The organism is Microbulbifer sp. S227A (assembly GCF_049800935.1).
Window position 1 is genome coordinate 57,672 of record NZ_JBNAFZ010000006.1, and the last position, 57,671, is coordinate 115,342.

Here is a 57,671-nt window from a genome sequence, read left to right on the forward strand (position 1 = left end):
GCCCGCCACCGCGGCGGCCCCGACCTTGAGCGTGATCTGGTTCATCGGCCAGTTCCACGGCGTGATCAGCGCGGCAACGCCGACCGCTTCGTGAATGATCCGGTCGTTGGGCGCATGCTCGCCCAGCGGGCGGTCAAAATCAAAGGCCCTGGCGGCGGTCACGAAATTCTTGAGGTGCCAGATACCCGCGCCAACCTGCTGGCTGCGGGCCATGTCGATGGGGGCACCCATTTCGCCGCTCATCGCCTGGGCGAGGTCTTCGCCTCGGCTCTTGTAGATGCCGATCAGCTTTTCCACCAGCGCGATGCGTTCGGCGGCGGGGGTGGCCATCCATCCCGGCAACGCGGCCCTGGCAGCGGCGACCGCGGCGTCGGTGTCGGCTTGCCCACCCAGCGAGATCACCGCACAGGGCTCTTCGGTCGAAGGATCGATAACATCGAAATCCCGCGCGACCGACGGCGCGACCCATTGCCCGTTGATATAGAACTCACGTTTCTCGATCATGTTTCAGCACTCCCACTTCTGCGAAACCCTGACCACCCGGTCAGGGATTTGCCGCACTCTGTCATTGCTGCCGGTTCGGGGCAAGGGAGGGGATGCAACGCGGCGGCGAAGCCACTAGGTTAAGGGCGACGCGAGTCGTCACCAGATTTCAGGAAAGGAAGAGCGCCATGGGTTTGCGCATCAATGATACGGTTCCGAACTTCACCGCCGAGACGGATCAGGGCACCATCCAGTTTCATGACTGGATCGGCGACAGCTGGGCGATCCTGTTCTCGCACCCCAAGGACTTTACCCCGGTCTGCACCACCGAGTTCGGGGCGGTTGCGCAGCTGGCCGATGAATGGGCCAAGCGCGGCACCAAGGTGATCGGCGTGTCGGTTGACGGTGTCGAGGATCACAAGAAATGGAAAGGCGACATCGAGACATTCGCCGGCACAAGCGCCGGTTTCCCGATCATCGCCGATGACGGGCTGGCGGTCAGCAAGGCGTTTGACATGCTCCCGGCCGAGGCATACCTGCCCGATGGCCGCACCCCGGCAGACAGCGCCACGGTGCGTTCGGTGTTCATCATCGGCCCTGACAAGCAGCTGAAGCTCTCGATGACCTATCCGATGAATGTGGGCCGGAACTTTGCCGAGGTGCTGCGCGCGCTGGACGGCTTGCAGACGGCGGCCAAGGAAAACGTCGCGACCCCGGCAAACTGGAACATCGGCGACGACGTGGTCATCCCCACCGCGGTCAACGACGAGGACGCCAAGGCGAAATACGGCGAATTCACCACGCATTTCCCCTATTTGCGCACCGCCAAGCTGCCCGGCTAAGGGCGCTGCGGATGCAGGGCGACCTGCGTTCGATAGATCGCACGTTTGACTTCGCGCGCCAGTTTCCCGCTGGCGCGCGTTTTCGTCTGGATGGTCGATCCACCGATCTGGCCCGCGATTTCGGCGTTTCCTGTACCAAGAATGGCATGTACCGGCTGTCCGGTGATCCAGTGCATCTGGAGCAGCGTGTCCACCGGCCGATCGATCCGGTCCGTGGCGGCCAGCAGACGGGCGGCGGCACCGCGTCCCACCACCTGGCAGATGCATTGCAACCCGATCACGCGCGGCAGGATCAGGGCCATGTCGCCATCGGTCGCCAAGGTGTCGGCAGGTGTTTCGCGCTGTTTCACGGGCAGGCGGATATACATCTCGGGGGTGCCATGCGCGCGGATCAAGGTTAGCGCCCGATCCAGCCGGTCGGGATCGACCCGAAGGTCATCCTCGGTGATGATGGCATACTCCCAGCCGGACTCGACGATCCTGCGCCAGCAGCGGCGGTGGCTCTCGAACACGCCGATCTCGGCGGGGCGCAGCGCAAACGGGTAATGCGGCCGGTGCAGCGTTCCGTCCTGCGGCTCGACATCCGGAACCCGTTGCGGATCGCGCCCGTTGACGGCCTCGATCAACTCGGCCCCCGGCAAGGTATCGCGCAAACGCTCGGCATTGGCGCGGCGCGCGGTGCTGGAGGACATGTGGATGATGAGCGACTGCATATCCGTTGACTACAGCGGATGCGGAGCCGTTGAAAGAGCGCGCAACCGGTTCAGGCACGCATGAAAAAGCCCCGGACGCGGGGTCCGGGGCCTTTCCCTGTCAAAATCCGCGAGGCTTACTCGGCGGTTTCTTCTTTCTTGATCTCTTCGCCGGTTTCCTGGTCGATCATTTTCATCGACAGGCGCACCTTGCCGCGGTCGTCAAAGCCGAGCAGTTTGACCTTGACCTCCTGGCCTTCCTTGAGAACGTCCGAAGGGTGGTTCAGGCGGCGGTTTTCGATCTGGGACACGTGCACCAGGCCGTCACGCTTGCCAAAGAAGTTCACGAAGGCCCCGAAATCGACGATCTTGACGACCTTGCCGGTATAGATCGCGCCTTCTTCGGGCTCGGCCACGATCGCATGGATCATGTCATAGGCCTTCTTGATCGATTCCCCGTCGGGAGAGGCGATCTTGATGATGCCGTCGTCGTTGATGTCGACTTTGGCACCGGAGACTTCGACGATCTCGCGGATCACTTTACCGCCCGAGCCGATCACTTCGCGGATCTTGTCGGTGGGCACCTGCATGGTTTCGATGCGCGGCGCGTGGATCGAGAATTCCGCGGCACCGGACAGCGCCTTGTTCATCTCGCCCAGAATGTGCAGACGGCCTTCCTTGGCTTGGGCCAGGGCCTTTTCCATGATCTCGGGCGTGATGCCCGCGATTTTGATGTCCATCTGCAGGGAGGTGATGCCGTTCTCGGTGCCGGCAACCTTGAAGTCCATGTCGCCAAGGTGGTCTTCGTCACCGAGGATGTCCGACAGGATCGCGTAGGAGCCATCGTCTTCGAGGATCAGGCCCATGGCCACACCGGCAACCGGTGCCTTGAGCGGCACACCCGCATCCATCATCGACAGCGAACCGCCGCAGACCGACGCCATCGAGGACGAGCCGTTGGATTCGGTGATCTCGGACACGACGCGGATGGTGTAGGGGAAATCGGTGCTCGCGGGCAGAACCGCCTGCAATGCGCGCCATGCCAGCTTGCCGTGGCCGATTTCGCGGCGACCGGGCGAACCCACGCGGCCAACTTCGCCAACCGAGTAGGGCGGGAAGTTGTAGTGCAGCAGGAAGTTCGATTTGAAGTTGCCGTGCAGCGCGTCGATGAACTGTTCATCGTCGCCGGTGCCCAGAGTGGTCACGACCAGACCCTGTGTTTCGCCACGGGTGAACAGCGCCGATCCGTGGGTCCGGGGCAGCAGGCCGGTTTCGGCAACGATGTCGCGGATTTCGTCGGTCTTGCGGCCGTCGATACGCTTGCCGGTTTTCACCACGTCACCGCGCAGGATGCCGGCTTCGAGCTTTTTCAGCGCGGAACCGAGATTGGCGTCTTCCTGTTGCTCTTCGCTCAGCTTTGCCAGGATTGCTTCGCGGGCGGCGGCCACGGCTGTGGTGCGTTCCTGCTTGTCAGCGATGGCAAAGGCGGCGCGCATTTCGGTTTCGCCAGCGGCCTTGACCGCTTCGAACAGCTCCGAATAATCGACCGGCTGGAAATCAAACGGCTCTTTTGCCGCTTCTTCGGCCAGCGAGATGATCAGGTCGATCACCGGCTGGATTTGCGCGTGCGCGAAGTTTACGGCACCCAGCATTTCCGCTTCGGTCAGCTCGTAGGCCTCGGATTCGACCATCATGACCGCATCCTTGGTGCCGGCCACGACCAGATCAAGGCGCTGCTCCGGGTTCAGGCGCAGGTCCTGCATGTCGTCCACGGTCGGGTTCAGCACGTATTCGCCATCTTCGAAACCGACACGGCAGCCCGCGATCGGGCCCATGAACGGTGCACCCGACAGGGTCAGGGCGGCGCTGGCGGCGATCATCGCCACGATATCGGGGTCATTGACCAGATCGTGCGACAGAACGGTACACATCACCAGCACTTCGTTCTTGAAGCCGGGAACAAACAGCGGGCGGATCGGGCGGTCGATCAGGCGCGCGGTCAGCGTTTCCTTTTCGGTCGGACGTGCTTCGCGCTTGAAAAAGCCACCGGGCACCTTGCCCGCGGCATAGTATTTTTCCTGGTAATGCACGGTCAGCGGAAAGAAATCCTGCCCCGGCTTTTGTTTCCTGGCAAAGGTCACGTTTGCCATGACCGAGGTTTCGCCCAGGGTGGCGATGACGGTGCCATCAGCCTGGCGGGCAACCTTGCCGGTTTCCAGAGTGAGGGTCTCTTCGCCCCACTCTATCGATTTCGTCGTAACGTTAAACATATATCGGTTCCTTAAGGGAGCACTCCCGGCCCTCCGGGTCTCCCGTTTGCTTGGCGGCCCCATTGCCGCCGACCCCATCAATTATCGTTCCGAGCGCCGGGGTCCTGGCGCAACGTCTCGGATTGCCCGCCCATACATCAGATCGCCACGAATGGAAAGGGGCCGCAACGCAGCCCCTGATAGTGAGTCCGACAGGATGACCGCCAATTGCGGGCGTCAGACACCGGCGTCGATGATCGCCTGTGCAAGAACGGGAATGGTCTTAGCGTTCAGCCCGGCGATGTTCATCCGGCTGTCGCCGATCATGTAGATGCCGTGATCGGCGCGCAGTTTTTCGACCTTGTCCGGCGTGGTGCCAAGGCGCGAGAACATGCCGCGATGCTGGGCGAGAAAGGCGAACCGGTCCGAGCCCGAAAGCTTTTGCAACTCGCTGGCCAGCGAGGTGCGCAAATCGAGCATCGACAGGCGGACCTCTTCGAGTTCCGCCGCCCAGTCGGTGCGCAGGGCATCGTCATTCAGGATCATCGTCACCAGACGCGCGCCGTGATCGGGCGGGAAGGAAAAGTTCTGGCGGTTGAGAAAGGCCAGCGTGCCCTGGTTCAGCCCCTGTTGCGCGCTGTTCCGGCTGACCGCCATCAACAGGCCGGTGCGTTCGCGATAGATGCCGAAATTCTTGGAGCAGCTTGCCGCGATCAGGCATTCGGGCACTTGCGAGGCAACCATGCGCGTGGCGGCGGCGTCGGCTTCCAGACCATCGCCAAAGCCCTGATAGGCAATGTCGACCATCGGGATCAGCCCCTTGTCATTCAGCAGGTCGATCACCGCCTGCCATTCCACCGCGTTCAGGTTGGCGCCCGTCGGGTTGTGGCAGCAGCCATGCAGCAACACCACGTCACCGGCGCGGGCGGTGCCAAGATCTTCCATCATCCCGCCGAAATCGACGCCCCGGGTCTCGTCGTCGAAATAGCGATAAGCGACGGTTTCGATCCCCACGTATTTCAGGATCGACAGGTGGTTCGGCCATGTCGGGTTCGACACGAACACGCGGGCATCGGGGTTTGCCATGCGGATCAGCTCGAAGGCCTGGCGACAGGCCCCGGTGCCGCCGGGTGTCGCGGCGGCGGCGACGTTTTCACGCGCGACCGCATCGCCCAGCACCAGCGAGATCATCGCGTCCGAAAAGGCCGGATCGCCGGTCAGACCGGTATAGGCCTTGGTTTCCTGTTCCTGCCACAGGCGATGTTCCGCCGCCTTGACCGCGCGCATTACCGGGGTGACGCCCTCGGCGTTCTTGTAGACGCCGACACCGAGATCGACCTTGTTGTCGCGCGGGTCGTCCCGGAACGCCTGCATGAGCGCCAGGATCTTGTCCGCGGGCTGGGCTGTGAGATTTTCGAACATCATGCGTCTCCGGTTGCGATGGGCAGGGTCGGGAAGGCACCCCATTCGGCCCAGGACCCGTCATAAAGCGAATGGTCGGCCTTGCCCATGCGTTCCAGGGCAAGGCTGAGAATGGCGGCGGTGACGCCAGAGCCACAGGTCGTGATCGCGGGTTTGCCCAGATCGACCCCGGCGGCTTCAAAGATGGCGCGGCATTCTTCGGGGGTCTTCATGGTGCCGTTGTCATTGAGCAGGCTGTCGAATGGCACGTTGCGCGCGCCGGGAATATGCCCGCCGCGCAGCCCCTCGCGCGGCTCGGGGGCTTCGCCGCGAAACCGCCCGGCCGAACGTGCATCGATGATCGAATGATCGCCCAGCTTGCTGGCCTGGCTGACCTGGGTGACATCCCGCACGAGGCTGTTCTGTACGCGCACGGTCATGTGACGGTCGCGTACCACCGGTGGCAGGTCTTCGACCGGGTGGCCTTCGGATTGCCACTTGGGCAGGCCACCGTCGAGCACCGCGACGTTGTTCTGCCCCATCAGCCGGAACAGCCACCACACCCGCGCCGCCGAATTCAGCCCGGCACCGTCATAGACGACAACCTGGTGCCCGTCGCCGACACCCATGGCGCGCAGGCGGGACATGAATTTTTCCACCGGCGGCACCATGTGGGGCAGGTCCGAGCGGTGGTCGGAAATGTCATCGATGTCAAAGAAGCGCGCGCCGGGAATATGTGCGTTCTCATATTCGGCGCTGGCGTTCCGGTTGGCATTGGGCAGATACCACGACGCATCCAGGATCCGCAAATCGGGATCCCTGAGATGCGCCGCCAGCCAATCGGTGGAAACCAGAGTACGCGGATCGTCCTGCATGTCGGTGGGCCTCTTGTTCATCCGCACCCTTGCTACGCGGGCGGGACATGCGTTGCAAGACCGCGGCACACCGCCATCGCCCGCGGCGCGCCGTTTCTTGCGGCCCGCCGGCCCCGGCTCAGCGGTTGTCCTTGAGCAGGCGCTGTTTCTGGCGTGACCAGTCGCGCTTGGCCTGGCTTTCGCGCTTGTCGTGGTTCTTCTTGCCCTTGGCGATTCCCAGCTTGAGCTTGGCCAGTCCGCGATGGTTGAAATACATCACGATCGGCACCAGCGTCATGCCCTTGCGTTGGGTCGCGGTCCAGAGATCGGAGAGCTGTTTGCGCGACACCAGCAGCTTGCGCCGGCGGCGTTCCTCGTGGCGAAAGGTCTTGGCCTGCCCGTAGGGCGCGACATAGCTGTTGACCAGCCACAATTCGCCGTCTTCCACGGCCGCATAGCTCTCGGCGATATTGCCGCCATTGGCGCGCAGGGATTTCACCTCGGACCCTTCCAGCAACATGCCGCATTCCAGGTCTTCCTCGATGGCATAGTCAAACCGTGCCCGCCGGTTCTCGGCGATCACCTTGTAGTTCGGATCTGATTTCGTCTGTGCCATGACGCGCAGATGTAGGCGCTTGGCCCTGCCTGCGCAAGGCGGCGCGTCATGGTCATTTTTTCGCCCAGGCCGCGCTGGCCTGTTTGCCTGCGGCGGCTGCTGCGCTATGGCTTGGGAAAACAGGCGCAGAGGGCAGGACGGATGCAGATCACACGACGGACAATGACACTGGGGCTCGCGGCGACGGCGCTGGCCGGATGTTCGGGCGCAAATACCGGACCCACGGCGGCCTCGGTGTCGCGCATGCGCACGGTGCCGAACGCGGGTTATGATGCCTGGGTTGCCGGGTTCAAGGGGCGCGCGGCGGCCAAGGGGATCAGCCAGGGCACGATCGACCGGGCGTTTCGCGGCGCGGGCTATCTGCCCGAGGTGATCGAGCGCGACCGCAACCAGCCCGAGTACAAGCGCACGCTGGAAGATTACCTTGCCATTGCCGCATCCGACGAACGGATCAGCGACGGCAAGACGATGCTGCGCCGATACAACGCGACCCTGTCGCAGATCGAGGCGCAATACGGCGTCAGCAAGTATATCGTCACCGCGATCTGGGGGCTTGAAAGCCGCTATGGCACACGACGCGGAGATGTGCAGGTGATCTCGGCCCTGTCGACGCTGGCCTATGACGGGCGGCGCGGGTCGTTTTTCGAGAGCCAGCTGGTCGCGGCCCTGCGGATCCTGCAAAACGGCGATACCACCCCGGACAAGATGACCGGAAGCTGGGCGGGGGCGATGGGGCATACCCAGTTCATTCCCACGTCGTACCTGGCCTTTGCGGTCGACTTCACCGGCGACGGGCGGCGTGACATCTGGGATGACGACCCCACCGACGCGCTTGCTTCGGCGGCGGCTTACCTGGCCAGGAACGGCTGGGTCCGGGGGCAGGCCTGGGGCGGCGAGGTCGGATCGGCGGCGGCCTCGTCGGCGACGCCGCTGGCGATCATCCAGCCACAGGTGCCGGGGCCGAAATTCGCCGTGTTCAAGAACTTTTCGGTGCTCAAACGCTATAACAACTCCGACAGCTACGCGTTGGGCGTCGGGCATCTTGCCGACCGTATCGCCGGGGGCGGGCCGTTCAAGGCGTCGTTCGGGCCGGATGCGGATGGTCTGACGCTGGCGGATCGCAAGGACTTGCAGCGCCGCCTGACCGCCGCCGGGTTTGACACTGGCGGTGCGGATGGGGTCATCGGGTCGAAATCCGAAGCCGCGATCAGCGCCTATCAGCGCAGCGCAGGCATGTCCGTGACGGGCCGGCCTTCGGTGGCGTTGCTGCGCCGGCTTGGCGGCTGACCCTGTTTCGGCGGGCGGGGTTCAATCGCCCAGCTTGGCGTGAACCTCGTCTAGGTCGATCTCGCCCACGGGCATCTTGTTGCCCGGGTTCTCGAAATCGTATTTGAACAGGTCGAAATCGCGTTTGTAGATTTCATAGACCAGATGCATCGACAGATCGTCGAAATACTCGGCGACCGGGTGGGCGCGTTTGGGGCCGTGGTTCTCGCTTTCGTTAAAGCGCGGGATCGTGCCCAGGTCGATGCCGTGCGGCGTGTCGATGGCGTCCAGAACCCGCTGCATCCCCTCGTCGAAGCGCTCGGTCCAGAAAATGCTGTCATAGGTGCCGCCATTGACGATGAAGGTCGAGATGTGACCCGACATGGCGGACCAGTGAATGTCCGGATCCATCGGGCGTCGCCAGCGGATGGTGTCGCGCGCAAACAGCAGGAAACGCCGGAACGAGCGGATTTGGTCGAATTCCTGCTTGCCGTCTTCGCCGCCGAATTCGACGCCATAGCGCGCCGCGAGCATCGGCACGAGGTTGCCGCGATACCGTTTGCCGTTGCGCTGGATGCCGCAGATCTTGTCAAAGAACGAACTCAGGATCCGGGTGTAGGGATTGCGCACGCTGGTAAAGGCATAGGATTGATGCGACTGCACGTTGCGGGTGATCGCGTCCTGGCTGTCATCCAGCGCCCATTTGTGAATGCCGGACTTGGCGTCGTGAATGTCGCCGTCGTAATAGGCGCCGTGATCCGAATAATACATGATCTGCCCGATGGTCGAGCAGGCGCATTTGGGCACGACGCGATACACCATGCTCTCGGATTCGGTCATCCAGGTTCCGGGAAATCCCATAAGCTGCCTCCTGCGGTCTGTGTGTCCTGATCGGAACGCAGAGATTTTCGCGCCAAGAAAGCAAAGAATGCAGGTTTATTCAATCCGCCATGACCTTTAACAGTCTACGGACAAACCACCCCAGACGGACGATGTGCAAGCTGAATGGCAAAAATCGCGTATATCCTGCTGTGTCACAAGGATCCTGACGCGATCATCGATCAGGCGCGTCGCCTGACGGCGGCGGGCGATTTCATATCGATTCACTTCGACGCCCGCGCCGAGCGGGGCGACTTCGAGCAGATCAGCTCGGAGCTGGCCGGCAATCCGAATGTCGTTTTCGCGGACAGGCGCATCAGATGCGGCTGGGGGGAATGGTCGCTGGTACAGGCGACCCTGCACGCGGTGCAGGCGGCCGAACGGGCCTTTCCGCGTGCCACCCATTTCTACATGCTGTCCGGCGATTGCATGGCGATCAAGACGGCGCAATATGCCCATCACTTCCTGGACACACAGGATGTCGACTACATCGAGAGCTTTGATTTCTTTCAGAGCAACTGGATCAAGACCGGCATGAAGGAGGACCGGCTGATCTTTCGGCATTTCTTTAACGAGCGCAAACACAAGGCGCTGTTCTATGCTTCGGTCGATCTGCAAAGGCGGCTGGGATTGCAGCGGTCGATTCCCGATGATCTGCAAATCCAGATCGGCAGCCAGTGGTGGTGCCTGAGACGGCGCACCATCGAAGCGATCCTGACCTTCGTTAAGGATCGGCCCGATGTCATGCGGTTCTTCAGGACCACGTGGATCCCGGACGAGACGTTTTTCCAGACGCTGGTGCGCCACCTGGTGCCGGAAACCGAGATCGAGGCGCGCACGCTGACTTTCCTGATGTTCTCGGATTACGGCATGCCGGTGACGTTCTACAACGATCAATACGATCTGCTGCTTGGCCAGGATTTCCTGTTTGCCCGCAAGATCAGCCCCGAGGCGCGGGATCTCAAGGCGCGGCTGGGCGATCTCTATGCCAGCCGTGATGTCGAGTTCCAGATCGGCAACGAGGGGCGCAACCTGTTCGGTTTCCTGACCGGCAGGGGCCGGGTGGGGCGGCGTTTCAGCCAGCGTGCCTGGGAAACCGGGAGTACGCTGGGGCGCGAGCGCGAGCTGATGATCGTGGTCTGCAAGAAATGGCACGTGGCCAAACGCCTGATCGAACGGATCCGCGCGGTCACGGCCCTGCCCGCGGTGGAATACCTGTTCAACGAGGAAAACACGCCGCTGCCCGATCTGGGCGGAATCCAGACCAGCCTTGAAAAACGCACCCGGCACCGGCGCACGTTGACCCGCCTGTTGTTCGGGGCCTTCGGGACCGACCGGCTGATCATGTGCATGGATCCGTCCGGCATCGAGTTGATCCGGGATTTTCACGACGACCGCTCCCGCACCCGGATATTGGAGCTGTCCTGCGTGTTTTCAGACGAATATCTGATCGGCCATGCCGAGCGTGTCGGTCTGCTTGGCCAAAGCAGCAACGCCGGGGCGCGGGCCCGTCTGTTGCCGACCATCCGTAACGATATCGACTATGAAAGCGACCGGCTGCGGGATGCCGGTTTCTCGTCCTATGCGCTGATGTCCGAACAGTTCACGCCCGCGCAAAACGCGAAGGCGTTGCAGGATTTCCTGTCCGTGCCCCATGAAACGGCGGCGGAGATCGTCGCGATGGACCACCTGTTCTCTGATTGACGATGATCTGCCCCTGCGCAATCGGCGCGCTCCGAGGCGGAGGCTTGGGCGGTCGCCACGATTTGGTGCGGGTGAAGGGACTTGAACCCCCACGCCTTGCGGCGCCAGAACCTAAATCTGGTGCGTCTACCAATTCCGCCACACCCGCACACCCGCGCGGCGTCGCAACGGATGCGGCGCGGACTGGGGTTGCTTAGCAAAGCTCTTGCGGGGATGCGAGAGGAAATCCGAACCGGCGGGCGCGGGTTTGGGCAATTTATGGGCCCTCCACGCCCCCGGTTTCATGTCGGGCCATTGACGAGGCGCTTCATGTTCCCAATGCGCGAAACACCTTGGGCATCTGCTCGGCTATGTCCTCGGCGATCAGCGCGGGGCCAAAGGACAGGGCGCATTCGGTATGCAGCCAGGCGGCGGTTTCGCTGGCCTGCATCGGCCCCATGCCGCGCGCCATGAGTCCGGTAATGAACCCGGCCAGCACATCTCCCGACCCTGCGGTGGCGAGCCAGGGCGCGCTGCGCTCGTACTGGGCCGAGTGGATCGAACAGCGCCCGTCGGGCGACGCGATCACCGTCGATGCGCCCTTGTAAAGCACGGTGCAGCCCGCCCTTTCCGCCGCCGCACGGGTGGCATCCACCTTGGAAAATGCCGGTCCGCGTGCCGGTTCCGCCGCCAGCCGCTGTGCGAGATCGGGAAACAGGCGGGCGAATTCACCGCCATGCGGCGTCAGGACAGTGCGATCATGGCAGAGATCGAACAGCGCGCCCGGCGCATCGGAAAACAGGCTCAGCGCATCGGCGTCGAGCACCGTGGGCCGCCCGAGCGGCAACACCGTTTCGACCAATGCGCGCTGTGCCTCGCGGGTGCCAAGGCCGGGGCCAAGGCAGAGCGCGTTCAGACGCGTATCCCAGAGCAGTTCGGCGAGCGCCTCGGCATCCGCAACCGGGGTCTGCATGATTGCGGTGACATGGGCGGCAACTTCGGCCTGTGCCTTGGGCGGGACGCCGAGTGTCACCAGCCCGGCCCCGACGCGCAGGGCACCCCGCGCGGCCAGCCGCGCCGCACCGGTGCGACCCGGACCCCCCGACAGGACCAGCGCGTGACCGGCACCGTATTTGTGCCCGTCGGTCCGTTTGGACAGGATGTCCGGCGCGGGGGGCTCGACCATCCAGACATGCCCGGCGCGCGCGTCGCTCTGCTCGGTATGGGCAAGGCCGATATCCCTGACCACGATCTTGCCGCAACAGGTATCGGCATTGCCGAGCCTGTGACCGATCTTTTCGGTGTGAAAGCTGACGGTCAGATCGACCCTCGGACAGCACCCCAAGGTCCTGCCGCTGTCCGAGCACATGCCCGATGGCATATCGACGGACACGCAGCGGACTCCGAAATCCGCGCGGATGGTCGCAAGGTTGCCGAGCACAAAGTCCGCCTCGCCTTCGACGGGGCGGGTCAACCCGGTGCCAAACAACGCGTCGACGACCAGGTCGGGCATGGATTTGACGGTGCCCGCGCTGCGATCGGTCAGGGGCACGCAGGGGCCTTGCGCCGCCCAGCGGTCGTGATTCGCGCGTGCATCCGGCGGCAGGCGATCGGTATCGCCGAGCACATGGCAGGTGACCCGCCAGCCCCGGTCTTGCAGCAGCCGCGCGATGACATAACCGTCGCCGCCATTGTTGCCGGGGCCGCAGAGAACCGTTGCCATGTGGTTGCCAGAGGCGAAATCGGGCCATTCCCGGATGATCGCTTCGACCACGCCAGCCCCGGCGCGCTCCATCAGGTCAAGCCCGGTCACGCTGCCCGAGGCAATGGCGGCCCCTTCGATGGCGCGCATCTGGGCTCCGCTCAAGAGTTCAGCCATGTTCACGTCCTGTCGATTCAGTTTCGCCGCATTTTTGTGCAAATCGCCCAAACATGAGGCAGAGTTGCGAGTTTGATACGCGCGTCCCCTAGCTTGCCACCGTAACCGATTGTGGACCCGAAATAGAAGTGGTCTGCCGCTGGTGAACACCGTCAGTCAGGAGGGGCCCATGAAGAAGATCGAGGCGATCATCAAACCGTTCAAACTCGATGAAGTGAAAGAAGCGCTTCAGGAGGTTGGCGTGCAGGGGCTATCGGTGATCGAGGTCAAGGGCTTTGGTCGTCAGAAGGGCCATACCGAACTCTATCGCGGCGCGGAATATGTCGTGGATTTTCTGCCCAAGGTCAAAATCGAAGTCGTGCTTGACGATGATCAGGTGGACGGCGCCATCGAGGCGATCGTCGATGCGGCCAAGACCGACAAGATCGGCGACGGCAAGATTTTTGTCAGCTCGATCGAGCAGACGATCCGCATTCGGACCGGCGAGACCGGTTCGGACGCCCTGTAGCCGACAGCAATATACTTTCCAGAGAGGGGAAATCAGGAATGAGCAAGGAAGCAGTTCTCAAGCTGATCAAGGACGAGGACGCCGAATACGTGGATATCCGGTTCACCGATCCGCGTGGCAAACTTCAGCATGTGACGGTCGTCGCCGATCTGGTCGACGAGGATTTTCTTGAAGAAGGCTTCATGTTCGATGGCAGCTCGATCGCGGGCTGGAAATCGATCGAAGCATCGGACATGAAACTCATGCCCGACACCGAAAGCGTCTATGTCGACCCGTTCTACGCGGAAAAGACCCTGTGTCTGCATTGTTCCGTGGTCGAGCCCGATACCGGCGAACCCTATCAGCGCGACCCGCGCGGCACGGCGCAGAAGGCCGAGGCCTATCTGAAATCCTCCGGTATCGGCGACGTGGCTTATATGGGCCCGGAAGCGGAATTCTTCCTGTTTGACGACGTGCGCTATTCCAACAGCATCAACAAGGTGTCCTACGAGGTCGACGCGACCGATGCGTCCTGGAACACCGACACCGAGTACGAGATGGGCAACATGGGCCACCGTCCTGGCGTCAAGGGCGGCTATTTCCCGGTCAACCCGATCGACGAAAGCCAGGATTTGCGCTCCGAGATGCTGTCGACCATGAAGCGGCTCGGCATGAAAGTGGACAAGCACCACCACGAGGTTGCCTCCTGCCAGCACGAGCTGGGCCTGATCTTTGGCACCGTCACCAAGCAGGCGGACGAGCTGCAAAAGTACAAATACGTGGTGCACAACGTCGCGCATGCCTATGGCAAATCCGCGACCTTCATGCCCAAGCCCATCGCGGGCGACAACGGCACCGGCATGCACGTGAACATGTCGATCTGGAAAGACGGCAAGCCGCTGTTCGCGGGCGACAAATATGCCGACCTGTCGGACGAGGCGCTGTATTATATCGGCGGTATCCTCAAGCACGCCAAGACGCTGAACGCCTTTACCAACCCGGGTACCAACAGCTACAAGCGCCTGATCCCCGGTTTCGAAGCGCCGGTTCTGCGTGCCTACTCGGCGAGCAACCGGTCGGGCTGTATCCGTATCCCGTTCTCGGAATCGCCCAAGGCCAAGCGCGTCGAGGCCCGCTTCCCCGATCCGTCGGCAAACCCCTACCTGTGCTTTGCCGCGCTGCTGATGGCCGGTCTTGACGGCATCAAGAACAAGATCCACCCCGGCGAGGCGATGGACAAGAACCTCTATGACCTGCCGCCGGAAGAGCTGGCCGGGATCGACACGGTTTGCGGTTCGCTGCGCGAAGCGCTGGATGCGCTGGCAAGCGATCACGACTTCCTGCTGGCCGGTGACGTGTTCACCAAGGACCAGATCGAGGGCTATATCGCGCTCAAGATGGAAGAGGTCGAAACCTACGAGCACACGCCGCACCCGGTTGAATACGGCATGTATTACAGCTGCTGACCGGTTCAAGGCAGAGAACGCACCAGGAGGCGTCCCGTTTTCGGGGCGCCTTTTTCGTTCGGGGGGCGTGCGGGGCGGCACCATGCACAAGCCAGTTCCCATATGCGCGATGTCTGCTAGTGTCGGGTGGCAGACGGGAGAAATTCGCAGCATGTTGCCACTGTCCATGAAACGCCTCATCCTCGGACTGGCCCTTGTCACCGGGCTGGCGCAGCCATCCCTTGCCGCGACCTGCGGCAATACCGGGGCCGGGTTTGAAACCTGGAAGGCGTCCTTTGCCAAGGAGGCACGCAAGGCCGGGGTCAAACAGCGCGGATTGCAGGCGCTGACACAGGCGCAATATGCCACGCGCACCATCGCCGCCGACCGGAACCAGAAATCCTTTCGCTACTCGCTGGACAAGTTCATGCGGATACGCGGGGCCGACACCATCGTTGCGCAGGGCCGCAAGCGCAAGGCGCGCAACCCGCAATTCTATGCGGCGCTGGAACGGCAATACGGGGTGCCGGCGGGCGTGTTGATTTCCATTCACGGCATGGAAACCGCGTTTGGCGGTTTCATGGGCGATAGCCGGGTGGTCTCGGCGATCACCACGCTGGCCTATGATTGCCGGCGTTCGGATTTCTTTGTGCCCCACGCCATCGGGGCGCTCAAGCTGGTCGACCAGGGGGCGCTTACATCCGCAACCCTCGGGGCCAAGCATGGCGAGCTGGGACATACGCAATTCCTGCCCGGCAACGCGCTGAAATACGGGGTGGATGCCACCGGCGACGGGCGTGTCGATTTCTACAACATGACCGATGCGCTGGCATCCACCGCGAATTTCCTGCGCCAGAAGGGCTGGAAACCGGGGCGGGGCTATCAGGAAGGACAGCCCAATTTCCAGGTCATCAAGCAATGGAACGCCGCCACCGTGTACCAACAGGCGATTGCCATCATGGCTGCCCGGATTGACGGCTAGCGCGCGATCACGAGATCCGCGCAGAGCCCGCCCAGCGTCTCGCTTTCGTCAAGCCGCAGCGCGCCGCCATGGGCGCGGGCCACGTCGGTCACGATGGCAAGGCCAAGACCGACCCCGCTGCCCCGGTTCTGGTTGCGCGACGGGTCAAGCCGCGAGAACGGACGGGTCGATTCCGCGCGCTGATCGGCGGGGATACCGGGGCCGTCATCTTCGACACGGATGCGCAGCGAGCGATCGAACAGCGCAACCGACACCTCGGCACGGGTGCCATAACGCACCGCGTTGCCGATCAGGTTTTCCAGTGCGCGGCGTATCGCCAACGGGCGCAGCTTGACCGTGCCGGTGCCGGTCATTTCACCCAGCTGTACGGGGGTGCCGGCGCGCTGCGCGTCTTCGACGATGCGTTGAACCAGCTCCCGCGGGTCGGTGGCTTCGGGCTCGCCCTCGGCCACCCCCCTGGAAAAGTCCAGGAACGCGTCGAGCAGGCGCTGCATCTCGTCCACGTCCCGCAGCAGGGGTTCGGCCTCGTCCTCGTCGATCATCGACAGGCCCAGTTTGAGCCGGGTCAGGGGCGTGCGCAGGTCGTGGCTGACGCCAGAGAGCATCAGGGTACGCTGTTCGATCTGGCGCTCGATCCGCGAGCGCATGTCCAGAAAGGCACCGCCGGCGGCGCGCACTTCGATGGCGCCGGTCGGCGAATAGGGCACCGACCGCCCCCGGCCAAAGGCCTGGGCGGCATTCGCCAGCTTGGTGATCGGCCGCAGCTGGTTGCGCATGTACACAAAGGCGATGATGGTCATCAGCACACCAAAGAACGCCATCGTGACGATCAGCTGATGCGGGTTCGATACCGCCACGCGCGCCCTGTTGACGCTGATCTTGACCGGTCCGAGATCGCTTTGCAGATAGAACTGCACCGACCGGTTGTCGGGAAACACCGACGCCAGTATCGCGGGGAAGGCCCCGGTGACCCGGTTGCGCACGATACGGGCCGAAAAATCGTACCATCGCAGGTAATCGCGGGCGGGCACGGCGTCGCGCGGCACGAATTGCACATTGATCTGCAAGGCCGAGACAAAGGGCTGCATCAGGGTCAGGGCCTCGTCCGGTGTCCGGGCCACGGCGACCTGATCGGCGATCACGTCCAGCTCGCGCACAAGGGCATCCGACATCTGGCTGGTGACGTTTTCGAGGTGACGCTGGATAAAGGCGATGGACACCACCAGCTGTACGCTCACAACCGGCAGAATCAAGATCAGCGCCGCCCGTCCATAGAGGCTGCGCGGCATATATTGTTTGAGCCACCGGAAGAACATGGGCTAAGCCTATCGGGCCACCACGGCAAGAGGAAGCGCAATGACCCAGCCGCCAGACGATTTCAACCCGATTCCGGGCCTGCCTGAAACGCTCGAACCCGGGCTGCGGCGCATTCTCGCGCCGAACCCGTCGCCGATGACCTATCGTGGCACCAATACCTATCTGGTCGGTACGCGCGGGCTGGCGGTGATCGATCCCGGCCCACGGGACACGGTTCATCTCGACGCGATCCTCGCCGCCGTCGAGCCGGGGCAGCAGATCACCCATATCGTTGTGACCCACGCCCATCTCGATCATTCGCCGCTTGCCAGGATCCTGTCACGGCACACCGGCGCGCCGGTTCTTGCCTTTGGTTCGGCCCATGCCGGGCGCAGTGCGGTGATGGAACGGCTGGCCGCCGATGGTCTGGCCGGCGGCGGCGAGGGCATTGACGATGACTTTGATCCCGACCGCGCGGTGGCGGATGGCGAAACCATCGGGGGTGATGGCTGGGCGCTTGAGGTGATCCATACGCCGGGCCACATCGGCAATCATATCGCGCTTGGCTGGCAGGATCGGTGTTTTACCGCGGATCATGTGATGGGCTGGGCCAGTTCGCTGGTATCGCCGCCTGACGGGGATCTCACCGATTTCATGGCGTCCTGCCGTCGGCTCGCCGAACGGGACTGGCGGGTGTTCTACCCCGGTCACGGGGCACCGGTTGGCGATCCCGCGGCGCGGCTCGACTGGCTGATCGGGCATCGCGAGGGGCGCGAGGCGTCGATCCTCGGGGCGCTCGGGTCGGGTCCGGCAACGGCGCGCGACCTTGCCGAGCGTATTTATACCGATGTGCCGGCGGCATTGCTGCCCGCCGCCGAACGCAACGTGTTCGCCCATCTGGTCGATCTTACCGGGCGTTCCCTGATCGCGCCGCAGGGCGTGCTTTCATCGCAGGCCCGGTTCGCGCGCGAGGACGGCTGAGCCGGCGCGTTTTGCCGGTGGTTCAGGCCGCCTTGGCCAGCGTTGCCTCGACCGCCTGCGCCAGGCGGCGCACCCCTTCGGCCAGGTCCTCGGCGTGGTTCAGGGTAAAGTTGATCCGGATGGCGCTGCGATTCCGGTTCACCGGATCGAACACCGACGAGGGGCTGACGCAGACACCGTGGTCAAGCCCGGTGCGCAGCAGCGTATCGGTATCAAGGCGCGGATCCCGCGCGGTTGCCCAGACGAACATGCCGCCGGTCGGGACCTGCCAGTCGAAGGCCCCGTCAAGATGCGTTTTCATCGCGGCACAGAGCCCGTCGCGGCGGGCGCGGTAGAGCGACAGGATCCCGGGCAGCACCGTTTCGGTCAGCCCCATCGCCAATGCATCACAGGCGATCCGCTGGCTCAGGCCCGCGGTGCACATGTCCGAGCCCTGCTTGGCGGTGACCATCGCGGCAATGACCTCGGGCGCGGCGATCATCCAGCCGACACGCAGACCCGGTGCCAGCCCCTTGGACAGGGTGCCAAGATAGATCACCGGCCCGTCATAGGGTCGATCCGCGTCTTGCGCCGAAAGGTCGAGCATCCGCGGCAGCGGCTCGCCGTCATAATGCAGCGTCCCATAGGGGTCGTCCTCGACCAGGAACGCGCCGCTGGCCCGCGCCGCGTCCACCAGCGCCTGCCGCTGCGCCAGCGGTACCAGCCGCCCGGTGGGATTGGAGAAATTCGGCACGGTATAGGCGAATTTTGCCCCGGTGAGCGCGTTGATCGGGTCGAAATCGTCCTGCTCGAAAACCATCGGCCGATAAACCGGCGAACGGGGCCGCCACGCGTCAAGCGCACCCAGATAGGCGGGGCTTTGCGCGGCCACCGCATCGCCGGGATCAAGAAAGACCTTGCCGATCAGGTCGAGCGCCTGCATCCCGCCGCTGACGATCAGGACATTGTCCCGCGTCAGGTTCAGGCCCGTCGCGGAGAACCGTCGGGCGATTTCATCGCGCAGTGCCGGCAACCCTTCGATCGGGGGATAGGCGAGCGCATCGGTGGTATGCTCGGTCATCGCCCGGTTGGCCAGCGCGGTGATGTCCTTGACCGGCCATGTCTCGGGATCCGGCAAGCCACCACCCAGGTTGATCAGCCCGGGGATCTGCCCCGCCGCAAGAAACGTGCGGGTGACGTCATTGGTTTCGGAGAGCCAGTTGGCAAATGCAGGATGAGACATGGGACTATGCTTGGATCGGGCTGTGCAGACCGCCATCCGCGACGATGGCTGGCCGGTGAGAAAGGTTGCCTGTCAGAAGGCCGGGACCGTCGCGGGAACCGCGGGCGGGCGTGATCCGTGGATCATCCGCCACGCCGCGAGCCTATCGCAGCACGTCGCCAGACGCAGGGGGGTGTCGCAAAATGACGACCATTTGCCGCGCATCCCGTGTGGCGTCCTGTTCCTGCCTGGCCTGCTCCATGCTCTCCGGTCGGGGGGTCAGAAATCGACCTCGATCGCGATGCCCTTGTCCACCGCCAGTTTCACCACCGCCGAGGCGACCGCGAGATCCTGCAATCCGACACCGGTGCCGTCAAACAGCGTGATCTCCTGATCCGATGCGCGGCCGGGATGGGTGCCGTTGATCACCGCGCCGATCTCGGTGATCTGCTCTGCCGTCAGGGTGCCGTCGGCGATGGCATGTTGCGCTTCGCCGATGCTGATCGACTGGGCGATCTCGTCGGTGAACACGGTTGCGCGGGTCAAAAGCGCCGCTTCGGTCTCCTGCTTGCCCTTGGTGTCGGTGCCCATGCAGGCGAGATGGGTGCCGGGGGCGACATGGTCGGCCATGAGGGACGGTGCAAAGGCCGAGGTGATCGAAATGATCACATCCGCCGCCCGCATACCCTCAAGCGATACCGCTTCAAACGGCAGGCCGGCTTCGGCGGCGACCTTTTCGATATTGGGCAGCATCTCGGGGTGATAGTTCCAGCCGATGACCTTTTCAAAGGCGCGCTGTTCAAGGGCCGCGCGCAATTGGAACGTGGCCTGATGTCCGGCACCGATCATGCCGATCACCTTGGCGTCGGGGCGCGCCAGATGCTTGATCGAGACCGACGATGCCGCCGCGGTGCGCAGCGCGGTCAGAAGGTTGCCCCCGACCATGGCGCTGGCCTTGCCGGTATCCGGGTCGAACAGGAACACGGTCGACTGGTGGTTGATGATTCCGTGCCGGTCGAGGTTGTTGGGCCAGTATCCCCCCGCCTTGAGGCCAAGCGTCATGCCGGCGCGATCAAACCCGCCCTTGAAGCCATAGAGCGCGTCGGTATGGCCGATCGCCTCGCGCACGACCGGGAAATTATAGGCGTCGCGTGACGCCATGGCGGCAAATACCTGTTCGACCGCGTCGAACGCCGCCTCACGGGTCATCAGGTCTGCGATTTCACGCTCGGGAACGATGATCATGTCGATACCTTCTTTGGAACTGAAAAAGGCGGCGGGGACGGACGATTGCCGAGCCCCGCCACAGGGAGGTAACCGGGAGTGGTTACGTCAATAAGCCTTGCCGCGCGCGGAAACCGGCCAGAGGCTCTCGACCTTGCCGCCGCGCACGCCCACGTACCAGTCGTGAACATTGGCGGTCGGGTCGCAATGGCCGGGCACCAGCCGCAGCTTTTCCCCGACTTCGAGCACGCCCTGCGGGTCGGAAATCACGCCATGTTCATCCGAACATTTCACGTATTCCACGTCGTCGCGGCCAAAGATGAAGGGCAACCCGCTATCGACCGACTGCGCCTTGAGCCCGGCGTCGCAAATCGCCTTGTCGGATTTTGCGTGGCTCATCACCTGGGTCAGGATGAAGAACGCGTTCTTCCATTCGCCCTGGTCGATGCGGTTGCCATTCTTGTCCAGGATGCGGCCGTAATCCGCGTCCATGAAGGCGTAGGATCCGCATTGCAGTTCGTTATATACACCCGAGTTGGATTCGAAATAATAGCTGCCGGTGCCGCCACCCGAGACCAATTCGCATTCGATGCCCTCCGCCTTGAGGCCCGCAACCGCGTCCTTGACCATGCCGATGGCGATGTCGAGCTTGTCCTTGCGCGCCTCATAGCTGTCCAGGTGCTGCATTGCGCCCTGATAGGCCTGGATGCCAGTGAATTTGAGGTTCGGCGCCGCCCCGACCGCCTTGGCAATCTCGACCACTTCGGGGGTTGTCGTCACGCCACAGCGCCCGGCACCGCAGTCGATTTCGACAAGGATTTCAAGCTCGGTGCCATGTGTCTGCGCCGCTGTCGACAGGTCGGCCACGTTGGTCACGTCATCGACACAGACGATGGTGCGCGCGCCCAGCTTGGGCAGCCGTGCGAGGCGGTCGATCTTGGCGGGGTCACGGACCTGGTTTGACACCAGCAAGTCCTTGATGCCGCCGCGTGCAAATACCTCGGCCTCTGACACCTTCTGGCAGCAGACGCCCGCCGCGCCGCCAAGGCGTTCCTGCAATTTGGCGACATCCACGGATTTGTGCATTTTGCCATGCACCCGATGGCGCATCCCGTGTTCGCGGGCATAGTCACCCATCTTCTTGATGTTGTATTCCAGCGCATCGAGATCGAGCACCAGGCAAGGGGTCTGGATGTCGGCCGCGTCCATACCGGGCAGGGCCGGCACGTCAAACCCGACTTCGAGATCGTCGAAATTCGTCTGAGCGTTCATTTGAGGTCTCCAAGATTAGCCGTTCATCCACGGCAGTTTGTCCAGATCGACGTTGCCGCCGGTCACGATCAGGCCGACGCGCTTGCCGCGAAAGGCTTGGGGGTTCCTGAGAATGGTCGCCAGCGGCACCGCGCTGGAGGGTTCCATGACGATCCTCAGATGCTTCCAGATGAGCTTCATCGCATCGATGATCTCCTGCTCGGACGCGGTATAGATCTCGGCGACGTGGTTGCTCACGAAATGCCAGGTCAGATCCTTGAGCGGGACCAGCAGGCCATCGGCGATGGTTTTGGGGGCATCGTCGGCGATGATGTGGCCGGCCTTGAAACTGCGATAGGCATCATCGGCCTGTTCCGGTTCCGCGGCAATCACCTGCGTTTCCGGCGCGAGGTTTGACAGGGTCAGGCAGGTTCCGGAGATCATCCCGCCGCCGCCGATCGGCGCGACCACCGCGTCCAGCCCGTCGGTCTGTTCGATGAATTCACGCGCACATGTGCCTTGCCCGGCAATCACCCGCGGGTCGTTGTAAGGGTGAACGAAATCGCCCCCGGTTTCGGCCTGTACCCGCGCAAAGGTTTCTTCGCGCGATGAGGTTGACGGGTCGCATTCGGTGATCTTGCCGCCATAGCGGCGAACCGTATCCTTTTTGGCCTGTGGCGCGGTGCGCGGCATCACCACGTGACAGGGAATGCCCCGCCGCATCGCCGCATAGCTCAGGCACGAGGCGTGGTTGCCCGACGAATGGGTGGCGACGCCCTTGTTCGCCTGCGCATCGTCTAGGCCAAAGACCGCGTTGCTGGCTCCGCGCACCTTGAAGGCACCCGGCTCCTGGAAATTTTCGCATTTGAAGAACAGCTGCGCGCCGGTCAACTCGTTCAGATAGTCCGAGCTTCGGACCGGCGTGCGGCGGATATGCGGCTTGATCCGCTCATGCGCGGCAAGCATGTCGTCGATTGTCGGGATATACATGCCAATGCTGTCCTTCATCATGCGGCAGCCCGGTTGGCGCGGCCCGAACCGTGGCGGTAATATTCCTGCGCGGCGGCGACGCCCGAGCCAAGCCGGATGTTCAGGCCAAGATCGGCCATGACCATCTCGGCAACGCCAAGCCCTGACAGCATCATGGCATCGGTCAGGCTGCCCAGGTGGCCGATGCGGAACACCTTGCCGGCCACGTCCCCCAGACCGACGCCAAAGGCCATGCCATATTCGCCGGCGGCGCGGGTCACGATGTCGGTGGCATTGAATCCCTCGGGCGTGCGGATGGCCGAAACCGTGTCGGAATAGAGATCCGGCGAGGCGGCGCAGAGCTCAAGCCCCCAGGCCCGCGTGGCGAGGCGCACGCCTTCGGCAATACGGTGGTGGCGGGCATGCACATTGTCGAGCCCCTCGCCAAGCAGCATGTCCAGCGACAGCATCAGTCCGTTCATCAACCCCACCGGCGGCGTGTAGGGAAAGCCGTTGCTGGCGTAGCCTTTGGCCATGTCGCGCACGTCAAAGAAGGTGCGGGGAAGGGTGGCGGTTTCAACCGCTTTCATGGCGCGCGGGCCAAAGCCGACAATGGCCAGCCCGGCGGGCAGCATAAAGCCCTTTTGGCTGCCGGTCACGGCAATATCCACGCCCCAATCGTCAAATCGGAAGTCCATCGAGCCGATGGAGCTCACCCCGTCAACAAACAGCAGCGCGGGGTGGTTGGCGGCATCCAGTGCGCGGCGCACCGCGGCAATGTCCGATTTCACGCCGGTGGCGGTTTCGTTATGGGTGGCGAGAACCACCTTGATCTGGTGGCCGGTATCGGCGCGCAGGATCTCTTCATAGCGATCCGCGGGCAGGCCCTGTCCCCACGGGGTTTCGACAATCGTCACATTCAGCCCGTGGCGCTGGCACATGTCGATCCAGCGATGGCTGAACATGCCGTTGCGCGCGGCCAGCACCCCGTCACCGGGCGAAAGGGTGTTGGTCAGCGCGGTTTCCCAGCCGCCGGTTCCGGTAGAAGGGAAAAAGAAAATCTCGGCATTGTCCGAACGCAGAACCTTGCGAACCCCGTCGATACAGGGATGCAGAATCTTGCCGAACAGCGGTGAGCGGTGGTCGATCGTCGGCAGGTCACACGCCTTGCGCAGCTCTTCGGGCATGTTGGTCGGGCCGGGAATGAAAACGGGATTCTGAAAACTCATGGCGGTGCCCTCCTATGGCGGTTGCCCGCAGATTAGCCCAAGTTGCGCAGGTTGAAAATTTTTTTGAAAATATTTTTCAGAATCATGAATATTGATATTGTGGTTTGTAAACAACATGTTGTGTTTTTCATTGTGCGGAATGGATTTTCATAGCAAATTGAATCCTGTGTCCCGAATCCGCGGAGCAGGCATGATGAAAGAGAATCCCCGCAAGCGCGGCCGCCCGAAATCCTTTTCCGGAAAGGCGGCGCAAACCACGATTCAGTCACTGGATCGCGCCCTTGAAGTGCTTGACAGGCTGACCGCCTCCGGGGGGCTGACCCTGACCGAGATTGCGACCGAACTCGATCAATCCCCGGCGACGATCTACCGGGTGCTGAGCACATTGGAGGCGCGCGGCTATGTTGAGATGGACCCGGCAGCGCAGGCCTGGCATATCGGGCCGACGGCGTTTCGGCTTGGCTCCGCTTTCTTGCGTCGCAGCAGCGTTGCCGAGCGCAGCCGGCCGGTCATGCATGAATTGATGCAGGTCACCGGCGAGACGTCGAATCTCGGGATCGAACGGCATGGCGAGGTCATGTTCGTGTCACAGGTCGAAACCAATGAATCCATACGTGCCTTTTTCCCGCCCGGCACCCTGTCGCCGATGCACGCGTCGGGGATCGGCAAGGCGTTGTTGTCCCGGCATGGCGATGAGCAACTGGCGCGCTATTTCAGGACCTGCCGGCAGGACCGCTTCACAGACAACACCATCACCACGCCTGATCAGCTGCGGGCTGAATTGGCGCGGATCCGGGCGCAGGGCTATTCCTTTGACGATGAAGAACGCACCGGCGGCATGCGCTGTGTCGCGGCCCCGATCATCAATCTCTACGGCGAAGCTGTGGCCGGGATCTCGGTGTCCGGCCCGACGCACCGGATGGAAACCGGGCGGATTGCCGAGATCGGTGAATTGGTCCGTAACGCGGCAGAGACAATTTCGCGCGGTCTTGGCGCACCGGAAACCGATTAGCCCCCGCGCCTTCTTTGAAAATTGACAACCCGTCCCGCGCGTGGCGCGGGCGTGATGGCGCAATGCGAAAACCGGTTGCAATCTTGTGGCTGTTAATTATAGGTATACCGGTCTACCTATTTTTGGGCATCGCAATGATCAAATCAAGCACCAGGGCAAAAGCAAGCGCGCGGGATCGTCTGTTACAAGCGGCGATGGAGTTGTTTTACAATCATGGCATCAGCGGCACGGGGATTGATACTATCGTCGCGCGGGCCGGGGTTGCCAAGAAGAGCCTGTACAACAACTTCGCGTCCAAGGCGGATTTGGTGAACACCTATCTGGAAGCCCGCCATGCGGAGTGGCTCGCGCTGTACGACAACCGGGCCGCGTCGGCCGAGGGGGCGGTCGAGAGAGTGCTCGCGGTGTTCGACGCCTATCAGGATCATGCCGAGTTTGCCTATGAGCGCGGGTTTCGCGGCTGTGGGTTGCTGAACGCGGCGGCAGAGCTTGAGGCGGGCGATATTGGCCGGGACGCGGTGCGCCGCCACAAGGAGCAGGTCGAATCGATCCTGCGCGGGCATCTTGCCGAGCTGTTCCCGGATGATCCCGCTCGGGCGGCGACCCTTGGCGCGCATATCGCCTTCCTGCTTGAAGGGGCAATGGCGCGGGCGGGGCTTGAGGGCAACAGTGATCGGGTTCGCGCGGCGCGCGCCATGGCCTGCGACATGCTCAAAGGGCACTGACATGGCACCGGGATATGGTTGGGGGGTAGCGGCGATCCTGTTTTCGGCGATTGTCTGGGGCACGACCGGAACGGCGGCGAGCTTTGCGCCCGATGTCAGCGCGGCGGCCATCGGCGCGGCGGCGATGGGAGTCGGTGGTATCGCCCAGGCGCTGGTGGCGGCACCGGGCATTGTCCGCTCGCGCAAGGCGCTTTGGGATCAGCGGCTGCTGTTGCTGTCCGGTGCGCTCGCGGTGGCGATCTATCCGCTGGCGTTTTACGGCGCGATGCGGCTGGCCGGCGTGACGGTCGGCACGGTGATCACCATCGGGTCGGCACCATTGCTGTCGGCGGTGATCGAATTCCTGCTGGATCGGGCCGGGCTGTCAGTGCGCTGGGCGATCGGCGCTCTGGTCGGGCTGGTCGGCATGGTGCTGATCTGTGTCGCCGAGAACCTATCCCATGGTGAGGTGATCGGCGGAGACTCGGTGCCGCTGGGGGTGTTGCTGGGGCTGATTGGCGGGCTGACCTATGCGTTGTATTCCTGGACCGCGCGCAAGATGATGCTGGGCGGCACGCGGTCGTCTGTCGCGATGGGGGCGACCTTTGGCCTGGGCGGGCTGTTCCTGTTGCCGGTGCTGTTGGTGACGGGCGGGCCGTTCCTCGCGTCCTGGACGAACGCCGCCGTGGGGGTCTATATGGCCAGCGTGCCGATGTTCCTTGGCTATCTCTGCTTTGGCTACGGGCTTGCTCGCGTCACGGCCAGCATGGCCACGGTCATCACCCTGCTGGAACCGGTTGTTGCCGCGATGCTGGCGGTGATCGTCGTCGGAGAGCGTTTGCCGGGTCTTGGCTGGGTCGGGGTGGCGATGGTCGTTGGGTGCCTCGTGATCATCACGGTGCCGATTCCGATCCGGTTGACATCCAGGGCGACAGGGCGGGGGCTGGTCTGAGCCGGTCTGCGGATGCCCGGTCGGGGCACCCGCAGACCGGGCGCGGTGTTCAGTCGACCCGCTCGAAATCCGCCATCTTGAAGCTCTTGTCGTTGAACTCCGAGGTGGGGCCATAGAGCCGCATGGCGGGCAGCGGGCGCTTGCCGGCAGTGGGGATCCAGTTGGCTTCCATGCCTTCGGGCGCGGTCGGGCCGACCCAGATCGTGACCCCGCCATCGTCGTTGTGAACCATCTGGTCAAGGTCATAGGAGGATAGCGTGGTGCGATCTTGGCCGGTATAGATAAAGCCCATGGTCGCACGGTCATAGACGGTCAGCGCCCAGAACTGATCAACCGGCATCTCGGCGGGCACCTGCAGGCGATAGGTTGCACCGGCCTTGAGCGGTGCGCCGCTGCTGTCGGCCATGGCCATCATGTACTGGGTCGCCGGATTGTCCGACAACACCTTGGGCATGTAGGTACACCAGAAATATTCGGCCGCGCGTTCGATTGTGTCCACGCGGTCGTCATAGGTCCAGGTAAAGGTGTTGTTGTCATCGGCCTGAAGCAACGAGATATAGTGGCGGTCAGGCCAGTACAGCTTGTCCTTGGGATAATTGTCGTACCATTCCTGCATGTAGAACCAGACATCATAGCTCGCCTGGGTCATCGCGCGTTCGGCCACGGGATCGGGTGAGAACGGCTCGCCATGCCGAATGCCCAGCGTCGCCAGCATCCCCATGATCATCTTGTCCTCGGGCTTGATCGGCTCGACCGTCACGATGGCGTGCAGGTTTTCGAAATGCGGCAAACCCCAGAGCGGCATGGTCGGATAGCGGGTGTCGATGGGATCGAAGAACACCTGCTCCGGCGGATTGTCGGTCTCGGACAGGGCATACATGCGTAGGCGTTGGGCATAGGCATAGGCATCCGCCTCGGTCATGCCCGGGCCGCGCACCGACCGGAAGGCAAAGGCCACACGGTAATTGGGCGAAGGCACATGCAGATAGCCTTCGGGGATGTCGCCGTCATAGCCCGGCGGGGTGAACAGGTATTTGCCGCCCTTGCCTTCGTCCAGCCCCGAGGGGCCGACATCGGCGATGGTATATTGCCAGGCATCCACGACCTGGCCATACAGGCTGCCATCTTCACCGGCGGGGGGCACTTCGAGCACCGTGGGGCCGTTCTGCAAGTCGGTAAAGGCGGTGATATACGGGGTCGAGGCATTGGCCGTGGTGGCTTCGAGCTTGGCCGTCGCAACACCGGAATAGGCGATGATGTCATTGTCGCGCAGGCCCAGATCCTCGAGCGCGGCGGCCCGGAAGCGATAGATCGCCAGCGCCGGCATCGCCCAGAGCGCAGCTTCGAAGGCGCGCTGGTACTTGATCTGGTAATCGAAATCCTCGACCGAGCGCCGCGCGCTCTGCGGGGGCTGGCCGCCAAGCGGTTCAAAGTCGCGGTTTGTCAACGGCCCCGAAGACCGCACGGCCTGTGCCCGCACGGCTCCGGGTGTGGTTCCCAGCCCGAGCAGGGCCGCCGATCCCAATGCGAGGCGATGCAGCCCCCGGCGCGTAATCGTCATGACAATCGTCTCCTTGTTCGCATGTCATTTTGTTGCACGCAAAGATTGTGTAGGCCACAGTCGATGCGCGCGGAGGGTGCAAAAAAGATCCTGGTGGCGTTATAGGCCGGACTGTTTGATAGTTTTGCCCAAAATTGTGCAAAACGTGGATTTCGCCGGTGAAGAAAAACCAAGTTCTGAGAGCGGTTCGGCACACCGGCTGGCTGGCCGAGCAGCCCGCCGCCTTTCGCGAGGCGCTGTTGGCGCGTGCCGAGCTGCGCGAACGGGCAATGGGCGCGGCGCTGTATCGGCAGGATGATCCCCCCGGGTGTCTTTACGGGCTGGCCACCGGCAGCCTCGGGGTGGTTGCGGCCCTGGGGCCGGCTCCGCCACGCCTGTTGCACATCGCGCGCCCCGGCTGGTGGGTTGGCGAAGCGTCGATGGTCAGCCGCACGCAAACCCGCGTCGAAGTGAACGCGCGCGCCCCGTCGGTGGTGATCGTGGTGGCGGCGGCGGCCATCACCGAACTGGCCCGGCGCGATCCGCTGGTCTGGCGCTATCTTGGCCTGTTGACGGTTTCCCATATGGACAGCGCGCTGCAACTGGCGGGCTGTGCCCTGACAAGCGACCCCCGCGACCGCGTGATCGGCACGTTGCTGCGCCTGGCCCGGCCGGCTCCGCATCTGCCGGGGCCGATCGACATTCCCGCGTCGCAGGCCGAGCTCGCCGAACTGGCGGGCATGTCACGCAACCCGGTTGGCCCCATCCTGCGAGACCTCGAAGCGGCGGGGGCCATCACCTGCCGCCGCAGCTGCGTTCGTATCCTCGACATCGATGTCCTCAAAGGCAGTGCCGGTGCCTAAGGCCACCGTCCCCGGCGGAGATGTGAGTTTTTCTCCAGTGCCTTTGAGAATTTGTTGATTTTTGACGCAAGCCCAAGCTGATAGGCTTGCGGCGTTGCGCCGCGTTCGGAGGGGGCGGAAGACAAGGATTGACCGGCGCGTGGAAATCGCCAACCAATCGCGGTGCAAATCATGCCCGAGGCCCGACCCTGCGCCGCCGGCATCTGACGAGAGAAAGCTGATTCATGGATCGTTCCGCCATCGTGCACGAGAATTTCCTGCGCCGGGTCGCCGATAACGATCTGCCCGCGGGGGCGGACCCGGCCGGGCCGCTGGAGGCGGCGCGCGCGGTGTCGATCTATCGCTCGGGCTGTCTGAGCCGGGCGCTTGACCTTACCAGCCGGGGGATGCAGGCGCGCCGCCAGGGGTTTTACACCATCGGTTCGTCCGGGCACGAGGGCATGGCGGCGGTTGCCGCCGCGCTGCGGGTCAGCGACATGGCGTTTCTGCATTATCGCGACGCGGCGTTTCAGATCCAGCGCGGCGAAGAGGTGCCGGGGCAATCGACCACCTGGGACATGCTGCTGAGCTTTGCCTGCTCATCCGAAGACCCGATATCCGGGGGGCGGCACAAGGTGCTGGGGTCGCGTGCGCTGAACATCCCGCCCCAGACCTCGACGATTGCCAGCCACCTGCCCAAGGCGGTCGGCGCGGCCTATTCCATCGGGGCCGCGCGGCGTCATCGCCCGGAACATGCCAGCCTGCCGGATGACGCGATCATCTTTTGCAGCTTTGGCGATGCCTCGGCCAATCACTCGACCGCGCAGGGGGCGTTCAACACCGCGCAATGGACGTCTTATCAATCGGTACCGCTGCCATTGCTGTTCTGCTGCGAGGATAACGGTATCGGCATATCCACCAAGACGCCGCGCGGCTGGATCGGCGCGACGTTCTCGCAGCGGCCCGGTCTGCGGTATTTCACCTGCGACGGGCTCGATATCTATGACACCTATGCCACCGCCATGGCGGCGGCGGAATATGTGCGGCGCTGTCGGAAACCGGCCTTTCTGCATATGCGGACGGTGCGGCTCTATGGTCATGCGGGTGCCGATGTGGCGACCACTTACCTGCCCAGGGCCGAGGTCGAGGCGGACGAGGCCAATGATCCGCTGCTGCATTCCGTGCGTTTGCTGACGCAATCCGGCGCGATGCCACCCGACCGTGCGCTGGACATCTATCGCAACAGCCTGGCGCGGGTTGAGCGGGTCGCCGCCGAGGTGGTCACGCGCCCGCATCTGGAAACCGCGGGCGATGTGATGGCCAGCCTGATCCCCCCCGCGCGGGCCTGCCGGCCAAGCAATGGCCCCGACGCGGCGATGCGCTCGGACGTGTTTGGGTCGGACATGCGGGCGATGGGCGATCCGCAACCCATGTCGCGGCTGATCAACTGGGCGCTGACCGACCTTATGCTGGAACACCGCGAGATCGTCATGATGGGCGAGGATGTGGGGCGCAAGGGCGGCGTCTATGGCGTTACCCAGAAACTGCATGACCGTTTTGGCCCCGACCGGATGATCGACACCCTGCTGGACGAGCAATCGATTCTCGGGCTGGCGATCGGCATGGCGCAGAACGGTTTTATCCCGATGCCCGAGATCCAGTTCCTCGCCTACCTGCACAATGCCGAAGACCAGCTGCGCGGCGAGGCGGCGACATTGCCATTCTTTTCGCGCGGGCAATACAGCAATCCGATGGTGCTGCGGATTGCCGGGCTTGGCTATCAAAAGGGGTTTGGCGGGCATTTTCACAATGACAATTCGCTCGCGGTGCTGCGCGACATTCCGGGGCTGATCCTCGCGGTTCCGTCCAACGGGGCGGATGCGGTCCGGATGTTGCGCGAATCGGTGCGGCTGGCGCGCGAGGAACAGCGGCTGGTGGTGTTTCTCGAACCCATCGCGCTCTATCCGATGCGTGATCTGCGCACGGACGAGGATGGTGCGTGGATGCGCGTCTATCCCGCCCCGGATGAACGTATCGCGCTTGGCGAGGTGGGGGTCGCGGGTACGGGGCGCGATCTGGCCATCGTCACATTCGGCAACGGCACCTATCTCGCCAACCAGGCCCTGCCCGATATCGCGGCGGCGGGGATCAGGGCGCGGATCATCGACCTGCGCTGGCTGTCGCCGCTGCCGATCACCAGCCTCGATGCGGCGGTCCGGGGATGTGACGCCATTCTCGTGGTTGACGAAACCCGCCATTCCGGCGGCGTGGCAGAGGGGCTGATGGCGCATCTTCACGAAACCTCCACGGCCCGGCTGGCGCGGCTGACCGCCGAAGACAGCTTTATTGCAACCGGCCCGGCCTATGCGGCGACCATGCCCTCCGCCGGGTCGATCCTGCGGGCGGCCCGTGATCTGGTGGGCAAGCCATGACGACGGCGGTTGTGATCTGTCCGGGGCGCGGCACCTATAACGCCGCCGAACTTGGCTATCTCGGACGCCATGCCGGCGACCCGGATTTGCGGGCGGAATTTGATGCGATCCGCCAACAGGTCGGGCAGGACACGCTGTCGGCGCTCGACGGTGCGCCGCGTTTCTCGCAATCGAAACATGGTCGCGGTGACAACGCATCGGCGCTGATCTACGCGGCGACCATCGGGGATTTCCGCACGATCGCGCGCCACCGGATCGAGATCGTCGCCGTGACCGGAAATTCGATGGGCTGGTATTCGGCGCTGGCCTGCGCCGGGGCGCTGAGCTGGCAGGACGGGTTTCGGGTTGCCAATACGATGGGAACACTGATGCAGCAGGCCCTGATCGGCGGGCAGGTGATCTATCCCTGTGTCGATGAGGATTGGCGGCCACAGCCCGAGCGGCGCCGGGAATTGCTGGCACAGGTGGCGGACATCGCCACGCGCGAGGGGCACACCCTGTCGCTGTCCATCGATCTTGGCGGGATGCTCGTGTTGGCGGGCAACGAGGCCGGGCTGGCGGCGTTCGAAGCCGGGGTCGCGCGGGTGCAGGGGCGGTTTCCCATGCGTCTGGCCAATCATGCGGCGTTTCACAGCGCCTTGCAGGCCCCGGTGGCCGCGCGGGGCCGGACGCAGTTGCCGCCCCACCTGTTTGCCCAGCCCGACCTGCCGATGATCGACGGGCGCGGGGCGATCTGGTGGCCGGGGGCGACGCGCCGCGAGGCGCTCCATGACTATACGCTGGGGCACCAGGTGACCGAACCCTATGACTTTAGCCGCGCCATCACCGTTGCCGCCCGCGAGTTCGCGCCGGACCTGTTCATCGTGACCGGGCCGGGCACCACCATGGGCGGCGCGGTGGCGCAATCGCTGATCGGGGCGAACTGGCGCGGGTTGACCGCACGGGACTCGTTCAAATCGCTGCAGGAACGGCAACCGATGCTGGTTTCCATGGGGATGGAGGAGCAGCGCGGCCTGGTGACCTGATGGTGGATACCGGCCCGCTTGTTCTCGGCGCAAAAGGGCCGTAGGTCTGGCGACATGACCAATGCCTTCACCCGAACGCAACTATGGGGCACGCTGTTTCAGGACCGCGAGGTCGCCGCAGAGTTTTCTGCCGACCGGTTCTGTGCCCGGATGATAGACTTTGAAACCGCCTGGACCCGCGCCCTGCGGGATGCCGGGGCGGTTCCCGCCGATCTCGCGGATCGCGCGCTGGCCGCGATCGACCGGTTCAAGCCGGATTTCGCAGCCCTGGAACAGGCGTCGGATGTGGATGGTTTGCCCTTGCCGGCGCTTGTGCGCCAGTTGAAGGCCGGTCTGCCCGAAGAAGCGCGCGCTGCCATTCACGCCGGTGCCACGAGCCAGGATGTCATCGACACCGCCACGATCCTGACCGCGCGCGAGGTGTTCGCGATCTTCAGGGTCCGTTGTGACGCCCTCCTGCACCGGCTCGATGATCTGGACGCGCGGTTTTCCGGCAATCCGGTCTCGGGACGCACGCGGATGCAGTCGGCGCTGCCGATCACCGCGCGTGACCGGATCGAGGACTGGCGCACCCCGCTGCGGGTGCATCGCGACCGCCTGGACCGGCTGGTGGACGATATCGGCGTGGTGCAGGTGGGCGGCGCGGTCGGGCTGCGCAACGCACCTGCCGGATGTGCCCGCGCCGTTGCCGAACGGGTGGCGGATGTGCTGGGCCTGCGGCTCACGCCGGTGTGGCACAGCGATCGCACGGTGATGCTTGATACCGGCCACTGGCTGGCCGCGACCTGCGGGACATTGGGCAAGATCGGTCAGGATATCGCGCTGATGGCGCAACAGGGGATCGACGAGGTTCAGCTGGACGGCGCGGGCGGGTCATCCGCCATGCCGCACAAACAGAACCCGGTGCGGGCAGAGGTGCTCGTCGCGCTCGCCCGGGTTGTCGGTGGCCACCAGGGGATGTTGACACAGGCGATGATCCACGAACAGGAACGGTCCGGTGCGGCCTGGGCGGTGGAGTGGATGACCTTGCCGGCGATGTTCGAACTGACCGGGGCGGCGCTCGGCAATGCGGATCACCTGTTGGGCCAGATCCGCCATATCGGTGCGGTGCAAGATCGCTGATTACCGCGCCGCCGCCTCGCGGGTCGCTTCCAGAATGGCCTGCCGGAACAGGCGGACCGGCGGGGTGGGGTCTTCTTCGGCGCGGGACAGGAGCCCCACGGGTCCGGCCATCGCGCTGGTGTCGATGGGCAGCGCCACCATGCGGCCCGCGGCGATGTCCCGCGCCACGACACCCTGGCTGATGATCCAGACCGCCCGTGCCGGGCCCAGCGTCATCGCGCGGCCAAAGGCTCCGGATACGGTTTCGATGCGATTGGACCATTCGGCAACGCCCTGCGCGATCAGGTACCGGTCGACAAGCGGGCGGATGGCGGCCCCCTTTGGTGGATAGAGGATGCGGCACCCGGACAGCGCATCAAGCCGCGAGACCCCTGCCAGCGGGTGATCGGGCGCAACCGCGAAAACGACCTGTTCCGCGTAAAGCTGGGTAAAGGACAACCCCGCCAGTATCTCGGGCCGTGGCATCCGTCCGACCACAAGGTCGAGATCGCCCGAGCGCAACCGCTCGAGCAGCCCGCCGATGCGGCCATCTTCGACGGTGACGGGGGTAGGGGGTGAAAGCTCGGCAAACCGCTGGATCACGTCGGGCAACAGGTCGGCGGCAACACTGGGCAGCGCCCCGATCCGTAGCGGCGTCGCCGCGCCCGACCTCAGCGCGTCAAGACTGGCCAGCCCATGACCGAGCGCCGCAAGACATTGTTCCGCGAACTGGCGAAACACCGCCCCCTCGCGGGTGAGTTCGATGCCGCCGCGATCCCGGTGCAGCAGCGATACGCCAAGGATGGTTTCAAGATCTTTCAGGGTCTTGGAAATCGCGGGCTGGGTCAGGAAAATGCGCTCGGACGCGGCCTTGAGGCTGCCACAACGCACGGTTTCGACAAAGGCGGACAGGTGCCGCATCTTGATCTGGCGATATTTGTTATGTTCCATTTTGGCAAGTAACCGGTGCGATTTGTCATTTTTCATGCATGATAAGCTGAAGTAATCTGGGTGCAACTGGATTGGAGGGGATCATGAAAACCCAAGTAGCGATCATTGGCGGCGGGCCTGCGGGGCTTTTGCTGTCACAACTGCTGCATGTGCGCGGCATCGACAGCGTGATCCTTGAGCGCAAGACCAGGGATTACGTGCTTGGCCGCATCCGGGCCGGGGTGCTCGAGCAGGGGCTTGTCCGGCTCATGGAAGAGGCCGGCTGTGCCGAGCGGATGCATGCCGAGGGGTATTCGCATGACGGCGCGCTGATCTCATACGGGGACGAGATGTTCCGCATCGATTTCGCCGAGCATACGGGCACGCCGGTGCTGATCTACGGGCAGACCGAAGTGACCCGCGACCTGTATGACGCGCGCGAAAAGGCGGGGGGCAAGATCGAGTTCGAAGTCGAGGATGTCGAGATCCGCGATGCCGACACCGACCAGCCCCATGTATTGTACACCGTCGGGGGCGAGGCGCGCAGGATCGAGTGCGATTTCATCGCCGGTTGTGACGGGTTTCACGGGGTCAGCCGGCAGGCGATTCCGCTGAGCGTGCGGCGGGAATATGAAAAGATCTACCCGTTCGGCTGGCTGGGCGTGCTGAGCGAGACGCCGCCGGTCAATCACGAGTTGATCTATGCGAATTCCGAGCGCGGTTTCGCGCTGTGTTCGATGCGCAACGAGAATCTCAGCCGCTATTATATCCAGTGTTCGCTGAGCGACAGCCCAGCCGACTGGACGGACGAGGCATTCTGGGAAGAGCTGAAGCGCCGTATTCCCAAGGCACAGGCCGACCAGCTCGTGACCGGGCCGTCGATTGAAAAATCCATTGCGCCGCTGCGGTCCTTCGTGACCGAACCGATGCGATGGGGGCGGTTGTTTCTCTGCGGTGATGCCGCGCATATCGTGCCGCCTACCGGGGCCAAGGGGCTGAATACCGCGGCCTCGGACGTGCATTATCTCTACAACGCCCTGCGCGACTATTACGAGAATGGCTCCGAGACCGGGATCGATGGCTATTCGCAAAAGGCGCTTGCCCGCGTCTGGAAGGCCGAGCGGTTCTCATGGTGGTTCTCTTCCCTGCTGCACCGCTATCCGGACCAGGCGGCGTTTGATCTCAAGATGCAGATCGCCGATCTCGAATTCCTGCGCTCGAACACGGCGGCACAAAAGGCGATGGCCGAGAACTATGTCGGTTTGCCCTATTGAGGGTACCAAAGAGGGTTGGCCCCGGCCGGGCCGTTTCGATTAGAATGACAGGGAATGAAGCCTATGCAAGACCGATTTGAAACCGGCATGACGGTGCGCCGCGAGGTTCTGGGCGATGCCCATGTGGATCGCGCCGAAGCCGCCAAGACCGCGTTTGACATGCCGTTCCAGACGATGATCACCGAAGGGGCCTGGGGCACCCTTTGGGCGGATGACACGATCTCGCGGCGCGACCGGTCGCTGTTGACGCTGGCGTTGTTGGCGGCAACCGGAAATTTCGAGGAAATCCCGATGCATATCCGCGCGAGCCGCAATACCGGGGCCACCCCGGACGAAATCGTGCAGGCGTTCCTGCACGTGGCGGTCTATGCCGGGGTGCCCAAGGCCAACCACGCGATCAAGCTGGCCAAGCAAACATTCAGCGAACTGGGGGTCGACCTATGAGCCTGATCAAGCAAACCGGCGGATTTGTCCCGCGCGACCGGACCTGGCAGCCGGACGCCCTGACGCCGCGCTACAAAACCAGCGTCAAGCGCAGCCCGCAGGCGGCGTTGCTGTCCTTTCCGACAAGCCTGAGCGAGGAAACATCCCCGGTCTTTGGCCACAACATGCTCGGCGAGTTGGACAACGACCTGATCCACAATTTCGCCAAGCCGGGCGAAAGCGCCATCGGCCCGCGGGTCATCGTGCATGGCCGCGTTCTGGATGAAATGGGGCGCGGCGTGCCCGGTGCGCTGGTGGAATTCTGGCAGGCCAATGCGGGCGGGCGATATCGCCACAAGAAGGAAAGCTACCAGGCGGCGCTTGATCCGAATTTCGGCGGCTGCGGGCGCACGATCACCGCCGAGGACGGGTCGTATGAATTCCGCACCATTCAGCCCGGCCCCTATCCGTGGCCGAACGGCATGAATGACTGGCGTCCGGCGCATATCCATTTCTCGATTTTCGGCCATGGATTTGCGCAACGACTGATTACCCAGATGTATTTCGAGGGTGATCCGCATATCAAGCTCTGCCCGATTGTCGGCGGCTTGAAGTCGCAAGAGGCGGTGGATGCGCTGACCGCGTTGCTCGACATGCATCGCACCACGCCGATGGACAGCCGCGCCTACAAGTTCGACATCGTGCTGCGCGGCCGCCGCCAGAGCTTTTTCGAGAACCGCAAGGAGGGCCTTTGACCATGACGCAGGCGCTGAACTATCTCAGGGAATCCCCGAGCCAGACCGCCGGTCCCTATGTTCATATCGGGTGTACGCCGAACTTCGCCGGGATCGAAATCTACGGTGGCGATCTTGGCACGTCGATGAAAACCGGCCCGGTGCAGGGTCAGGAGATCACCATCCGCGGGATCGTGCATGATGGCACCGGTACGCCGCTGCGCGATGCGCTGGTCGAGATCTGGCAGCCGGACGCGGCGGGGTTGTTCCCCTCGGCCAATGAAACCCGCGGACAGGCCGACCCGAATTTTCTCGGCTGGGGGCGGTCGCCCGGCGACATGACGACCGGCGAATTCACCTTTGAAACGGTCAAGCCCGGCGCGGTTCCGTTCCCGGACGGGCGGATGCAGGCCCCGCATATCACCGCATGGGTGGTGGCGCGCGGCATCAATATCGGTCTGCACACGCGCATCTATTTCGAGGATGAGGCCGAGGCTAACGCCACCGACCCGATCCTGACCCGGATCGAGCACCAGAACCGTGTGCCGACATTACTGGCCAAAAAGGTGGCCGAGGGGGAATACCGGTTCGACATCCATCTTCAAGGTCCGCACGAGACCATCTTTTTCGACATGTGAGAGGCGTCATGGCAAAACCCTGCATCATCTGCGTTGCGATCACCGGTTCGTTGCCGACCAAGGCAAACAACCCGGCGGTTCCGATCACCGTCAGCGAACAGGTCGAGTCGACCCAGGCGGCCTTTGAGGCCGGTGCCACGATCTGTCATGCCCATGTGCGCAATGACGACCAGACCCCGTCCTCGGACCCCGACAAGTTCGCCCGCCTGAAAGAAGGGCTGGAAAAGCACTGCCCCGGCATGATCATCCAGTTTTCCACCGGCGGCCGGTCAGGGGCGGGGCGCACCCGTGGCGGCATGTTGCCGCTTGGTCCCGACATGGCCTCGCTGTCGGTTGGGTCGAACAATTTCCCGACCCGCGTCTACGAGAATCCGCCGGATCTGGTGGAGTGGCTGGCTTCTGAAATGCTGGCGCACGAGGTCAAGCCCGAGATCGAGGCCTTTGACCTGAGCCATATCCTCAAGGCGGCAGAGATGCACCGGAACGGCCAGATCGCGGATACGCCCTATGTGCAATTCGTGATGGGTGTGAAAAACGCCATGCCCGCCGACCGGCACGTGTTCGATTATTATGTCGAAACCGTCAAACGCCTGTTCGGTGACGATGCGGCGTGGTGTGCGGCGGGCATCGGCGCGCGGCAGGTTCAGTTGAACGACTGGGCGATCTCCAGCGGCGGCCACGCGCGCACCGGCCTTGAGGACAATGTCCGCCTCGACCGCGATACGCTGGCCCCGTCAAATGCGGCGCTGGTGCGCCGGACGGCGGAAATCTGCGAGAAATACGAACGCCCGGTTGCCACATGGCAGCAGGCGCGCGAGATCCTCGGGCTGCGTCTTCCCGCCTGAGACCGGGGGCCGGGCAGCGCCCCGGCCTCATTGCCGGTGCCCCGTGCCAGGGATCGCGGGTGGCGGGCCGTTGACAGGGCCGCGCCGGGCTTGGCACAGTCGGACCAGCGGTGCGGCAAGGGGCGACTTGGCAGAGATGCGTCAGAGGCAAGACCAATACCCCGAGGGGTCAAGACATGGCCGCGGTTGAAACGCCCGCGCCATCGCCGCCCCCGCCGGGCCGCATCGCGCGGCTGGTCGGCCATCCTGTTGTCCGGATCGTGGTGCCGCTGTTCATCGTGGCGATCACCTTTTACGTGCTGCACGATCTTTCGGTTCATGTCAGCTGGACCGAGGTAAAAGCCGACATCGCGGCAAGCCGGCCGGCGGCCATCGCGATGGCAATCGCGGCCACCGCGATCAGCTTTTTCGCGTTGTCGCTCTATGATGTGTTGGCGGTGCGCAATAACACCAGGGGCGAGGTGCCCGACAGGATCGCCGCCTTTGCCGGCGCAACCGGCACCGCGATCTCGAACCTGCTGGGGTTTTCCTATCTGACCGGGACGGCGGTGCGCTATCGCATCTATGCCTCGCTGGGGCTCGACCTCGCGCGGGTTGCGGGGATCATCGCGGTTTCATGGATCGGCCTCTGGTTGGGGCTGATCCTGGTTCTGGGCGTGTTGCTGATGGCTCATCCCGTGGGGTTGTCTGGCATCCTGCCGCTAAGCGGCGCGGTTGAAACCGGTGCCGGGTTGGCGATGCTGGGCGGGTTGGTGGCGCTGCTGATCTGGCTGGCACGCGCGCCGCGCAACATCTGGGCCGAGGGCTTTCGCGTGCCGTTGCCCGGCGCGGGGCTTGCGCTGGCGCTGACGGGGGTGGCGGTTGTCGACCTGATGGGGGCGGCGATGACACTATATGTGCTGATGCCCGGCGATCTCGCCCAGAATTTCGTGCTGTTCTTTGTGGTTTACATGGGGGCCGTCGCCCTTGGCATGCTCAGCCATTCACCCGGCGGGCTCGGCGTGTTCGAGGCGACGATGATTGCCGGGCTCGGGGCGGCGGGGCGTCCGGACGTGCTGGCGGCATTGTTGCTTTACCGCGTGATCTATTCGGTTCTGCCCTTTGCGGTTTCGGTGATCGCGCTGGCGCTGAGCTGGGCCATGGCACAGCGCGAGGCGATCACCGCAAGGTCGACATGGGCCTATCGGCTGATCCGCCCGATGGTGCCGCTTGCGGCGGCAGGGGTTGCGCTGCTGGCGGGAACGGTTCTGTTGATTTCGGGCAACCTGCCCGGAGAATCCACCCGGTTCGGCGTGCTGCGCGACATCGTTCCCTTGCCCTTTGTCGAAGTCTCTCACCTCGCGGGGAGTGTCGCGGGGCTGCTGTTGATCGTGGTGGCGCGGGGCCTTTATCGCAAACTTTATCGCGCGTGGCTGATCGCGATGGCGTTGATGATCGTCGGGTTGCTCGCGTCTCTGGCCAAGGGGCTGGACTGGGAAGAGGCTGTCGGAATGCTGGCCTCGCTCGCGGTGTTGGGGGCTTTCCGCTCGGCCTTTTACCGCGTCGAAGCCGCATCGGTGTTTCGCCTGAACGCCACCTGGCTGGTCAGCGTTCTCGCGCTGCTGGTGGCGATTTTCTGGATCGGTCTGTTTGCCTATAGCCATGTGCAATATCGCGATGCGCTCTGGTGGCAATTTGCCATTGATGGCGATGCCTCGCGGTTCCTGCGCGCCAGCGTTGTCGTGGCGCTGCTGCTGGTGGGGATTGCGCTGAATTCGCTCCTCAACCGGCAAGGGGCGGCCAAGGCCGCGCAAGAGATACCCGATATCGTGCGCCAACTGATCGCGCAAAGCGAGGATACCGAGGCACAGCTTGACCTGCTTGGCGACAAGTCCTTCCTGATCTCGGACGACAACCGGGCCTTTATCGCCTATTGCGATACCGGTGGATCGTTGATCACCAAGGGCGAACCGGTAGGCGACGAGGAGGCGGGGCGCAAGCTGATCTGGCGGCTGCGCGAAATGGCGGACAAGGCGGGCAAACGCTGTGCCTTTTACGCGGTGTCGCCGAAATACCTGGCGACCTATCTCGACCTCGGGCTGTCGATCCTCAAGATCGGCGAGGTGGCGCGGGTGAAGCTTGACGGGTTCACGCTTGAGGGTTCCGGCAAGAAGAACTTTCGCGCCGCCAGCCGCCGGGCCGGGCGCGAGGGCTATGAGTTCACCATCATTCCCAAGGCGGATTTGGCGACCGTTCTGACCGAACTGCGCGGCATTTCGGATCGCTGGATGGCGCGCAAGCAGGGCGAAGAAAAGGGCTTTTCCCTCGGCTATTTCGATGACAGCTATCTGTCGAATTTCGATCACGCGGTGCTGCGGCACGTTGAAACCGAGCGCATCGTTGCCTTTGCCAACCTGTTCCAGGGCGCCAACCGGCATGAATTGTCGCTGGATCTCATGCGCTATGACCCGGAAGGGCCGAGTTTTGCCATGGACGCGCTGTTTGCCGAGCTCATGCTCTGGGGCGCAGCAGAGGGGTTCCGGTGGTTCTCGCTCGGGGCGGCACCGTTTTCGGGCATCGACAACCACCAATTGTCGTCGCTGTGGAACCGCATCGGCGGGTTCATCTATGAGCATGGCGAGCAGGTCTATCATTTCGAAGGGCTGCGCGCGTTCAAACAGAAATTCGATCCCGTCTGGACGCCCAACTATCTGGCAAGCCCCGGCGGGCTGGCGGCCCCGCGCGTGCTGTACGAAGTCAACATATTGATCTCTGGCGGGATCCGGGGTCTGGTGGGTTAGGGATGATCGACAATTACGCGGACCATTCCTCGAACGAACGTACCTTTCTGGCCTGGGTCAGAACCGTCATCGCCATCGTCGGTTTCGGCCTCGCGGCGGCGCGTCTGGGGCGTGACGTTGCACCGCTCTGGTCCGAACTGCTGATGCTGGCGGCGGGTGCGCTGGTGATCTTGCTGGCGTTTCTTCGGATGCAGCATATCCGCAGGAAGCTCGCGTCGGCGGAAACCGCGGATGACAACGCCCTTTCGGCCGATGCGTTCCTGTTGGCGCTGATCGCCGCGTTGTTCGGGCTGATCGCGGCCTTTGGCATCCATGTGAGCGCGTCATGACCTGGGTCGGGCGGGTGCCGTTTACGCTGGTTTTCATCGGCATCATGGTGCTGGCCAACCTGGGGGCGGGGACCCTGGCGGGCGAATTGCCGGCAGGGGCGCTCGCGCGTTGGGGTCTCAGCCATCAGACCGTGGCCGAGGGCGAATTCACCCGGCTTCTGAGCGCGACCTTCCTGTCCCATGACGTCGGCATGTTCCTGCGCCAGCTGGTTTTTGCCGCGACGGTCATCGGGTATTTCGAATGGCATCACGCGACTTTGCGCACCGTCACCACGTTCTTTGCCATCGATATTGTGGGCACGGTCATCGTGCTGTTTGCGGTGGTGCCGCTGGCCGCCGCCGTATCCCATCCCGAGGCCCGCGCAACGCTCGACGTGGGCATGTCGGCGGGCGGTTTCGGGCTGATCGGGGCGATCCTTGCGGGCTGGCGGCACAGCTTTCTGTTGCTGCTGGCGGTGTTGGGGGCGATCGCGGCCAAGGTGGCCGTGCGCCCGGACCTGATCGCCGACAGCGCACATGCGATCTGTCTCTTGATCGGCTTCGCGGTTCAGTTGATCGTGGCCGGGCAAACCCGTTTCCGGGGACGCAAGGAGAACGTGCCATGACGCGCAGGACGATCCGGTGCATGTCGGGGCTTTTGCTGATCCTGACGCTGAGCCTGTTACCCGGCCTCGCCCGGTCGGACAGTTCATCGTTCTTTGATCCCCGGGGGCCGATTGCCGCCGCCGAGAAGGATCACTTCATCCAGACCGCGGCGCTCACCATGATCGCAGTGTTGCCGGTTCTGGTGCTGGTGCCGCTGATCCTGTGGCGGTATCGCTATGGCAATACCAGGGCCCGGTATACCCCGAAATGGGAGTTTTCCGGCCTGTTGGACACCCTCATGTGGGGCGTTCCCATTGCCATCGTCACCGTTCTGTCGGTGCAGCTCTGGCGGGAAACCGTTGCGCTTGATCCCTATCGTCCGCTGGAGTCGGACAAACCCCCGCTGGACATCCATGTCATCGGCCTCGATTGGAAATGGCTGTTTGTCTATCCCGAACAACAGATCGCCACGGTTGGTGAAATGGCATTTCCCGCCGACCGCCCGGTCAGGCTCCGTCTGACCAGCGATACGGTGATGCAGTCATTCCTGGTCTCTGCGCTGGCGGGCCAGATCTATGTGATGCCGGGGATGCAGACACAGTTGCAACTGCTCGCCGATGTGCCCGGTGTGTTCGAAGGCGAGAACACCCAGTTCAACGGCGATGGGTTTACCCAGCAGAAATTCCGCGCGATGGCGCAGACGGACGCGGATTTCGCAAGCTGGAGCGCGCGGGTCAGGGCCGGGGGGGTGCCGCTTGACGTGGACGCCTATGGCCGCCTGGCCATTCGTTCAAGCCCGGCCGAGGTTCACGCCGAATTTGCGACCCCGGCCATGCCCACGAACGCGGTCTGGTTCGGTTCGGTCTTGCCCGACCTGTTCGAGCGGGTGCTGCACCGCTATCATCAGGGCAGCGCGCTTGATCCCGGCGGGCAGCCGGGCAGCTATATCTGTGGACCGGGAAGCCTGTCCAAATCCCTGCCGGAGATCGCGCGATGAATGACACGACGCCCACCGGCTGGCTGCTCGGGCGGCTTGATATGTCCAGCCTGCCGATCCTGCCCGCGATCGAAAATCCGACGGCCTCGGAACTCGTCGGCGCGGGGGCGGCGACGATCGTGATCCTTGGGGCTGTCACCGTGGTGGCGGTGCTGACCTGGTTCAACTGGTGGAAGCCGCTCTGGCGCGACTGGCTGACCAGCACCGACCACAAGCGCATCGGCATCATGTATATCGTGCTGGCGCTGGTGATGATGACCCGTGGCGTGCTCGAAGGCGTGGTGATGCGGGCGCAACAGGCATCGGGGCTTGACGGGGGCTTTCTTGCCGACAGCCATTTCGCCGAACTGTTCAGCACCCATGGCACGATCATGATCTTTTTTGTCGCCATGCCGTTCATCGCGGGGGTGATCAATTTTGTGCTGCCCTTGCAGCTTGGAGCGCGGGACGTGTCGTTCCCGGTGCTCAACCAGGTCAGCCTCGCGTTGACCGCGATTGGCGCGGCGCTGGTGATGATCAGCCTTGTTCTGGGCGAGTTCTCGACCGGGGGCTGGCCGGCCTATCCGCCCTATACGGGCATTGCGTTCAATCCCGGTCCGGGGCCGGATTACTGGATCTGGTCGGTGGCCATTGCCGGGTTCGGCTCGACCCTCTCCGGCATCAATTTCGCGGTCACGATCTACAAGGAACGCGCGCCCGGCATGAAGCTCTTCTACATGCCGCTGTTTTCCTGGACGGTGCTGTGTACCGCGATCATCATGATCTTTGCCATGCCGCCGCTGACCGTCGCAACGCTGACGCTGGCGCTGGATCGGTATCTCGATTTCCATTTCTACACCAATGATCTGGGCGGGAACATGATGAACTATGTCAACCTGTTCTGGCTGTTTGGGCACCCCGAGGTCTATCTGCTGGTGCTGCCCTGTTACGGCATCTTTTCCGAGATCATCGCGACGTATTCCGGCAAGCGGCTGTATGGCTACAGCTCGCTGGTCTATGCGACCATGGCGATTTCGGTGCTGAGTTTCACCGTCTGGCTGCACCATTTCTTTACAATGGGGCAGAGCGCCCATGTCAACGCGGCCTTTGGGGTGGCGTCGATGTTCATTGCGGTGCCCACGGGGGTCAAGGTCTATGACTGGATGGCCACCATGTTCCGCGGGCGTATCCGGTTCTCGGTGCCGATCCTGTATGCAACCGGGTTCCTGATGCTGTTTGTCATCGGAGGGTTGACCGGCGTCATGCTGGCCAATCCGACAATCAGCTACCAAGTGCACAACACCCTGTTCCTGGTGGCGCATTTTCACAACGTGATCATTCCCGGCGTGCTCTTCGGGTTGCTGGCGGGGTATCACTACTGGTTCCCCAAGGCCTTTGGATTCCGTCTGCACGAAGGGTGGGGATACGTCACGGCCGGGTTCTGGATCGCCGGTTTCATGTTCACCTTCTTTCCGCTCTACGTGCTGGGTGTCATGGGGATGCCCCGGCGTTCGGCCAGCTATAGCGACCCGGCATTCGAGCCGCTGACGCTGATTGCGATGGGCGGGGCCTGCCTGATCTTCTGTGCGCTGGCGTCGCTGCTGATCCAGTTGGCGGTCAGCATCCGCAATCGCGACCGGGCGCGGGTGCCGCTTGGCGACCCGTGGAACGGCATGACGCTGGAATGGTCGATCCCGTCGCCGCCGCCCGAATACAACTTCGCCGTGGTGCCCGAGGTTGGCGCGCGCGATGCCTTTGCCGATGCCAAGGAACGCGGGGTGGCCTATCGCGATGCATCGACCTACGAGGATATCGCGGTGCCGCGCAACACCTCGCTGGGGGCGATCATCCTCGTTGCGGGAACGGCGTTGGGGCTGGCGCTGGTGTGGTATGTCTGGTGGCTGGCGATCCTGTCCGTGCTGGTGATGATCGGGGCGTTCATCCTCGGCTCGTTCCGCACCGACACCCACAGGATCATTCCCGCCGCCGAGGTGGCCGCCGCCCATCGTGCATGGTTGCAAGAGATCGCCGCCAGCACGCCGGTCACGCGCGACATCGAAACCCGCGCCGACAACCGCGGCCGCGCGGCGCTGGAACAGCCACGGGGGGCGACATGATTTCGCAGGATCGCAAACATCCCGGCCTGAACCTGGGCGCGCATCACGGCAGCGCCCACGAGGCCGCAGAGGGCGTGGTGTTCGGTTTCTGGGTCTTTCTGATGAGCGACCTGATCATCTTTGGCCTGATGTTCGCCACCTATATCACCATGCTCGACCCCATGGGGCAGGCGGGCGGGCCGGGGCCCAGAGATCTGTTCGACCTGAACAGCGCCTTTGTTCAGACCATGCTGCTTTTGACCAGCAGCCTGACTTTTGGCATGGCTTCGCTGGCAATGCGGCACAAGCGCGGCCCGCGAGAGCTGGTCATCTGGCTGGGTGTCACCCTGGTCCTCGGGCTGGTCTTTCTGGGGTTCGAATGGCGGGATTTCGCGGCGATGTTTGCCGCCTCTGCCGGGCCATCGCGCAGCGGTTTCCTGTCGGCGTTTTTCGGGCTGGTGCCGCTACACGGGCTGCATGTGGCCGCGGGTTGCGTCTGGCTGTTGGTGATGATGCTCCAGATACGGGTTCTGGGCCTGAGCGATGCGGTCAAGTCGCGGCTGCTCAGGCTTGGGTTGTTCTGGCACTTTCTCGACATCATCTGGATCGGGATATTCTCGATCGTCTACCTTGGGGGGCTGGCATGACACCGCAGAGCGACACGCATAAATCCGAGGTGCGCCACTATCTGATCGGGTTTGCGCTGGCGCTGACGCTGACCTTGCTGCCCTTTGGTCTGGTGGCCGTCGGCGGGGTCGGGCGGGGGATGACGCTGACTGTTGTGGCGATCTGTGCGCTGGTTCAGATCGTGGTGCATTTCCGGTTTTTCCTGCATATCGATTTTTCCCGCCAGAAACGCGAGGATTTGCACCTGATCCTGTTTTCCACCCTTGTCCTAGCCATCATGGCCTGTGGCACATTGTGGATCGTGTTCAACCTGGCGGGCCGCATGTAGCGCGGACCGCAGGCTATTCTCCCGGCACCAGCTGGCGGTTTTCCCGATCCAGACGTTTTGCCGCCATGCCGGGGTCCGCGCCCCATGTGGCGATCAGCCGATAGAAAACCGGGGTCAGGAACAGGGTGAACACCGTGGCAAAGCCAAGACCGCCGACAATCACCCAACCCACGGCGATCCGCGCCTCGGCGCCGGCGCCCGAGGTCACGATCAGCGGCAGCCCGCCGAACACGGTCGAGACCATGGTCATCATCACCGGCCGGATGCGCAGCCGCAGCGCATCGCGTATGGCGCTGTCGATATCCTGACCGGCCTCGCGCAGCTGGTTGGCGAACTCGACGATCAGGATTCCGTTCTTGGCCATCACCCCGATCAGCATCACCAGCCCGATCTGGCTATAATAGTTCAGTGACCCGCCGGTCAGCAGGATCGCCATCAGCGCCGCCGCAAGGCCAAACGGCACCGTCAGCATGATCACCGTGGCGCTTGCGAGGCTTTCGAACTGGGCCGACAGAACCAGGAACACCACGACAAAGGCCACGCCAAACACAAGGTACATGCCGCTTTGACCATCCGCGAGCGTCGCTGCCTCGCCGGTGAACGTGATCCCCATGCCGGCGGGCAGGGTATCCGCCGCGATTTCACTCAGACGTTCCATCGCGGTGCTCAGGTCCACGCCCTGGGCCAGGTTGGCCTGTGCCGACACCGCGAGCGCACCGCCCTGGCGTTCGACCTCGGACAGGCTGACCACGGGGACCAGCGACGCCGCCGAAGACAGAGGCACATAGGCCCCGTCGGGCAAGCGCAGAAAGATCGATTCCAGATCGCCCGGATCGTTGATGGGCGGGCCGCCCGGCACCACGTTCACGTCCACCTCGGTATCGTTTTCGAACACGGTGACGGCGATATTGCCCCGGATCATCGCGCTGACGGTTTCGGTGATCTCCTGCGCGCTCAGGCCGAACACACCCAGCATGTCCTTGTCGACGCGCAGCTCGAACTGGGCCTGTACCGTATCGTTGGACAATTGCGGGTTGAGAAAGACCGTGTCCGCGGCCATTGCCGTGACAAGCTCTTCGGTGGCGGCGGTCATCGCCTCGATATCGGTGCCGGTCACCGCGAATTGCAGACCCTGTCCGGCCCCGCGGATGTTCAGGCTGTTGGTCGCCCGCGCACTGACCTGCACGCCGGGGACCGATCCAAGCTGGCGGCTGATCTCGGCAAGGATTTCGCCTTGTGCGCGGTCGCGCTCGGCCCAGTCGGGAAGGCGGACGATGATAAAGGCGCTGGTGCCGCCGCCGATGCCGATGATGCTTTGCACCACCGTGACTTCGCCGCTGGCGCGATAGGGGGCGAGGATGTCTTCGATCTGTGCCACCTGTGTGTCCAGGTAGTCGACCGAGGTATCCGAAGCCCCCCTTGCCTGGATCAGGAAAAAGCCCCTGTCCTCGCTGGGCGTGATGCTGGACGTCAGGGTGCCGGCGGCCCCAAGCGCGATGATGGCAAAGCCGCCGGCCACCGCGAGCACCAACAAGGGTTCACGGATCGCGCGGTCCATCACCCGGTCAAAGGCGCGGGCCAGCGGCCCCCGGGCGCGGGGTGTCCCCGGCCCGCTTCCGCCCGCCCGTCCGGGATCGAGAAACGCCGCGAGAACCGGTGCCAGTGTCAGCGCGGTCAGCGATGACAGGGTCACCGCAAAGGCCAGCACAAAGCCGAATTCGCTGAAGACGCCGCCGGCCTGACCGGGCAAGAACGAGATCGGGATAAACACCGCCGCGAGCGTTGCGGTGGTGGAAATCACCGCAAAGAACACTTCGTTGGTCCCCGCCGCGGCCGCCGCAAAGGCCCCCATTCCCTGCTTGCGTTTGCGCACGATGTTCTCGATCACCACGATGGCGTCATCGACAACCATGCCGGTTGCCAGCACCAGCGCCAACAAGGTGATGGTGTTGACCGAAAACCCGGTCAACCAGATCGCCGCCACCGTTCCCACCAGCGCCACCGGGATGGTGAGCGCCGGGATCACCGTCGCCCGCAGCGAGCGCAGGAAGGCAAAGATCACCGCGATCACGATCACCGTGGCCATGCCGATCGAGGCCACCACCTCGTTGATCGACCCTTCGATGAATACCCCGTCATCGGATGTCACGATCAGGTCGACGCCCTCAGGCATCGCGCCCTGCAACTCGCCGACCGCCGCGCGCACCGCCTTGGAAATCTCCAGCGTGTTGCCCACGGACTGGCGGGTGATATCGAGACCGATGGCGGTTTGCCCGTTCACGCGTGTCGAAACGTCGCTGTCTTCGGGAACCTCCTGGACAAATCCCACATCCGACACGCGGGTGGTGTCGCCAATCGGGATGTCGCCGATGCTCTGGGTCGTCACCCGGGCATTGCCAACCCTCAGCGCAAGGGTCTGTGACGTGGTTTCCAGCTCGCCCAGCGGCGTGTCGTCCCGCAGGGTCGCAAGGGCGTCGGAAACGTCGAAGATCGTCAATCCCCTCCCCAGCAGCGAGGGCATATCCAGCGTGACGCGAAACTCGTTGGCGCGGTTGCCGCGAATCGACACTTCGGCGATGCCGTCAATCATCGACAGCCGGTCATAGATCGGCCCCTCGGCAAGTTCGGTCAGTTCCTGAACCGTGGCATCCCCCATGATCGCCAGCCGGATGATCGCGTCGGCGTTGCTGTCGCTCTTGGTCACGCTCGGGTCATCCTCGAGATCGTCAGGCAGCTTGCGCAGGGTTGCGGCGACGATCTCGCGGGCTTCGTTGGCGGCGACATCCACGTCGGTGCCTTCGGACAGGTCGATGGTGATGCGGCTTTCGCCCATCGTCGAACTGGACTCCATGTAAGACAGGCCGTCCAGCGCGCTCAGCGCGTCTTCCAGCACCTGGGTCACTTCCTGATCGACGGTTTCCGGCACAGCGCCTTCATAGGTGGTTCGCACCGACAGGACCGGCTGGTCCACGTCGGGCATTTCTCGCACATCCACCGATGCCAGCGCCGCCAGCCCGGCGATCAGGACCAACAGGTTGATGACAATGCCAAACAGCGGCCGTGCCACGAACAGGTCGGCCATCCCGCGTTTGCGGTTCGTCGGTTGCGGGGCGGTCATGCCGGGTGTTCCGCGTTGTCGGCGCCGGCGCCGGCGCCGGTGCCGGTGCCGGGCCGTTCGAGCGAGCCGAGATTGGGCAAGGCATCGCGCGGGGTATCTGATTGCGGGGCCGTGACCGGGGCGATGGCCGAACCCGCGTGCAGCTTTTGCGCGCCCTCGGTCACGATCATCGCATCCGCCGGCAGGTCGGCATCGATCCACACCCGCGCGTTGCGGCGGAACAGGATGGTGACGGGCACCTGGCGCACGCCGCCGTCCTCGGCAACCCAGATGGTTGAACCGGTTCGCGACCAGGTGATCGCCGTTGCGGGAACCACCGGCATCGGTTCGGTATGTTCGATCGTGCGCACGGAAAAGGTCATGCCGGGCCAAAGCAGCCCCTCGGGGTTGTCGACCCGCGCCTTGACGGTGACACTTCGGGTCTGGCTGTCGATCCGGCTGTCATGCGAGACGATTTCACCGGCAAAGACCCGCCCGGTCAGGCTCGGGGTGCTGACCAGAATTTCATGCTGCCGCGACAGCGCCCCGATCGAGCGTTCCGGCAATTCGAATTCCACCAGCAGCGTATCGGCATTGTCGACGGTGGCAAGCACGCTGTTGGCGGCAATGATGTCGCCGACCTCGACATCGCTCAGGCCCAGCCGCCCGGAAATGGGCGCACGGACCGAGCGGTCGTCAAGCGCCACCTGTGCCAGCCCGACTTTCGCCCGGGCCAGTCGTTCGGCCACATGCGCCTCGGCGAGGCTGACATCGGTGATGGTGGAATTCCCGTTGGTGTTCAGCCGCTCATAGCGGTCCACCGTATCGCTGGCCTGCTCCAGCTCGGCCAGCGCGATTTGCAGGTTCAATTCTTCGGTGCGCGCGTCCAGCTGGACAAGAACGTCACCGGCCTTGACGATGCTGTTGGCCGACAGGTTGCTGTGCGTGACCTCGCCCGATGTGGTTGCGGTCACATCCGCGCGCTGCTGCGCCCTGGCGCTGCCCACGGCGCGCAGAACGTCTTCGTAGGGTTCAAAGGCCAGCGGGCCAAGCACCACTGCAGTTGCCCGGGTGCCTCCGCGCCGTCGCGGACTGTCCGGCGTCGCGGCGGTCTGGTCGGCATTGCCGGCAATGCCCTGTCCGAACAGGCCCGACAAGGGCGCGGGAATGCCGAAGGCCAACACATATGATGCCGCGACGATCAAGATCGCCGCACCGGTTTTGACGGCAATTCCTGCCGATGTCCTTGCCGAAACGCGTTTCACTGCGCGGTTTCCTTCCAGTCTGGGGCGTCTTGCCTGAGTGATGTCTGTCAACGGGGTGCCACGCCGTTTCCCAATGCCCGGACCCACCATTTCGCGGGCAGTTCCACGGCACGGGTCACGATCAAATCGGCCCTCTTTCAAGACACAAACGCGGCAGCCCGGCGGTTCCGTCGCGAAAAATCCGGTGTCTTGCAGTTTTTCGGTGGCGGTCGCGGTGTCGCCCGCAGGAGCGCCCGCCCTCCCCCCGCCCCGGCCCGGTGTTTGTAAAAAACCTTCGGCGGGAAATCTTCGACCTTTTGGCTTGTCGTGTTTTCGGGCTGTCCGTGCTATGCCTGCCCAGGCAGGGCCGTGAAGGGAGGAGACCATCGCACGCCAGCATGTCGAGGAAATCGAGCGGGTTCTGGATGGATGCGCCACCGGGCGGGACAGCGCGGTGTCCGCGTCGTGGAAACGCTGTGTCGAAGTCTATGGCATGGACCCAACCCGCTCCGACCCGGCGCATATCGTCACCGAGACCGAGCTTCGCGAACACCGGATGCAGGCCGAGCAGATGATCGCCTCGGCACGGTCCGGGTTGCAGACCCTGTTCCGGCAGGTGGCACGTCAGAACTACACCGTGCTGCTGACCGATGCCAAAGGGGTCTGTGTCGATTTTTTTGGCGATCCCGATTTCGAGGCGGAGTTGCGGGGCGCGGGCCTGTTCATGGGCGCGCGCTGGTCCGAGGACCTGGCCGGAACGAATGCCGCCGGTGCCTGTATCGTGACCGGCGAACCGATGACGATCCATCAGGACGATCATTTCGGCAATGCCCATACCGCGCTGTCCTGCACCGCCGCGCCGATCTTTGACAGCATGGGGCAATTGGCGGCGGTCCTGAATATCTCGCTGTTGCAGTCGCCCATGCCGAAATCCAGCCAGAACCTTGCCATGAGCCTTGTGACGGCATCGGCGCGGCGGGTTGAAATGGCCAACCTGATGGCCCAGAGCCGGCGCGAATGGGTGCTGCGCCTGTCGGCCAATCCCGAATTCCTCGATGTCGATCCCGAGGCGGCGGTGTCGCTGGATGGGTCGGGCCGGGTGATCGGCTTTACCCGGGCGGCGGGCAAGCTCTTTGGCGGTGAGGGTCGCGCGCTGCTGGGGCAGAGGATCGACTCGCTTCTGGACCTGTCGGTCGAGGAATTGCCCGATCTCATGCGTGACCGCCCGACCGAGGAGCGCGTTGTCAACATGCCGGACGGGGGTGCGCTCTTTGGTCATGCCATCGCGCCGCAAGCGCCGCGTGGCTGCGGCACGCTGGCCCGCCGGATGCGCGGCAAGGCGGGGCCGATGGATGCGCTGGCCGGGCATGACCCTGCGATGCAGCAGCTGCTGCTGCAAGCCGAGCGTCTGGCCGGGACGGATGTGCCGGTGCTGTTGTCCGGTGAAACCGGCACCGGCAAGATGCGGCTGGCCCGCGCCATGCATGTCGCCGGTGGCGAACGGCGCGAGCTGATCACCGTTGAATGCGCTGCGCAGTCGGTTGACCGGCTGATCCAGGCCCTGGGGCCGCCGGGCCAGATCCGCGCCACGCTGGTGCTGCGCCGGGTCGAGGAAATGCCCGCCGATCTTCAGGTGCTGTTGACCGCTCTGCTGGAAGAACGCCCGGGGTTGCGGCTGATTGTGACAAGCTGTGTCGATCTGGGCAAGGCGATGCAGGAGGGGCGGTTTCACAAACCCCTGTTCTATCGCCTGTCGGGCGCGGCGCTGATGTTGCCCCCCCTGCGCAAGCGGCAGGATCTGGGCTGGCTGATCGACCGGCTGTTGCGGCGGCGCACCGGCGGGGAACTGCGCCTCTCACCCGCCGCGCGCGCCGATCTGGTGGGCCGGGACTGGCCGGGCAACCTGCACGAGCTCGAACGGAGCCTGGATGTGGCGGTTGCCCTGTGCGATGGCGATGTGATCGATCTGCCCGAGCTGCCGCGCCCGGCGGGAAGCGACACGACAATCGAGGCCGACGACTCGCTGGAAGAGGTGCTCGAGGCCTGCGGCTGGAACATGTCCCGGGCGGCGCGACGGCTGGGTGTCAACCGTTCGACCGTGCTGCGGCGGATGCGGCGCGAGGGGCTGACCCCGCCTGCCTGAGCAATCGTGTTGCGCGCTGTTGCGTGCGCAACGCCCAACCGGCCCCTGATCGGTTTTCCAACCCTTCCCTGCGCAAAACACTGGCCCGATACCGATGCCGTGACCCAGAATTTGCGTCACAGAGACGCGAATGAGGAGGATACGCGATGCTCGACTCAACAGTGACAACCCGCTTGCAAACCGTTCTGGACACACTGAACGACGCCTTTGCCGCCGGCGATGTGGACCGCATCAAGGCGCAGTTTGCGACCGACAGCTATTGGCGCGACCTGGTGGCCCTGACCTGGAACCTCAAGACGGCGGAGGGGCCGGACCAGATCGGCGACATGCTGAACAGCCAGCTTGCCTCGGTCAAACCCGCGGAGTTCAGGATCCAGGAGGGCGAGATGCCGACCGAGGAGGGCGGGGTCATCACCGCCTGGATCACCTTTGAAACCGCGGTGGGGCGCGGCTGGGGCCTGATCCGGCTCAGGGATGACCGCATCTGGACCTTGCTGACCGCCTTGCAGGAATTGAAGGGCCACGAGGAACCGCGCCGCAGCCGGCGACCGATGGGGGCCAAACACGGTGCCGCAAGGAACCGCACCACCTGGAAGGAAGAACGCGAGGCCGAGGCCGCGACGCTGGGATATGACACCCAGCCCTATACGGTCATCATCGGCGGCGGGCAGGGGGGCATTGCCCTTGGCGCGCGGCTGCGCCAGCTTGGCGTGCCGGCCATCGTTCTGGACAAGCATGACCGCCCCGGCGACCAGTGGCGCAACCGCTACAAGTCGCTCTGCCTGCATGACCCGGTGTGGTATGACCATCTGCCCTATATCAAGTTCCCGGATAACTGGCCGGTCTTTACCCCAAAGGACAAGGTGGGCGACTGGCTGGAAATGTACACCAAGGTGATGGAGCTGAACTATTGGACCCGCTCGGAAGTCACCGGGGCCAGCTTTGACGAAGAGGCCGGGGAATGGACCGTCGAGGTCAACCGCGATGGCGAAAAGGTGGTGCTGAAACCCACGCAGCTGGTTCTGGCCACGGGGATGTCGGGCAAGATGAACATGCCGCAATTTCCCGGCATGGACAGTTTCGGGGGCGAAATCCAGCATTCCTCGCAACATGCGGGGCCGGATGCCTGGACCGGCAAGAAGGTGGTTGTCGTGGGGTCGAACAACTCGGCCCATGATATCTGTGCCGCGCTATGGGAACATGATGTGGATGTCACGATGGTTCAGCGGTCATCGACCCATATCGTGCGCTCGGATTCGCTGATGGAAATCGGGCTTGGCGCGCTCTATTCCGAAGAGGCGGTGGCCAATGGCGTGACCACGGAAAAGGCCGACATGATCTTTGCCTCGCTGCCCTATCGCATCATGCACGAGTTCCAGAAACCGGTATATGACCAGATCCGCGAACGCGATGCCGAGTTCTATGCCGGGCTGGAAAAGGCCGGGTTCGAGCTTGATTTCGGCGATGATGACTCGGGTCTGTTCATGAAATACCTGCGCCGCGCGTCGGGCTATTACATCGATGTGGGTGCCAGCCAGCTGATCATCGACGGCGAGGTCAAGCTGGCCAAGGGGCAGGTGGATCATTTCGAGCAAGACGCGGTTGTGCTGTCCGACGGCACCCGGCTCGAAGCGGACCTTGTCGTGATGGCAACGGGGTATGGCTCGATGAATGGCTGGGCCGCCGACCTGATCAGCCAGGAGGTCGCGGACCGTATCGGCAAGGTCTGGGGCCTGGGCTCGGACACCACCAAGGACCCGGGGCCGTGGGAGGGCGAGCAGCGCAACATGTGGAAGCCGACGCAACAGCCGAACCTGTGGCTGCATGGTGGCAACCTGCACCAGTCGCGGCATTATTCCCTGTATCTCGCGCTGCAACTCAAGGCGCGGATGGAGGGGCTCGATACCCCGGTCTATGGCCTGCAAGAGGTGCATCACCTGTCGTGATTTCCCCGGTGCCGGGCGGTATCCGTGCTGCCCGGCGCGCAAACAATCCCATGTCACTGGAAAGGAACGTCATGTCTCTTGACGGAAAAGTCGCGGTCGTCACTGGCGGCGCGCGCGGAATCGGGCTGGCCATTGCGCAACGGCTTGCCGCTGATGGTGCGGCCATCGCCCTGGTGGATTTGAACGCCGACCAACTGGCCGAAGCCGAAACACAATTGTCCGGCACGGGCGCAAGGGTCTGTTCGATTGCCGCCGACATATCGGACCGGTCACAGGTCTTTGCGATGGTCGAGTCGGCGGCAGGGCAGCTCGGCGGGTTCGACATCATCGTCAACAATGCCGGTATCGCGCAGGTCCAGCCCATCGCCGAAATCACCGAGGACGAGATGGACCGGATCCACGCGGTCAACGTGAAAGGCGTGGTCTGGGGCATGCAGGCCGCCGCCGCGCGGTTCAAGGCCGATGGCACAAGGGGCAAGATCATCAATGCCGCTTCGATCGCCGCGCATGAAGGATATCCGATGCTGGCGGCCTATTGTTCGACCAAGTTCGCGGTGCGATCCCTGACACAAAGCGCCGCCAAGGAATTTGCCGCCGATGGCATCACGGTCAATGCCTATTGCCCCGGCGTCGTGGGCACCGACATGTGGACCGAGATCGACCGTCGCTTTGCCGAGGTGACCGGTGCGGAGATCGGCGCGACATTCGATGAATTCGTCGGCAGCATCGCGCTCGGCCGTCCGCAGACCCCCACCGATGTGGCGAATTTCGTATCCTGGCTCGCCGGAAGCGACAGCGACTACATGACTGGCCAAGCGGTCGTGATCGACGGCGGCATGGTGTATCGCTGATCGCTGGCCGGTGGCGGCAACGGACGGGCCGGTTCTGTTCCGGCCTGTCCACCATGGCGTCGTGACCGGTGATCTCGGGCCTGAACCGGAATGTCGGGATTATGCCGTTTGCAATGGGTTTGGCGTGACCGGTTGCAAACCTACACGAACTCGAAATCGCTTTGCCCGACACTGGCGGCGGCGATGCCGTTGAGCAGGATCTCGGTCTTGTCATCCAGCGTCACGATCGCCGTCTGGTCGCCGGTTATGGCGATATCGTCGAAAACCAGCCCCTGAATACGCAGGATGTCGGTGCCGATCAGGAAATCGGTGATCTCGTCCCGGCCTTCATCGATCAGGCCGTCAAACAGGAATACGTCGGCACCGCTGCCGCCGGCCATCACGTCGTTGCCTTTCATGCCGTTCAGCGTATCGTCGCCGCCCTGACCAAGCAGATCATCATGCCCCGCGCCGCCGCGCAGCACATCCGTGTCCTTGCCGCCCCAGAGCATGTCCGAGCCGCCGTTGCCGTTGAGCCAGTCCGCCCCGCTGCCGCCGCGCAGCGCATCGTGCCCCGCGCCACCGATCAGGCGGTCGTCGCCCCCCTGTCCGAACAGGGTGTCATCGCCGTCCTCGCCTTCGATCCGGTCACGTCCGCCATTGCCATTGGCGGTGTCGTTGCCCTCTCCGCCCAGTATCGTGTCGCGCCCGTTGCCGCCGCTGAGCAGGTCGTGATTGCCAAGGCCCTGCAAGGTATCGCGCCCCGACCCGCCGTCGATCGTGTCGGCCCCGTTGCCGCCGGCGATGACGTCACGCCCCTCTGACCCGGTCACTGTCAGGGCAACCGGGGGCAGGGCCGTGTCGTTTGACGCGACATGATCGAACAGCACATTGCGGGCAAGACCCGGAAACGAGCCGATATGATGCGACGCCAGCAAATTCGCGACCGCCGGGGCGATGTCCAATCCGACGATATGCGCAAGGGTGGTGATATAGGTATTGCTGTTCTGCCCCTCGATCGACCCGGTGATGCCCAGCCGGTAATCCACGGTGATCCCGGCAAAGAAGTCGCGCAGATTGCCAAGCAGGTTCCAGATGTCGGCGGCGTCGCGCCCCTGCGGGATGTCGAGCCTGACCGCGACGCTGTCATTGCCCGAGGGGATGTCGAGATCCTGAACCGGGCTGACATCCCAATCGCCAAATCCGAGCGAACTTGGCTGAACCTCGATCTCCTTTTCATCGCCATTGCCATAGCTGTCATCGGCGTCATAGACGAACTGGATATGGCCGTATGAAGTGAAGAAGACTTCGTTCGCGACAAGGTAGAGTGAAGGCATCGGCGTAACTCCTCTTGCAGGCAAAAGGCGGCGTCGGCACGGTGATCGCCCCCGCCCAAGCCTAGCCGGGCGGGACGCGCCCTGTCAAAACTCTGCAAAGGCCGGTGGCGGGCACCGTGCCATGGGCTGTCTTTCTGGGGTGGCGGCAGGTTTGTTCTTGCAATGTTCTTACTTTTCTGTTGGAGACTCGGTTCGAGGTCACTATGTGTTAACCGTGAATCGAGGGCATGATGGCTGAACTGAAGAATATCGAAGTGCGCGGCGCGCGCGAGCACAACCTCAAGAGCATCGACGTGGATATCCCGCGCGACCAGTTCGTGGTGATTACCGGCCTGTCCGGGTCGGGCAAGTCCAGCCTGGCCTTTGACACGATCTATGCCGAGGGTCAGCGCCGTTATGTCGAAAGCCTGTCGGCTTATGCCCGGCAATTCCTCGACATGATGGAAAAGCCGGATGTCGATCACATCAGCGGCCTGTCCCCGGCAATCTCGATCGAACAGAAAACAACCTCCAAGAACCCGCGTTCAACTGTCGGCACGGTCACCGAGATCTATGACTATCTGCGCCTGTTGTTCGCGCGGGCGGGCACGCCCTATTCGCCCGCCACCGGCGAGCCGATCGAGGCGCAGCAGGTGCAGGACATGGTCGACCGCATCATGGCGATGCAAGAGGGCACGCGCGGCTATCTGCTGGCCCCCATCGTGCGCGACCGCAAGGGCGAATACCGCAAGGAATTCGTGGAATTGCGCAAGCAGGGCTTTCAGCGGGTCAAGGTCGATGGCGCGTTTTACGAACTGGACGAACCACCGACGCTGGACAAGAAATACCGTCATGACATCGACGTGGTGGTCGACCGGCTGGTTGTGCGCGACGGGCTGGAAACCCGGTTGGCCGACAGCCTGCGCACCGCGCTGGACCTGGCCGATGGTATCGCCATACTGGAAACCGCACCCCGCGAGGGCGAAGGCGAGCGCATCACCTTTAGCGAGAAA

At 63.6% G+C, this 57,671-nt stretch carries 49 protein-coding genes and 1 tRNA gene (2 of these 50 cut by a window edge); 30 read left to right on the forward strand and 20 right to left on the reverse strand.

The features are described from left to right. Positions 1-504, reverse strand: partial view of an aldehyde dehydrogenase family protein gene (locus tag ACP15R_RS15130; protein WP_424987281.1) — the 5' portion only. It extends 936 nt beyond the left edge of the window; 504 of the gene's 1,440 nt are visible here — the first part of the coding sequence; it begins with the start codon at positions 502-504; its stop codon lies off the left edge, out of view. A gap of 167 nt (positions 505-671) precedes the next feature. Here ACP15R_RS15130 and ACP15R_RS15135 point away from each other — a divergent pair, with 167 nt between their 5' ends. Further along, positions 672-1,325 carry a peroxiredoxin gene (locus ACP15R_RS15135; protein WP_424987283.1) on the forward strand — a complete coding sequence of 218 codons (654 nt, stop codon included), beginning with the start codon at positions 672-674 and terminating at the stop codon, positions 1,323-1,325. On the opposite strand, the gene ACP15R_RS15140 is transcribed toward ACP15R_RS15135, so the two are convergent. The 5 genes from ACP15R_RS15140 to smpB all read right to left on the reverse strand — a co-directional run bounded on the left by ACP15R_RS15140 (position 1,322) and on the right by smpB (position 7,137). Beyond that, positions 1,322-2,038, reverse strand: a complete 717-nt coding sequence (locus ACP15R_RS15140; protein WP_424987284.1) for a glycosyltransferase family 25 protein — start codon at positions 2,036-2,038, stop codon at positions 1,322-1,324. The genes ACP15R_RS15135 and ACP15R_RS15140 overlap by 4 nt on opposite strands. 116 nt (positions 2,039-2,154) lie before the next feature. Further along, positions 2,155-4,287: a polyribonucleotide nucleotidyltransferase gene (gene pnp / locus ACP15R_RS15145; RefSeq protein ID WP_424987285.1), complete on the reverse strand. Its 2,133-nt coding sequence runs from the start codon at positions 4,285-4,287 to the stop codon at positions 2,155-2,157. A 216-nt stretch (positions 4,288-4,503) separates the two neighbouring features. Then, the gene (locus ACP15R_RS15150; protein WP_424987286.1) at positions 4,504-5,688 is read right to left on the reverse strand and encodes an aromatic amino acid transaminase; all 1,185 of its coding nucleotides are present in this window, start codon (positions 5,686-5,688) and stop codon (positions 4,504-4,506) included. Then, on the reverse strand, positions 5,688-6,563 hold the full coding sequence (gene sseA / locus ACP15R_RS15155) for a 3-mercaptopyruvate sulfurtransferase (RefSeq protein ID WP_424987287.1): 876 nt from the start codon (positions 6,561-6,563) through the stop codon (positions 5,688-5,690). Before sseA ends, ACP15R_RS15150 begins: the two co-directional genes overlap by 1 nt. A 97-nt stretch (positions 6,564-6,660) precedes the next feature. After that, a complete protein-coding gene (smpB, locus tag ACP15R_RS15160; RefSeq protein ID WP_424987288.1) occupies positions 6,661-7,137 on the reverse strand; it encodes an SsrA-binding protein SmpB in 477 nt (158 codons plus the stop codon). A 141-nt stretch (positions 7,138-7,278) separates the two neighbouring features. Between smpB and ACP15R_RS15165 the strand changes: the two genes are divergently transcribed. Continuing rightward, positions 7,279-8,424: a lytic murein transglycosylase gene (locus tag ACP15R_RS15165; protein ID WP_424987289.1), complete on the forward strand. Its 1,146-nt coding sequence runs from the start codon at positions 7,279-7,281 to the stop codon at positions 8,422-8,424. A 21-nt stretch (positions 8,425-8,445) separates the two neighbouring features. Here the strand turns inward: ACP15R_RS15165 and ACP15R_RS15170 are convergent, their stop codons facing one another. Further along, a complete protein-coding gene (locus tag ACP15R_RS15170; RefSeq protein WP_424987290.1) occupies positions 8,446-9,264 on the reverse strand; it encodes a sulfotransferase family protein in 819 nt (272 codons plus the stop codon). A gap of 144 nt (positions 9,265-9,408) precedes the next feature. On the opposite strand from ACP15R_RS15170, the gene ACP15R_RS15175 reads away from it, so the two are divergent. Continuing rightward, the gene (locus tag ACP15R_RS15175) at positions 9,409-10,986 is read left to right on the forward strand and encodes a DUF5928 domain-containing protein (protein WP_424987291.1); all 1,578 of its coding nucleotides are present in this window, start codon (positions 9,409-9,411) and stop codon (positions 10,984-10,986) included. Between the two features lie 63 nt (positions 10,987-11,049). On the opposite strand, the gene ACP15R_RS15180 is transcribed toward ACP15R_RS15175, so the two are convergent. Together ACP15R_RS15180 and ACP15R_RS15185 are read right to left on the reverse strand one after the other, a co-directional pair. Beyond that, positions 11,050-11,134: transfer RNA gene (locus ACP15R_RS15180), tRNA-Leu, on the reverse strand. A gap of 159 nt (positions 11,135-11,293) precedes the next feature. Further along, positions 11,294-12,844 carry an NAD(P)H-hydrate dehydratase gene (locus ACP15R_RS15185; RefSeq protein WP_424987293.1) on the reverse strand — a complete coding sequence of 517 codons (1,551 nt, stop codon included), beginning with the start codon at positions 12,842-12,844 and terminating at the stop codon, positions 11,294-11,296. A 169-nt stretch (positions 12,845-13,013) separates the two neighbouring features. Here ACP15R_RS15185 and ACP15R_RS15190 point away from each other — a divergent pair, with 169 nt between their 5' ends. The 3 genes from ACP15R_RS15190 to ACP15R_RS15200 all read left to right on the forward strand — a co-directional run bounded on the left by ACP15R_RS15190 (position 13,014) and on the right by ACP15R_RS15200 (position 15,758). Then, positions 13,014-13,352 (forward strand): P-II family nitrogen regulator, encoded by a 339-nt coding sequence (locus tag ACP15R_RS15190; RefSeq protein WP_424987294.1) that lies wholly within the window; start codon positions 13,014-13,016, stop codon positions 13,350-13,352. 38 nt (positions 13,353-13,390) lie between these two features. Continuing rightward, entirely contained in the window at positions 13,391-14,797 is a 1,407-nt protein-coding gene (gene glnA / locus ACP15R_RS15195; RefSeq protein WP_424987295.1) for a type I glutamate--ammonia ligase, read from the forward strand. 151 nt (positions 14,798-14,948) lie between these two features. Beyond that, the gene (locus ACP15R_RS15200) at positions 14,949-15,758 is read left to right on the forward strand and encodes a lytic murein transglycosylase (RefSeq protein WP_424987296.1); all 810 of its coding nucleotides are present in this window, start codon (positions 14,949-14,951) and stop codon (positions 15,756-15,758) included. On the opposite strand, the gene ACP15R_RS15205 is transcribed toward ACP15R_RS15200, so the two are convergent. Further along, entirely contained in the window at positions 15,755-17,074 is a 1,320-nt protein-coding gene (locus ACP15R_RS15205) for an ATP-binding protein (RefSeq protein ID WP_424987297.1), read from the reverse strand. The genes ACP15R_RS15200 and ACP15R_RS15205 overlap by 4 nt on opposite strands. 40 nt (positions 17,075-17,114) lie before the next feature. Here ACP15R_RS15205 and ACP15R_RS15210 point away from each other — a divergent pair, with 40 nt between their 5' ends. After that, a complete protein-coding gene (locus tag ACP15R_RS15210; RefSeq protein WP_424987298.1) occupies positions 17,115-18,035 on the forward strand; it encodes an MBL fold metallo-hydrolase in 921 nt (306 codons plus the stop codon). 22 nt (positions 18,036-18,057) lie between these two features. Here ACP15R_RS15210 and ACP15R_RS15215 read toward each other — a convergent pair whose 3' ends face one another. The 5 genes from ACP15R_RS15215 to bhcA form a co-directional block, all read right to left on the reverse strand. Next, a complete protein-coding gene (locus ACP15R_RS15215; protein ID WP_424987299.1) occupies positions 18,058-19,257 on the reverse strand; it encodes a PLP-dependent aminotransferase family protein in 1,200 nt (399 codons plus the stop codon). Between the two features lie 258 nt (positions 19,258-19,515). Beyond that, positions 19,516-20,481, reverse strand: a complete 966-nt coding sequence (bhcD, locus tag ACP15R_RS15220) for an iminosuccinate reductase BhcD (RefSeq protein WP_424987301.1) — start codon at positions 20,479-20,481, stop codon at positions 19,516-19,518. A gap of 87 nt (positions 20,482-20,568) precedes the next feature. Next, entirely contained in the window at positions 20,569-21,732 is a 1,164-nt protein-coding gene (bhcC, locus tag ACP15R_RS15225) for a 3-hydroxy-D-aspartate aldolase BhcC (RefSeq protein WP_424987302.1), read from the reverse strand. A gap of 15 nt (positions 21,733-21,747) precedes the next feature. After that, positions 21,748-22,701: a beta-hydroxyaspartate dehydratase BhcB gene (bhcB, locus tag ACP15R_RS15230; RefSeq protein ID WP_424987303.1), complete on the reverse strand. Its 954-nt coding sequence runs from the start codon at positions 22,699-22,701 to the stop codon at positions 21,748-21,750. Between the two features lie 17 nt (positions 22,702-22,718). Next, positions 22,719-23,909 (reverse strand): L-aspartate--glyoxylate aminotransferase BhcA, encoded by a 1,191-nt coding sequence (gene bhcA, locus ACP15R_RS15235; protein ID WP_424987305.1) that lies wholly within the window; start codon positions 23,907-23,909, stop codon positions 22,719-22,721. 193 nt (positions 23,910-24,102) lie between these two features. Between bhcA and bhcR the strand changes: the two genes are divergently transcribed. From bhcR to ACP15R_RS15250, 3 genes are all read left to right on the forward strand, one after another. Then, positions 24,103-24,921: an HTH-type transcriptional regulator BhcR gene (bhcR, locus tag ACP15R_RS15240; RefSeq protein ID WP_424987306.1), complete on the forward strand. Its 819-nt coding sequence runs from the start codon at positions 24,103-24,105 to the stop codon at positions 24,919-24,921. Positions 24,922-25,055: 134 nt separating this feature from the next. Further along, on the forward strand, positions 25,056-25,646 hold the full coding sequence (locus ACP15R_RS15245) for a TetR/AcrR family transcriptional regulator (RefSeq protein WP_424987307.1): 591 nt from the start codon (positions 25,056-25,058) through the stop codon (positions 25,644-25,646). Between the two features lies 1 nt (position 25,647). Then, on the forward strand, positions 25,648-26,577 hold the full coding sequence (locus ACP15R_RS15250) for a DMT family transporter (protein WP_424987309.1): 930 nt from the start codon (positions 25,648-25,650) through the stop codon (positions 26,575-26,577). Positions 26,578-26,626: 49 nt separating this feature from the next. Here the strand turns inward: ACP15R_RS15250 and ACP15R_RS15255 are convergent, their stop codons facing one another. Further along, positions 26,627-28,138, reverse strand: coding sequence for a DUF1254 domain-containing protein (locus ACP15R_RS15255; protein WP_424987310.1), 1,512 nt, complete (start codon positions 28,136-28,138; stop codon positions 26,627-26,629). 158 nt (positions 28,139-28,296) lie between these two features. On the opposite strand from ACP15R_RS15255, the gene ACP15R_RS15260 reads away from it, so the two are divergent. The 4 genes from ACP15R_RS15260 (at position 28,297) to ACP15R_RS15275 (ending at position 33,538) form a co-directional block, all read left to right on the forward strand. Further along, positions 28,297-28,980, forward strand: coding sequence for a Crp/Fnr family transcriptional regulator (locus ACP15R_RS15260; protein ID WP_424987311.1), 684 nt, complete (start codon positions 28,297-28,299; stop codon positions 28,978-28,980). A 224-nt stretch (positions 28,981-29,204) separates the two neighbouring features. Further along, complete coding sequence (locus tag ACP15R_RS15265) at positions 29,205-31,391, forward strand: thiamine pyrophosphate-dependent enzyme (protein ID WP_424987313.1); 2,187 nt, start codon at positions 29,205-29,207, stop codon at positions 31,389-31,391. Next, on the forward strand, positions 31,388-32,416 hold the full coding sequence (locus ACP15R_RS15270; protein ID WP_424987314.1) for an ACP S-malonyltransferase: 1,029 nt from the start codon (positions 31,388-31,390) through the stop codon (positions 32,414-32,416). Before ACP15R_RS15265 ends, ACP15R_RS15270 begins: the two co-directional genes overlap by 4 nt. A 54-nt stretch (positions 32,417-32,470) precedes the next feature. After that, positions 32,471-33,538, forward strand: a complete 1,068-nt coding sequence (locus ACP15R_RS15275) for a 3-carboxy-cis,cis-muconate cycloisomerase (protein ID WP_424987315.1) — start codon at positions 32,471-32,473, stop codon at positions 33,536-33,538. On the opposite strand, the gene pcaQ is transcribed toward ACP15R_RS15275, so the two are convergent. Then, the gene (gene pcaQ, locus ACP15R_RS15280; RefSeq protein ID WP_424987316.1) at positions 33,539-34,468 is read right to left on the reverse strand and encodes a pca operon transcription factor PcaQ; all 930 of its coding nucleotides are present in this window, start codon (positions 34,466-34,468) and stop codon (positions 33,539-33,541) included. 83 nt (positions 34,469-34,551) lie between these two features. Here pcaQ and pobA point away from each other — a divergent pair, with 83 nt between their 5' ends. The 12 genes from pobA (at position 34,552) to cyoD (ending at position 46,082) form a co-directional block, all read left to right on the forward strand. Further along, positions 34,552-35,721: a 4-hydroxybenzoate 3-monooxygenase gene (gene pobA, locus ACP15R_RS15285; RefSeq protein WP_424987317.1), complete on the forward strand. Its 1,170-nt coding sequence runs from the start codon at positions 34,552-34,554 to the stop codon at positions 35,719-35,721. A 63-nt stretch (positions 35,722-35,784) separates the two neighbouring features. Then, complete coding sequence (pcaC, locus tag ACP15R_RS15290; RefSeq protein ID WP_424987318.1) at positions 35,785-36,165, forward strand: 4-carboxymuconolactone decarboxylase; 381 nt, start codon at positions 35,785-35,787, stop codon at positions 36,163-36,165. Next, on the forward strand, positions 36,162-36,899 hold the full coding sequence (pcaH, locus tag ACP15R_RS15295) for a protocatechuate 3,4-dioxygenase subunit beta (RefSeq protein ID WP_424987319.1): 738 nt from the start codon (positions 36,162-36,164) through the stop codon (positions 36,897-36,899). The genes pcaC and pcaH overlap by 4 nt, the downstream gene beginning before the upstream one ends. A 2-nt stretch (positions 36,900-36,901) precedes the next feature. Then, complete coding sequence (gene pcaG, locus ACP15R_RS15300) at positions 36,902-37,516, forward strand: protocatechuate 3,4-dioxygenase subunit alpha (RefSeq protein ID WP_424987320.1); 615 nt, start codon at positions 36,902-36,904, stop codon at positions 37,514-37,516. Positions 37,517-37,524: 8 nt separating this feature from the next. Then, positions 37,525-38,361 (forward strand): 3-keto-5-aminohexanoate cleavage protein, encoded by an 837-nt coding sequence (locus ACP15R_RS15305; RefSeq protein ID WP_424987322.1) that lies wholly within the window; start codon positions 37,525-37,527, stop codon positions 38,359-38,361. Between the two features lie 176 nt (positions 38,362-38,537). Beyond that, positions 38,538-41,141: a bifunctional lysylphosphatidylglycerol flippase/synthetase MprF gene (gene mprF, locus ACP15R_RS15310; RefSeq protein ID WP_424987323.1), complete on the forward strand. Its 2,604-nt coding sequence runs from the start codon at positions 38,538-38,540 to the stop codon at positions 41,139-41,141. A 2-nt stretch (positions 41,142-41,143) separates the two neighbouring features. Beyond that, positions 41,144-41,470 carry a YidH family protein gene (locus tag ACP15R_RS15315; protein ID WP_424987325.1) on the forward strand — a complete coding sequence of 109 codons (327 nt, stop codon included), beginning with the start codon at positions 41,144-41,146 and terminating at the stop codon, positions 41,468-41,470. Then, on the forward strand, positions 41,467-42,075 hold the full coding sequence (locus ACP15R_RS15320) for a hypothetical protein (protein ID WP_424987326.1): 609 nt from the start codon (positions 41,467-41,469) through the stop codon (positions 42,073-42,075). The genes ACP15R_RS15315 and ACP15R_RS15320 overlap by 4 nt, the downstream gene beginning before the upstream one ends. After that, positions 42,072-43,052, forward strand: a complete 981-nt coding sequence (locus ACP15R_RS15325) for a cytochrome ubiquinol oxidase subunit II (RefSeq protein ID WP_424987328.1) — start codon at positions 42,072-42,074, stop codon at positions 43,050-43,052. The genes ACP15R_RS15320 and ACP15R_RS15325 overlap by 4 nt, the downstream gene beginning before the upstream one ends. Next, positions 43,049-45,148 (forward strand): cbb3-type cytochrome c oxidase subunit I, encoded by a 2,100-nt coding sequence (locus ACP15R_RS15330; protein ID WP_424987329.1) that lies wholly within the window; start codon positions 43,049-43,051, stop codon positions 45,146-45,148. The genes ACP15R_RS15325 and ACP15R_RS15330 overlap by 4 nt, the downstream gene beginning before the upstream one ends. Continuing rightward, entirely contained in the window at positions 45,145-45,774 is a 630-nt protein-coding gene (locus ACP15R_RS15335) for a cytochrome c oxidase subunit 3 (protein ID WP_424987330.1), read from the forward strand. Before ACP15R_RS15330 ends, ACP15R_RS15335 begins: the two co-directional genes overlap by 4 nt. Next, positions 45,771-46,082, forward strand: coding sequence for a cytochrome o ubiquinol oxidase subunit IV (cyoD, locus tag ACP15R_RS15340; RefSeq protein WP_424987331.1), 312 nt, complete (start codon positions 45,771-45,773; stop codon positions 46,080-46,082). Before ACP15R_RS15335 ends, cyoD begins: the two co-directional genes overlap by 4 nt. 13 nt (positions 46,083-46,095) lie before the next feature. Here the strand turns inward: cyoD and ACP15R_RS15345 are convergent, their stop codons facing one another. Both ACP15R_RS15345 and ACP15R_RS15350 read right to left on the reverse strand, forming a co-directional pair. Next, positions 46,096-49,200 (reverse strand): efflux RND transporter permease subunit, encoded by a 3,105-nt coding sequence (locus ACP15R_RS15345; protein WP_424987332.1) that lies wholly within the window; start codon positions 49,198-49,200, stop codon positions 46,096-46,098. Further along, on the reverse strand, positions 49,197-50,444 hold the full coding sequence (locus ACP15R_RS15350; RefSeq protein WP_424987333.1) for an efflux RND transporter periplasmic adaptor subunit: 1,248 nt from the start codon (positions 50,442-50,444) through the stop codon (positions 49,197-49,199). The genes ACP15R_RS15345 and ACP15R_RS15350 overlap by 4 nt, the downstream gene beginning before the upstream one ends. Before the next feature lie 433 nt (positions 50,445-50,877). Here ACP15R_RS15350 and ACP15R_RS15355 point away from each other — a divergent pair, with 433 nt between their 5' ends. The 3 genes from ACP15R_RS15355 to ACP15R_RS15365 all read left to right on the forward strand — a co-directional run bounded on the left by ACP15R_RS15355 (position 50,878) and on the right by ACP15R_RS15365 (position 55,363). Next, on the forward strand, positions 50,878-52,566 hold the full coding sequence (locus tag ACP15R_RS15355) for a sigma-54-dependent Fis family transcriptional regulator (RefSeq protein WP_424987334.1): 1,689 nt from the start codon (positions 50,878-50,880) through the stop codon (positions 52,564-52,566). Between the two features lie 146 nt (positions 52,567-52,712). Beyond that, entirely contained in the window at positions 52,713-54,512 is a 1,800-nt protein-coding gene (locus ACP15R_RS15360) for an NAD(P)/FAD-dependent oxidoreductase (RefSeq protein WP_424987335.1), read from the forward strand. Positions 54,513-54,583: 71 nt separating this feature from the next. Further along, positions 54,584-55,363 (forward strand): acetoin reductase, encoded by a 780-nt coding sequence (locus ACP15R_RS15365; protein ID WP_424987336.1) that lies wholly within the window; start codon positions 54,584-54,586, stop codon positions 55,361-55,363. Positions 55,364-55,503: 140 nt separating this feature from the next. On the opposite strand, the gene ACP15R_RS15370 is transcribed toward ACP15R_RS15365, so the two are convergent. After that, the gene (locus ACP15R_RS15370; RefSeq protein ID WP_424987337.1) at positions 55,504-56,679 is read right to left on the reverse strand and encodes a calcium-binding protein; all 1,176 of its coding nucleotides are present in this window, start codon (positions 56,677-56,679) and stop codon (positions 55,504-55,506) included. A gap of 239 nt (positions 56,680-56,918) precedes the next feature. Here ACP15R_RS15370 and uvrA point away from each other — a divergent pair, with 239 nt between their 5' ends. Continuing rightward, positions 56,919-57,671, forward strand: partial view of an excinuclease ABC subunit UvrA gene (gene uvrA, locus ACP15R_RS15375; RefSeq protein WP_424987560.1) — the beginning only. The gene runs 2,121 nt beyond the window's last position; only the first 753 of its 2,874 coding nucleotides appear in the window; the start codon lies at positions 56,919-56,921; its stop codon lies beyond the right edge, outside the window.

Coding starts and splice junctions, on each gene's coding strand:
- ACP15R_RS15175 (WP_424987291.1), top strand. CDS start 9,409: ATGGCAAAAATCGCGTATATCCTGCTGTGTCACAAGGATCCTGACGCG.
- ACP15R_RS15255 (WP_424987310.1), bottom strand. CDS start 28,138: ATGACGATTACGCGCCGGGGGCTGCATCGCCTCGCATTGGGATCGGCG.
- ACP15R_RS15275 (WP_424987315.1), top strand. CDS start 32,471: ATGACCAATGCCTTCACCCGAACGCAACTATGGGGCACGCTGTTTCAG.
- pcaH (WP_424987319.1), top strand. CDS start 36,162: ATGAGCCTGATCAAGCAAACCGGCGGATTTGTCCCGCGCGACCGGACC.
- bhcA (WP_424987305.1), bottom strand. CDS start 23,909: ATGAGTTTTCAGAATCCCGTTTTCATTCCCGGCCCGACCAACATGCCC.
- pobA (WP_424987317.1), top strand. CDS start 34,552: ATGAAAACCCAAGTAGCGATCATTGGCGGCGGGCCTGCGGGGCTTTTG.
- ACP15R_RS15360 (WP_424987335.1), top strand. CDS start 52,713: ATGCTCGACTCAACAGTGACAACCCGCTTGCAAACCGTTCTGGACACA.
- ACP15R_RS15215 (WP_424987299.1), bottom strand. CDS start 19,257: ATGTCTCATCCTGCATTTGCCAACTGGCTCTCCGAAACCAATGACGTC.
- pcaQ (WP_424987316.1), bottom strand. CDS start 34,468: ATGGAACATAACAAATATCGCCAGATCAAGATGCGGCACCTGTCCGCC.
- ACP15R_RS15330 (WP_424987329.1), top strand. CDS start 43,049: ATGAATGACACGACGCCCACCGGCTGGCTGCTCGGGCGGCTTGATATG.
- ACP15R_RS15250 (WP_424987309.1), top strand. CDS start 25,648: ATGGCACCGGGATATGGTTGGGGGGTAGCGGCGATCCTGTTTTCGGCG.
- ACP15R_RS15265 (WP_424987313.1), top strand. CDS start 29,205: ATGGATCGTTCCGCCATCGTGCACGAGAATTTCCTGCGCCGGGTCGCC.
- ACP15R_RS15135 (WP_424987283.1), top strand. CDS start 672: ATGGGTTTGCGCATCAATGATACGGTTCCGAACTTCACCGCCGAGACG.
- glnA (WP_424987295.1), top strand. CDS start 13,391: ATGAGCAAGGAAGCAGTTCTCAAGCTGATCAAGGACGAGGACGCCGAA.
- ACP15R_RS15305 (WP_424987322.1), top strand. CDS start 37,525: ATGGCAAAACCCTGCATCATCTGCGTTGCGATCACCGGTTCGTTGCCG.
- ACP15R_RS15345 (WP_424987332.1), bottom strand. CDS start 49,200: ATGACCGCCCCGCAACCGACGAACCGCAAACGCGGGATGGCCGACCTG.
- sseA (WP_424987287.1), bottom strand. CDS start 6,563: ATGAACAAGAGGCCCACCGACATGCAGGACGATCCGCGTACTCTGGTT.
- bhcB (WP_424987303.1), bottom strand. CDS start 22,701: ATGTATATCCCGACAATCGACGACATGCTTGCCGCGCATGAGCGGATC.
- cyoD (WP_424987331.1), top strand. CDS start 45,771: ATGACACCGCAGAGCGACACGCATAAATCCGAGGTGCGCCACTATCTG.
- smpB (WP_424987288.1), bottom strand. CDS start 7,137: ATGGCACAGACGAAATCAGATCCGAACTACAAGGTGATCGCCGAGAAC.
- ACP15R_RS15205 (WP_424987297.1), bottom strand. CDS start 17,074: ATGTTCTTCCGGTGGCTCAAACAATATATGCCGCGCAGCCTCTATGGA.
- ACP15R_RS15170 (WP_424987290.1), bottom strand. CDS start 9,264: ATGGGATTTCCCGGAACCTGGATGACCGAATCCGAGAGCATGGTGTAT.
- bhcC (WP_424987302.1), bottom strand. CDS start 21,732: ATGAACGCTCAGACGAATTTCGACGATCTCGAAGTCGGGTTTGACGTG.
- mprF (WP_424987323.1), top strand. CDS start 38,538: ATGGCCGCGGTTGAAACGCCCGCGCCATCGCCGCCCCCGCCGGGCCGC.
- bhcR (WP_424987306.1), top strand. CDS start 24,103: ATGAAAGAGAATCCCCGCAAGCGCGGCCGCCCGAAATCCTTTTCCGGA.
- bhcD (WP_424987301.1), bottom strand. CDS start 20,481: ATGATCATCGTTCCCGAGCGTGAAATCGCAGACCTGATGACCCGTGAG.
- ACP15R_RS15210 (WP_424987298.1), top strand. CDS start 17,115: ATGACCCAGCCGCCAGACGATTTCAACCCGATTCCGGGCCTGCCTGAA.
- ACP15R_RS15150 (WP_424987286.1), bottom strand. CDS start 5,688: ATGTTCGAAAATCTCACAGCCCAGCCCGCGGACAAGATCCTGGCGCTC.
- ACP15R_RS15325 (WP_424987328.1), top strand. CDS start 42,072: ATGACGCGCAGGACGATCCGGTGCATGTCGGGGCTTTTGCTGATCCTG.
- ACP15R_RS15200 (WP_424987296.1), top strand. CDS start 14,949: ATGTTGCCACTGTCCATGAAACGCCTCATCCTCGGACTGGCCCTTGTC.
- ACP15R_RS15365 (WP_424987336.1), top strand. CDS start 54,584: ATGTCTCTTGACGGAAAAGTCGCGGTCGTCACTGGCGGCGCGCGCGGA.
- ACP15R_RS15315 (WP_424987325.1), top strand. CDS start 41,144: ATGATCGACAATTACGCGGACCATTCCTCGAACGAACGTACCTTTCTG.
- ACP15R_RS15370 (WP_424987337.1), bottom strand. CDS start 56,679: ATGCCTTCACTCTACCTTGTCGCGAACGAAGTCTTCTTCACTTCATAC.
- ACP15R_RS15165 (WP_424987289.1), top strand. CDS start 7,279: ATGCAGATCACACGACGGACAATGACACTGGGGCTCGCGGCGACGGCG.
- ACP15R_RS15335 (WP_424987330.1), top strand. CDS start 45,145: ATGATTTCGCAGGATCGCAAACATCCCGGCCTGAACCTGGGCGCGCAT.
- pcaC (WP_424987318.1), top strand. CDS start 35,785: ATGCAAGACCGATTTGAAACCGGCATGACGGTGCGCCGCGAGGTTCTG.
- ACP15R_RS15320 (WP_424987326.1), top strand. CDS start 41,467: ATGACCTGGGTCGGGCGGGTGCCGTTTACGCTGGTTTTCATCGGCATC.
- ACP15R_RS15270 (WP_424987314.1), top strand. CDS start 31,388: ATGACGACGGCGGTTGTGATCTGTCCGGGGCGCGGCACCTATAACGCC.
- pnp (WP_424987285.1), bottom strand. CDS start 4,287: ATGTTTAACGTTACGACGAAATCGATAGAGTGGGGCGAAGAGACCCTC.
- ACP15R_RS15190 (WP_424987294.1), top strand. CDS start 13,014: ATGAAGAAGATCGAGGCGATCATCAAACCGTTCAAACTCGATGAAGTG.
- ACP15R_RS15245 (WP_424987307.1), top strand. CDS start 25,056: ATGATCAAATCAAGCACCAGGGCAAAAGCAAGCGCGCGGGATCGTCTG.
- ACP15R_RS15140 (WP_424987284.1), bottom strand. CDS start 2,038: ATGCAGTCGCTCATCATCCACATGTCCTCCAGCACCGCGCGCCGCGCC.
- pcaG (WP_424987320.1), top strand. CDS start 36,902: ATGACGCAGGCGCTGAACTATCTCAGGGAATCCCCGAGCCAGACCGCC.
- ACP15R_RS15185 (WP_424987293.1), bottom strand. CDS start 12,844: ATGGCTGAACTCTTGAGCGGAGCCCAGATGCGCGCCATCGAAGGGGCC.